Below are 56,249 nucleotides of genomic sequence, written 5' to 3'. Positions count from 1 at the left end.
CCCTTCGCCACGCGCCTGCGCCGCCGTGTTGAAATCGCCTCCTAAGAGAACGGGCGCATCCTGACCGCGCTCGGTGAGGGCCTGCGAAAGCCGCGCAAACTCATGTGCGAAAAGCGGTTCGCCATGAAAATCCCACCACGACATATGGGTGCTTGCACACCACACTGAACCCGCATCAGTGCCAACCCGAACCGCGAGAGAAGACCTGCGCTCAACCCGATCGTAGTTATACTGCGGGCTCATCACAATAGGCTCGATGCGCTCGATAGGCATACGAGAGAGTACAGCTACGCATTCGTCATACCGTTCCCATCCAATATGGGTTTCGGTTAGCGCCCATTCGTACTGAACCCCTAAATCAGCCAGGAACCGCACGAGCAGAAGTGCGTAATTATCCTCGCGGATAGGAATACTGGCCCCGCCTTGGTACCCCAGTGGCGTATCCACAATAGGGGAGTGCAGGTACTGATTCACCTCCTGCAACGCAATAACATCAACCCGATGGTGGGCAATGAAACGGGCAAGCTCGTGAATTTTAACGATCTGGTGAGGCTCGCACCAGCTGTGAGTGTTAAGAGTAAGAAAACGCATCGTCTCTAGAAATATAAAGGTGAGGGGACAACACGCGGTTCTCGCCCTCTGCACTTCGTGAAAATGTCGGTGGAAAGCTACTTTTATATGCTAACCATTTGCATGGTCAATAACGCAGCAAAATACTCACCGGAAACACCAATACTTTTACCCGGTACTGGGACATGTTTCGGGTTCTGAAAAACTATGCCAAAAAACCCGATCAAGGAGGTTTTAGTCCGTAAAAGATGACATGATATTGCTATTAAATAAAACATTGCACCACACGCGCGGGCGCATCGCGCGGTAATTCCTGGCCAACACACGGCAGACACCTAGGCGCCCGCTCACTCTCAACCAGAAAGGGCGTCAGCCTTATGATGGAAAAAATTCAGAGGTTCGGGTCCGCCATGTTGGCGCCCGTGCTTCTTTTCGCCTTCGCTGGCCTAGCGGTCGGTATCGGCACCGTTGCCACCCTCCCAAATATTGTTGGCGATCTCGCGAACGAAGATACCTTCTGGTACCAAGCGTGGACTGTTTGGCTTGACGGCGCATGGACCGTTTTCCGGCAAATAGAGCTCCTTTTCGTGCTGGGTCTGCCGATTGCGCTCGCAAAGACCGCAAACGCTCGTGCCGTCCTCGAAGCCGGAATGGTCTATCTGACCTTCAACTATTTGGTGGCCGGTATGCTGAATTTCTGGGGCCAAGGCGGTTCGGGATTCTTCCAGCTGGATTACAACACCTCTATTTCGCTAGATAACTCGGATTCTTACGGTACCGGTCTGAAAATTATCGCCGGTATTAAGACGATTGATACCGGTATTTTCGGCGCTATCATCATTTCCGCGATCGTGGTGTGGGTCCATAACCGATACTTCGATAAGAAGCTGCCCGACTTCCTCGGTATTTTCCAGGGCACCCAGTTCGTCTACGCGATCTGCTTCTTCCTGATGATGCCCATCGCCTTTATCTTCGCGTGGCTGTGGCCTTACGCTCAGCATGGTATCGCAAGCATGCAGGGCTTCTTCATCGCCTCCGGCGCGTTAGGCGTGTGGATCTACACTTTCTTGGAGCGCATCCTGATTCCAACCGGCCTGCACCACTTCATCTACTCGCCGTTCATGTTCGGTAACGCTGTGACCCCGAACGGTATCGTGAAGGATTGGCCGACCCACATCAGCGAATTTGCCAAGAGCGACAAGCCTCTGCGCGAGCTCTTCCCCGGCGGCGGTTTCGCACTGCACGGTAACTCGAAGATCTTCGCGCCCCTCGGTATCTCGGCCGCCTTCTACACCACGGCACGCCGTGAGAAGCGTAAAGAAGTTCTCGCCCTGCTGATCCCGGTGACCCTCACCGCAATGCTGATCGGTATTACCGAGCCGCTGGAGTTTACCTTCCTGTTCGTGGCACCCCCGCTGTTCGCTGTTCACGCGGTGCTGGCGGCTTCGATGGCGTCGATCATGTACATGCTTGGCCTCTCAGGCAACATGGGTGGTGGCTTGCTTGATAACTTCCTCTTCCTCAACTGGGTTCCGCTGTGGCAGAACCACTGGCCTACCTACCTTATGCAGATCGGCGTGGGTCTGTCCTTCACCGTCATCTACTTCTTGCTCTTCCGATTCCTCATTCTGAAGTTCGATTTCAAGACCCCGGGTCGCGAGGCTGAGGGTGGCGAAACGAAGCTGTACTCGAAAGCCGAATACAAGGCCGCGAAGGCAGCCGAGAAGAAGGGTGCCGCATCCGCAGATGACGCTGGCGATGCAGATCTGTATGCCCCGCGAGCGGCAGGATTCCTCGAACTGCTTGGCGGTGCCGATAACATCACCACGGTGAACAACTGTGCTACTCGCCTGCGTGTCTCGGTGGCGGATGAATCCCTGGTTGATACTTCGGATGCTGCCTTCAAGGATGCCGGAGCCCTCGGTATTGTGCGCAAGGGCAAGGCATTCCAGGTGATTGTGGGTATGGACGTTCCGCAGGTTCGCGAGCGTTTTGAAACCATGGTGAACACCAAAGAGTAAGGTTATATTCACCTTCTAGGGAAACCTACTGAGCTCCTGAATCGAAGACGTTGTAATATTTATGTATTGCGCGTTTTCGATTCAGGAGCTTTTGAGTGGATTTACAAGATGTGGTGAACGCGAACCAACACAGGTTCAGCGATACCGAACGTGATATTTTGGCGTTCATGCTTGAAAACGAAGAATTTGTTGCGGAGGCGACTATCAACTCCCTCGCGCACAAGACCTACACTTCAACCAGCTCCATTATTAGGCTCACCAAGAAGCTCAATTTTTCGGGTTTTGCCGAGCTGAAATACTTCATCAAATCTTCCCTGACGAAGTCGGAACCCTATAACCCGCGTTTTATCGAAAGCGGCCGCGAAGATATTTTGCGCACCTACGATTACCTGGAACATATGGAGCTTTCCGGGCTTTTGAGGAAACTTCATACGGCGCGCACAATCTACTGTTTCGGAACTGGGTACGCGCAACGAAACGCGGTACAAGAATTTGCTAAGTCTATGCAGGTCTGCGGCAAATTCTGCCATGTGATTCCTGCACGCAATGAATTTGAAAGCACCATGAGCGCTATGAATCAGGACGATGTCGTGATTCTTGTCTCCTTCTCAGGACAGACTGAAAATATGCGCGAACACGTCAAAATGCTGGCACTGCGGAAAATCCCCATGATCGCAATTACCGCTATTGGCGTGAACTTTATGTCCTCCTACGCCGAGTACTCACTGCACTACCAAACCACCCCCACCCAGTTGAGTACCCAGCGCAAGCCTTACCACTCGTTCGTGGCGCTCTCAGTGCTTTTGGACTATATTGTGCGCCGGTATATCGACCATGTTGAAACCCAACAGCGCGGCAACTCCACCAAAACAGCGCAGGTTCTTGAAAGTTCTGAATTTAGCGCCGAAACCGGGGCACTCGACGTCGCCGATATACGTGCCCAAGCTGGTGCAGCAGCTATCGATCGGCAGCACACAGACCCATCGGAGACCTAGCCCGTGATCGCAATCCTCGAACTTATCAATAATCCGCAGAAAATGCGTCGATACCTTTTCTGGTATCTCATTATCATGCCCCTGGCGCTCTTTGCGTGGATTCTGTTGGGCGCCGCCAACTCCGGCTTGGATTTCAAAGCTGCGATCAATATTCCGTTTTATGCTGTAGCATTTTTGAACGGGTGCCTGTCGATTCTATTCGCGGGACTACTCAAATTTGCTGCGAGCGAGAATGAACACACCGAACGCATGATTGCCTTCTATACCCTGGTGATGCTGGTGTTTGCAGGGAACCTGCCCGGTGCCCTGCTTGCGTTCTTCCTTTGGTGGGCACTGCGCGAGGCTCCTGAGGAACCCTTCGCCCCCAATTATCGATGGGTTTTTATCGCCTCAATGATTTTCCTCGGGCTGGTAACCCTTCTCGTACTTTTCGCAAATATACGCCTCTGGTCGGCATGATAACGGTACGTGAGGAACGCCCGTTCCCCGGCCTGATCCGTGGAAAAGCACACCGGATACACGGGAATGAGCTGGAGCCTCCGTATGATGTTATGTAAGATTATCCCCACACTCACCACGAATCATCCAAGGACGAGCACACTGTGAACGAAACCCCGGATACACTGGAGAACACCGCTGCTAAGGAACCCCGCAGCGCCGAATTCCAGCCGGAATACCTGGATCCCAGCTCTCCCGCCTTCGACCCCTCGGCGGGTCTTGAACGCTGGGCGCAGCAGATGGACGTGTATACCGGGCCGGATGCGATGCTCGACTTCAACCAGGTCGATTACGTACACATCAATCTCAGTGACGCTAACCCTTCCGGGCTTGCGCAGCTGTTGGCCGGACGCAAAACACGTCTTTCCACCCTGATTCGCGATAAGTCTCTGCTGGGACACGAGATGCGTGCCGCGCGTACCCTGCGCACCAAAATTTATGAGCTCTCGACCGGGCACGGACTCGATGCCGGGTATTTTGTGGCGGGCACCGCATCATGGTTATCGCATGCGATGCGCGATGATGCCAAAGCCTCTGAAAAACGGTTTATCGCGCCAATTCTGATGGCACCGCTGAACCTGACACCGCATCCGAGGAGCGATGATTTTGAGCTGCAGCTAGCTGGCTCTGCACGCCTGAACCCCGCGATGGTGCGCCAAATCAAACAGGAATATGAGATCGACCTGGGCACTATGGATGTTGCGCAGCTCGCCAACTCAATGTCACGCCTGGACCCTGAACCCGTGATCGAGCGGATGCGCGCCTCCGCCGGGCGTATTCCAGGGATGACCATAGAATCAAAGTATTTTATCTCAACCTTTGCGGACCTGAAGGAAAGCATGGGGGAGCTACCGCATACTGCGCATACTCCGCTCGTGCGCGATCTTGCGGCGCTCAAAGTTCCCGGTGCGCAGCCGCGCGAGATGAACGCCCACAACCTGCTGCAGCCCCTCAACCAGCGCGATCCCGCCCAAGAAACGCTGCTGTTCGACGCAGACCCCGTGGCGCAGAATATTATTGATACCGCCGCCAGTGGATTTTCGATGACCGTGACCGCAGCGCCCGGAACAGAACCGTTACGCACCGCCGTGAATATCGCCTCAACCCTGATGGGGCGTGGAAAATCGGTTCTGGTCGTGGGAGAAAAACGTTCGACCCTCGCATCCTTTAGCGAGCTTCTGGGACGCACCGGGCTTAACGATCTGCGCTACGATCTGCTGGCAGAACACACTGCCGAAGATCAGCGAACCGAGTTTATTCGCGCTATCGTGCGTAACGAGAATACCGCAGAGCCTAATTCCACAAATCTTAATCGTGAGCTGATCGAAACCCGCACGGCGCTCACAGATCACACTCATGCACTGACGGCGCGCGACCCACTGTGGCATATTTCTATCAGTGAAGCCTTGCAGCGAGTGGCCGAACTCGCCTCTGAGGAGAGCGCGCCGCAGACCCAGGTGCGTTTTAGCCGTCAGCTACTTGATACCCTGCAAGACCGCGAAGCCATTACCGCCGATATTGTGCGTTTTGCGGAGCTGAACGGGTTCACACGCGCGACTCGCACCTCGCCCTGGCATCGTGCCCGCCTGCTCAACGAAGATGAGGCGGCGGACGCCTACGCCCTCGTCATTACCCTGCGTTCCTCACTTCTTTCCCTGCGCGAGGCGATGAACGCCATGAACGCGGATCTGCATCTGCGCCGGGCACGTACTATAGCCGATTGGGATGCGCAGCTTGCTATTCTGATTCGCATTCGGGAAACTCTCAAGCGCTTCCGGGCAGAGGTGTACGACCGCCCGGTGACCGACCTGATTGCGGCCACCGCATCCGGCTCATGGCGACGGGAAAACCGTATCGACATGAGCAGTATGCAGCGTTCGCGCCTGCGTCGAGCGGCAAAAGAGTATATTTTGCCGGGAGTGCATATTGGCGATCTGCATGAACATCTCAAAGTTGTGCAGACCGAGCGTGCCGAGTGGATTCGGCTTCTTGATTCGCCCAGCACCCCGAAGATTCCCGATAACCTGGATGCTTTGGCGAACGCCCTGCACTCGCTGGGCTCAGAGCTTTCGGGGCTTGAGATCATACTCCCCGATACCGCCGAAGGCGTCGACTTTGTGCATACGGATCTTGACCAGCTCGAAGCCCGCCTGGATGCTCTGCTCAACGACCGCGAAGTGCTCATGAGTCTGCCCGAACGTGACGTACTCTTAGGGCGGCTCACGAATGCGGGTCTGAGCGATTTTCTGGACGAGCTGGGTGAGCGTGAGGCAAACGCATCCGAGGTGACATCGGAACTCGAACTTGCGTGGTGGCAATCCGCACTTGAAGAGCTTCTGGAGCAGCACGCCGAAAAAATTCTTGACGGCGACGAGCTGCGCGATATTGAGGCTCGTTTCCGCCGCGCGGACTACGCCCATATGTCGAGCGCCCAGGCGCGTTTGCTGGCGCATACGGCACGGTTGTGGACGGAACGTATCGAAGAATTCCCCGAGCAGGCTTCGTATCTGAAGAGTCAGCTGCGCGGCCGTGAGTTTGATCTTGAATCGCTTCTGGTGAATGCCCCGGTCATGGCGCGTACTTTGCTGCCGTTGTGGACGGCTAGCCCGTTTTCGCTGGCGCGCCGGGTTCCCATGTCGATGCGTTTTGATGCGGTTATCCTGCTGGATGCTGAGTCCACCCCGCTGGCGGCTAACCTTCCGGCGATTACGCGCGCGGATCAGGTAATCGCCGTGGGCGATCCTCATGCCGGGTTCCCTGCGCCGTTTATTGTTTCGGCGCCAACTTCGGGTGCACCAGCATCGGATTCTCACCGGTTGGAGAGCACTTTTGGGGCGCTTTCACGTCTGCTTCCAAACCGCACGCTCTCGCTCGTGCATCGTCCCTTTGACTGCGTGCTTTTCGACTACCTGAATCGGGAATTCTATGGGTCTCACCTGCGCGAAATTCCGGTGAGCCCGGCATCCCGCAAGCCCGTGAGCACGCTGAGTATTGAGTATATTGATACGCGCGGGAAGGTGAGCGATAACGCGAACCTGGAATCCCCGAGCGTTGAAGTGGACCGTGTAACCCGTTTGGTGCTTGAGCACGCCTACCGCCGCCCTGAACGTTCTTTGGCGGTGGTGACGGCGAGCCCGAAGCATGCCCAGCGGATTGCCGGGGCGGTGCGCCAAGCCTTGAATACGTACCCGCAGCTTGCCGAGTTTTTCAAGCCCGGTACCGAGTCTTTCCGGGTGGTGGATGTGAACCGCGCGGGGTCGCTGGAACGCGATACCGTTATTTTCTCGCTGGGTGTGGGGCGTGCCCGGCTGGGGCAGAGCTCCCATAATCTGGGGCTGCTGTCGGGCCCGCACGGTCGTGAAGGCTTCGTAGTGGGGCTCACTCGCGCACGGCGCGCCACGCATATTGTCAGCTGCGTGAGCCCAGCCGATATGAACGCGCAGAAACTTCACGAGGGTGCGCTGGATCTGTACCGGTTGATGCTCGCATATGAGGAGAACCAGCAGCAGATTGCGGCGCAGACTCCGCGTGAGGACGTTCTCGCCTCTAACGCCTGGTTAGAGACTGAGGACGAGCCAACCGATCCGGTAACTCAGGACTGGCTGCTTAACGATGCGGTAGCACGCCTGCGCGAACGCGGCGTTCGGGTACGTCCCGGCGAAGACGAGATCGCCTTTATCGCGCTGGCACCGCAACAGCTCATTCATACCAAATCTGAACAGGAGAGCGCACAGCGGATGCCGCTCATGGTGGGGTCGGATGTGCTGTTTGATTACACGACCGAGAGCGTGCGTGAGCATACTCGTCTGGTTCCTGAAAGGTTGAGCCGCACGGGCTGGAACTACGTAACCCTTAACACCTTGGAGGTTTTCGCCGATCCCGAGGCAGTGGTGGCGCGTATCCTACGGTATTTGGGCGTATATGCAGATTAGAAGCTTCTGCACCCTCCCAGCAGCGCAGAGTTGAAAGGACGACTCTATGGGTGAGTATTCTCCAACACCGAAACCGCGTAGAGGCCATCGTCGTGCCAGCGGGGGAGGCACATTAGCAGGGGACGAGCCGCGCATCGCGGGCGTGAACGCACCGCTTCATGCGAATACGCCAACGCCTGCACGCAAAGAGACCTCCGGGAAGTCAGCCGCGAATCGAGGAAACCTGCGGCATGCCCGCGGCTCGGCGCAGGAGCATTTAACCCCCGAAGAACGTGCCCGTCTAGAGTGGATGCGCGAACAAAAACCCCCGCACTGGGGCTAGTGCCGCAGTACGGGGAGGGAGCGGTTCTTCGGGTGACTACTCTGCTTGAGACGAGCTTGAGCTAGAACCTTTATCGGTGCTGTAGAACCCGGATCCTTTGAAGACGACGCCCACGGTGTTGAAGCGTTTGCGAAGTGTGTCTTCACCGCATTGCGGGCAGGTGCGCAGAGCGTCCTCGCTGAACGACTGGCGTTTCTCGAAAGCGTGCCCACAGTTTTTGCACTGGTAAACGTAGACCGGCATGGTTCTCCTGAATGACAGATCCTAGGGCAGCCGCGAGCGCGGCGGCTGCCGTGTGTTGCGTATAGAGTGTACCGCGAACCTCACCCGGTTTCGACTTGGGTGGCGTGCCGCGCGGGGCTTAGCGCAGGCAGAATGTTCTTAAGTTCTCGGTCTAGAGCGCGGAATTACCGAGGGGCTCTATACCGCTCTCGGTCAGCACGCGGGGGAGCACGGCATCCCATTCATCGTAGGGAATGCTCTCACGCACCTCCTGGGAGAACACTACGCCTACGGTGCTCTCACGCAGTTTATCTGCCGAAAGGGCAGGGATGATGCGGTCATAGTAGCCTCCGCCCTGCCCTAGACGGCGACCGTTGCGTGCATAGGCGAGCGCCGGAACTAGCCGCAGGTCGGCGGCAACAAAAGCCTGGGTGTCATACTCTTCACCTTCGGGTTCGGCAATGCCCAAGCCATTGAGCGGATGCTCCACGTGTGGGTTCCAGACAACCCAGGCGAGGGTGCGTGCCGGGCGTACTACGGGCACCAGGATGCGGTGCCCGCGCGCGTGCAGGTCGTGAAGCGCTGCGGTGATAGGCGGTTCGGAGGCGGTGGGCAGGTACGCCGCGATAGTTTGCGCCTGCGCGTCCTTGGGGATCAGCGAAAGAATATGGTCGCGGTATTGCTGTTTCATCTGCTCGTGTTCCGCCGCTGTGCGGGCGTTTTTGGCGATCAGGCGTTGCGGGCGAATTTGGGAGCGCAGTATCTGCTTGTCGAGGGCGATATCTTCGGGAGTTTTGCTGTGGGGCGCATCGTTGCTCTCGTGCGGGGCGGATACGGTGCTGGGCTCGGGTTTCATGGTTCTCCTGGGTGAGTGCTTTCACCATTGCGATAATGTTGTGCGGCGAGTGCGATGCTCGGCGATATCTTATAGTGCCTAACCTGCAAAGGTACAGCGGGGTATTTTTAAATTCTTGCACGAAGGTACGTGTCAAATTGTAGTATTACAGGCTGTGAAAGAGGGTGCATGAGTTATGCTTATTGGTATGACTAAAGTATCTAAGTCTGTCACTAAGGCTGTTATTCCGGCGGCTGGTCTGGGGACCAGGTTCTTGCCCGCAACGAAGGCGACTCCTAAGGAAATGCTTCCGGTCGTTGATCGCCCTGCAATTCAGTACGTGGTAGAAGAGGCAATCCGCGCCGGCCTGAACGATGTTCTTATGATTACCGGCCGTAACAAGCGTGCGCTTGAAGACCATTTTGACCGTGTTCCGGTCCTAGAAAGTCAGCTGGCCGAGCAGGGTAAAGACGCCCTTCTGAAAGCTGTTGAAGCAACGAATGAGCTGGGTGAACTGCACTATGTGCGCCAGGGCGACCCTAAAGGTCTAGGCCATGCAGTTTTGCGCGGCAAGGTACATGTAGGGGATGAGCCCTTCGCGGTTCTGCTGGGCGATGATCTGATCGACGAAAAAGAGGATTTGCTCTCGCAGATGGTCGAGGTTCAGCAGGCTACCGGCGGTTCCGTGATCGCGCTTATGGAGGTTCCCCGCGAGTCTATCTCAGCCTACGGTGCCGCTGCTATCGAGGCGGTTGAAGGCCAGGACGGCTACGTGAAGGTCACCGGTCTTGTTGAGAAGCCCGCCCCCGAGGAAGCACCCTCCAACTATGCGGTGATTGGTCGCTACGTGCTCAGCTCGAAGGTATTCGAGGTGCTGGAAAACACGGCTCCGGGCCGCGGCAACGAAATTCAGCTGACCGATGCACTGCAGACTTTGGCAGTCGGCACCGGCGAAGGTGAGGGCGTATACGGTGTGGTCTTCAAGGGGCGCCGCTTCGATACGGGGGATAAGCTCTCGTATCTGAAGGCAAACGTTATTCTTGCTTCCGAACGCGAAGATCTCGGCCCTGAACTTCGTGAATGGCTGAAAGAATTTGCCGATAAGAACTGCTAATCACTCTTTGCATAATCTCTAGTCCTATCAGGGGCGATAGTTCGGTTTTATGACCTGCTGTCGCCCCTGATTCATTTACGTAATGTTCGACTGTGTTCGATAGTATTTATACATGCACGGGAAATGTGCTGAGCGCATATTTTCTAGAAGAGCCCTGAATAATCCAGGTTTCTTTGGTATATTTTCGCACGGTATACGTAGATGAATGCGAACACTGTCCTGTACTAGGTAAGATGAAAAGTCCTAGGTTTTATAAATGTTAGCTTGAAGGGATAGATACACATGACGATTTTGAGCACGTCGGGTGTTCTCGTAGTTTTAGCGGTCGTCATGCTGTTGTGGTTTATACCGCGGAATATGCGTCGTGCATCCGCCGCAGACACCCCCGAACAGACGGTTGTAAACCCGCATTCCATGACTGATGATGTTCTGACCTCGCATTCCATTCTTTTTTCTGAGGAGTCCGCAGTGCCCGGTTCTGACCCCAAGAAATCCAACGCCGCGAGCGGAAACGTACCCCCGCTCAGTGAAGAAGAGACGAGCGCCGCGCTCTCCGATCTGCGCGAAGCCTCGCCGGTCGAGCCTTTTACCAGCCCTGTGCCCGTTTTAGAACAGAAACCTTGGTTGCCGGAACGCCTGCATCGCTTAGGAACCCTGCGCCTGACCCTGCTCGGTATCGGCGCGTTGGTGGCACTTATTCTGATTTTCTCGCTGATTCTCTCCCTCATGGGGTGGCTGCCGTGGAGCGCCCCCACGGTTTCCTTCGTTGCGCTCGCGGGGATCGGTGGTGCCCTCTACTACCTGGGGCAGCCCAAGGATGGGCACGAAGAACCTGATGCGGCGTACCCCGAAACCTCCGGGCATAATGCGCTGCCCATCGAGGATGAGGCTGCCGAAGAGGAATTCGCGCAGGATGAGGCACACGAGCTAGACGCCGAGGAACCTGAAGAAACCTCACCGAGTCGTTCTTCCAAGGCCAGCAGGTGGGGCTCGCTGCGCTGGAACTCGGGGCGTGCATCCCGCAAATCTACGCTGGAGGAAGAGTCTTCAGAACAGGGTGTTCCCTCAGACCACGCGCCACAGATCGGTGCCGATGAATTCGCAGCAGAGCCTCACGAGCTGAGCGAAGAGCCGGTGCACGAGGAATACGTCGAATACGCTGAATCGTACTCAGCTGAGGACGCGCAGCAGCACTTTTCCGGTACTTCGCACGCCCGCAGGCTTCCGGCGCAGCTACACCCTAAGTACCCTTCTCAGCAGGCTGCCGAACCCGTTCTGTACGACGAGGAGCAGGGTGCAGGCCACGAAGCTTCATACGAGCAAGCTCCTTCCGCACACGCGTTTATAGCATCGGAGGAGGCTCCCGCACAGGATGTTTTTGTGCAGCCCAAGAACCTGCACCGCGCGCCCGCACCCCAGCCCGAAGCGCAGCGGCACGAAACCCGTTTTGTCGGCTCTTCATCTGCTCAGGGGCAGACCCCGCGCCGTCCGGCACGCATTCCAGGAACGCATCTGCGCCCGCTGGAACGCACGAGTGAACTTTTCGATCAGGAAGTTCAGACCACTCCAACCGGGCAAATCCCGGTGACTCCCGCACCCGGAAATACTGCGGATGCTCCGCAACGCGAAGGTGCTGTGCCTAGGAACGGATTCTTAGGATCAGCTCCCGCGAATACAAACCAGACTCAGGGTCATTCCGCGCCCTCCGGTATGAGCAATACTTCTGCTCAGGATGCGGCGTTTGGCTCCGGCATGCAGGATCGTGCGGACAACTCTGCACATTCCGCGCCGTATCGTGGTGCCGTGCATAATCCATACTTCACACAGACGCAGAATACCGCGCAAAATCCGTATGCTGCGCCAGCTCAGGGCTACGGTACGCACCAGGGCCAGGGTGTGGGGCAGCATCAGGGTATGCAGCAAAACCAAAACGCAGGCCAGAACCGGCAGGCGGCTCAGACAGGCTTAGGACAGCAGAGTCTCGGCGAGCAGCAGGGATACGGTCAGCGCAACTTTGCACCACAAAACCAGAAGCACCAGACCTCCACGGCTCAGCATACGAGCGCTCAGAATTCCGGGCCTGGATTTGCGCCTTCGCGCTCTGTAGCGGAGGAGAAGAATCTTCCTCCTGCAGGGTTCACCCCGCAGGGAGCCATCCGCCCCATGAACCAGGAACCTCCGCAGTCGCAGCGTCCGATGGGAACCACCACAGGCTCAGGTGCGCAGAATACACGCTTCCAGCAGGGACCGGCGACCGGTTCTGTTCCGGTAGGAGGCGGGTCTGGGTTTACGAATACGAGCCAATTCGATGTTCCGGTTCCGCTTGATCTCGACGATTCTGAGTTCGAGCCTCTCGATATTATTCCGGTCGTGGACGAACCCAGCGAGCGCTCGGGCTCCTCCTCGAACGCATCCGCGTCCTATAAGCGGGGGAACATGCCGGGGACGGGAGCATCTTTCACCGGGGTATCACAGAAAACATGGACCCCTACGCAGCTTCCGAAGCCGCTGAGCTCTTTGCATCAGAAGAAGCCCAATGGAAGTGATGGCAGCCCGAATAACGGAGAGCAGAAGTAACGGTTCGCTGGATCTCTAGATTAATTTCTTCACCAGAGTAAAAAGGCTCCCCATACATCTGGGGAGCCTTTTTACGTGCCTTGGGAAAAGAATGAAGCGAGTAATTCAGTAAGGATGCGCGCATAGGAAAAGGAGGAGGTTCCAGATGGAACCTCCTCCTTCGCATCACACACAGGAAGAAAAGTCTTCAAAACCGTATCTAGGAGGCCTTCCCACAAGGCGTATCCTATTTGGTAATAAAAATATAACCTAATTTTGAGGTGTCTGCCAACTGCAAATCCCGGAAAAATAGCGACACTCCGTCAGTATATTTAGGATTGCCTAACCGAAAACCCCGTGTTTACGGGGATAGACCCCAAATAATAGGGTGCAGAAAAAAATTTAAATTTTTTTGATTGCAGGATAATGTGCACTACGCAGAACCTCAGAGCAACATATGTACACCCTTAGCTGATGAGTATCATACCCAAAACATGAGAGAATGAGGGGGTGAAAGAATGGTTTGCGGCTCTGCCTCTCGAACTTGCCGTCGTCATCATGTGGGGCATCGGTATTTTGCGCACCAGCATCGTCTACGCCCTGGGCTACCTTGCCGCCACGGGAAGCGCGCGCCTAGAGCGCATCCGTAACGCCATGCAGACCCCGCTCTACACACGAGCTACCGCCATGATCAACCGGTGGGGAGCCTACGCCGTGCCGCTGTGTTTTCTGACGGTCGGACTGCAGACCGCCGTCATCATTACCACGGGGTTCACGAAAATGCCGATGCGCCGCTGGCTGCCCGGCATGCTTCTGGGCACCCTGATATGGGCGATTATCTACGTCACTATCGGGTTTGCCCTCCTTGCAGCCTTCGGATTTGAGCCGTGGATGGTGCCACTCATCTTTGTCGCGCTTATTCTGATCAGCGTGACAGCCTCAAAGATTCGCACCTATATTGCTGATAAGCGGCAGTCTTAGCCCGTTTTAACCTATATTCCACGGATACACCCCGCGTACCCGTCCACTGTGCTAGCGTGGTGGCATGAGTGAAAACAGCACCAACGCACGGGCAGAGGAAGAAGCAAGAACCGACGAGCTTCCGCACCATATCGCAAATCTTCTCTACACTCCGCAGGCACTACCCGCCCAGGTGCTTGAACGCTCTGAGCTGCGCATTGCCTATGTGCCGGGAATTATGCCCGGAAAATGGTTCACCCGCTGGCATGAGCGCTACGGCGACCGCGCGCCCCTAGCTGAAATTCCGGTGGGGGAGGGTCTGGGAATTCAGGCTCTCACCACAGATCTTTCCACCTCCCAAAGTGCAGAACCGCTTGCACACATGGCGATTGTGCGCCCCAACCACGAACCGCGCAGCAGAGACACAGACGAGTACCACAGCATCAGGCTGTATGAGGAAATACCCGTGCTGATCATGCCCAGCGACCACGTGCTCACAGTGCTTGACGAGGTGAGCTTTGAAGACCTCGCCGAAGAATTTCTGCTTCACGACCCCGACGATTACCCCGCCTGGGCTGAAGCCTCCAGCACATGGCGCGCCAAAAACCCAAGGTTCCTGCCCGAATTTACCGGCGATCGTGAGGCTCTTGAACTCGTTGCCGCAGGAATTGGCCTGTACATTGCCCCCATGTCCGTGGCGCGATTCTACCATCGCAAAGACCTTACCTATCGCCCGATGCGCGGCCTTGAACCCTACCCGGTGACCCTCACCTGGAGGCGCGCACCGGCGGAGCACTCGCGCCCCGAAAGAGAAGAAACTCTGATCCAGGACTTTATCGGTATTGTGCGCGGGCGCACCGCATCCAGCGAGCGAGGAAGTGAGACGAAACAGAGCCGCGCTAAGCGCATTGCCGATGAGAAAGCAAAGACGAAAGCGAAAAACCGTGCCGCCAATGCCCGCCGTGAGGCTCGTGATCGGAAGAAATCGAACGCCAAAAAGAGCGGAAACCTCCGAGAACATGCCCGTCACAACGCTCAAGCTGCCCGTGCGCGGCGTGCAGGAAAGAAACGCTAAAGCGGTAAACTTAACATCATGGCATTGGTAATGGAAACCCGTCCCGCAGCCTACGCGGTCATCATCGAGCAGGGCAAACTGCTCATGACCCGCTGGGTGCCCGAGGACCGCGCCCAAAGTCCGCTCTGGTCGCTGCCCGGCGGAGGCATGGAACCGGGCGAGCAGGCCGACGAAACCGCCCTGCGAGAAACCCTCGAAGAAACCGGGTACAGCGTTGCCATCGAAGATATTTTGGGCGTGCACGCCGGGCATTTTCCCGCACGTAACGGGCTCTCCGACAGCACGCTGCCGTTCTGCGCCCTGCGCATCGTCTACCGCGCCCACGTGGTCACCGGCGAGCTGCGCGCCGAAGAGAACGGTTCTTCCGACAGCGCCTGCTGGGTACCTATCGCTGAACTCGATACCCTGCGCTACGGCACCCTCATCGACGAGGTCGCATCCATGATGGGCTTTCAAAATGCCGCCGCTTGGTCGCGCGAATACCAAGAATTTCTTGCCGACGAGAACGCGAGGAAAATCTAGTGCAGTACCCAAACCGCCCCGCACCTACCCGCCGCACCATGATAAGCGTCTTAGCCCTAGCTCCGCTTCTTGCCGCTTGCTCGTCAGAGGACGATAAACCGAAAGTTGATCCTTCAGCATCAAGCTACGGAACCCTGCGCGTGGGCATCGGTGCCCTGCGCGAGATGCGGGCGGTCGCATACCTGTACGCTCAGGCGCTTCGCAACGTGGGATATAACGTTGAAGTTGTCACCAACGAAGACAGCCGCAGCAAATTTCTGGATGCGCTCAAACAGACCGAAGCGAACACCCCCGAACCAGACACGCTTGACCTTGTCATCGACTACAGCGGCGATTTGCTTCTGCACCTTACGAATGACGGCAAACTTAGCCCCGCACAAATTCAGGCGGAACGCCAGGCCGCTAGTGCCAGCGCATCCGCGGCGAGCGCCGGGGTCACACTACCGCCCACCCCCACCAACACGCCTTCGCATGATGCGTCCGCCTCCGAAGGCGCAACCGCAAGCCCCAGCGGAGCCATTAACGCGCGCGCACTGAATATTACCGATACCGTTGCCGCTATTAACCGTGTGCTTCCCGAACACCTGGAACTTCTAGACGTTGCTAATGCCCAAAACCGCGATGTTCTCGTAACCACTCGCCAAAATGAAGTGCAGCATAAACTTCGCAGTCTCGCCAACCTTGCGGATGTAAAAGCTACCCTGAGTTTTGCTCTTACCAGCGGATACACCAGCAGCAACTACGGCGTTGCAAGCCTCAAAACTGTCTACAAATACACGGTCGAAAACCCTATTCTCAACGAAAATTCGGCAGAACGCGTGAGTATGCTCAGCAAAGACACCGCGCAGGTGGTCCTTTTGCACAGCGCAGACCCGGCGATTGAGGATAACCGCTTCACAACTCTCGAAGACCCACAGACTACGCAGCTGAACCAACAACTTCTTCCGATTGCACGTCGTAACCTGCCAGATAGTGCACGCGAAGCTATAAACCGCGTATCATCTACATTAGATACGGGAAACCTATCGTTCTTGCTTCGTCTTACGAGCGGTACCAACCCCATCGCTGACGACGAGGCCGCGAAATTCTTATTAGAGCATCCAAGGAAGTAATGTAACTATGACGAAGTACCGTCAGTCCTCAAAGCTGAACAACGTCCTCTACGATATTCGCGGACCTATTCTCGAAGAAGCCAACCGCATGGAAGCGCTTGGCCACCGCATCCTCAAACTCAATATTGGTAACCCCGCCCCCTTCGGATTTGAAGCGCCGGATGCGATCATGATGGATATCATCCGCCACCTGCCCGTCACGCAGGGGTACTCTGATTCCCACGGCCTGTACTCTGCGCGCACCGCCATTGTGCAGTACTACCAGAATCGCGGGATTCTTGACCTTGACACCAACGACATATATCTGGGCAACGGCGTTTCGGAACTGATTCCTATGACCTTGCAGGCGCTATGCGAACCGGGCGACGAGATTCTGGTTCCGATGCCCGACTACCCGCTGTGGACCGCCTCCACCACGCTCGCAGGCGGCAACCCTGTGCATTACCTGTGCGACGAAGAGAACAACTGGTACCCGGATATTGAAGACATCAAGTCGAAGATTACCGAGCGCACCAGGGGCATTGTGATTATTAACCCCAACAATCCCACCGGTGCCGTGTACTCCCGCGAGATTCTGCAGCAGATTGCTGATGTGGCGCGCGAGCATGAGCTCGTGGTCTTTGCCGACGAAATCTATGAGAAGATCACCTACGAAGGCGCCGAGGCTATCAACATGGCCACCATCACCGGTGATGATGTGCTTTGCATGACCTTCTCGGGGCTTTCCAAAGCATACCGCGTATGCGGCTACCGCGCCGGGTGGCTCGCCATTACCGGGCCAAAAGAGGACGCTAAAAACTATATCGAGGGTATTACCCTACTCGCGTCGATGCGCTTGTGCTCTAATGTGCCCGCCCAGCATGCAATTCAGACCGCACTCGGCGGCTACCAGTCCATTGACGAACTTGTTGCCCCCGGCGGGCGTCTCTATGAGCAGCGCACCCTGGCGTATCGTATGCTCAACGAAATCGACGGTATTACCTGTGAACAGGCCGATGGCGCGCTCTACCTGTTCCCCAAAATTGATACCGAAAAGTTCAACATTAAGAGCGACGAACAGTTCATGCTTGACCTGCTCAAAGATCAGAAGATTCTCTTCAGCCACGGCAGCGCCTTTAACTGGCACAAGCCCGACCACTTCCGCCTGGTTTTCCTGCCAGATGTGCAGACCCTCAAGAGTGCGCTTGAGCGGCTGGGTAACTTCATGGCGGATTACAAACAAAAGAATTAGCGGGGTTTGCTAGGCGGTTTCCCGCGCTAGTTCACACCCACTCCTATTGCTCTTGATGCGTTATCAAGCGGATTTTCTCACGCCTGGTAACGCATCAAGAGCTTTTTACGCCTTAGTCTTCGGACTCGGAACCCTCAGACTCAGCTTCTTCATCCGTTGTATCTTGAGTGTTACGCACCGCGTGCAGGCGTTCTCGGGCACCCTCAAGCCAGGCTTCGCACCGAGAAGCTAACGCCTCACCGCGTTCCCACAGGGCTATCGAAGACTCCAAATTTGAGGTGCCAGATTCCAGCTGCCGCACCACATTCTCAAGCTCGGAGCGCGCCTGTTCATAGCTTAGGGTCTCGACGGGAGCGCCCAGCTCTTCCGTATGAAAACTAATATTCTCAGACAATGATGTACCTTCCACCAGAGAGCTATAGATCAAGATTTGAGTCGTATGTTTTGACCACGCTGACCTCGGCGCCGCCCACCGCCGCGCGCATTGTCAGCTTGTCATGGGCCGATAGAGTCGTGGCATCGCGTACCAGTTCACCATCGGCACGCTGCACAATCGTGTACCCGCGCTTGAGCGTTTCCATCGGCGAGAGTGCCCGCACCCGAGCAATCGTATGTGAAATTGCGTCCCGCTCGCGCGCCACACGGTACTCCACCGAACGGGCGGCTCGCTCCCGCAGCCGAAAAATATCCTCACTGCGCCACCCTAAATCCGTTTCCGGCTGGGTCAGCACCGGGCGCTCATGCAGCTGCCGAATATACTGCTCCTGATAGTTCAGGTAACCCAAAACCGCGCGGTCGGCACGCGCTCGCGCCTCACGAATAACCGCCAGTTCCTCGGCGACATCAGGCACAATACGCTTACCCGCATCGGTGGGGGTAGAGGCGCGAACGTCCGCGACGGCATCCAGAATCGGGCTGTCTGCCTCATGCCCAATTGCCGAAACAACCGGAGTCTGCGCCGCCGCCACGGCACGTACCAGAGCCTCATCAGAGAACGACAGCAGATCTTCAAACGAACCGCCGCCGCGGGCGATCACAACCACATCAACCTCAGGATGTGCATCCAGCTCGCTCAGCGCCGCCATGACCTCGCTCGCCGAGCCTTCGCCCTGGACCTTCACGTTCCGTACCTCAAACTGTACTCCGGGCCAGCGCAGCGAAGCATTGCGGATCACGTCTTTTTCAGCATCGGAATCACGCCCGGTAATCAGCCCCACACGATGCGGCAGCAACGGGAGCGGCTTCTTACGGGCATCCGCGAACAGCCCCTCAGCAGCCAGCTTTTCGCGCAGTATTTGCAGCTGTTCGTGCAGGTTACCCGTGCCCACCGCATAGATACGCCGCCCAATCAGCGAAAGCCGACCGTTCTTCCACAGGCTGGGTTTCGCTAAGGTCACCACCCGTGCGCCAACCTTCACATCCGAACCCAGGCCGCGCCCCGCCTGACCGAACAGGGCGAGCGTAAACGAAAAATCTTCCTGCAGATCCTTCAGCTCGATAAAGACGTTCCCGCCGCGCCCGTTAAGGGAAGCAACCTGCGCCTCAACCCACAGCTGCGGAACCTTATCGATATAGTTCTTCATATTCTGAGCCAAAAGCGCCAGAGGCCAAGGATTCTGCGGTGTAGTCTCCTGCGACTTTGCAGGAAGCTGCCGCTCAGCCGCAGGCGGCACAATCGGGGGAGCCGACTGCTGATATTCATGGTGCGCTGCCGAAAAATCAGTCATAACCCCATTCTCTCCTACAGTCTGCGATTTTGCCCATCTTTTGGTCATGCGCGTACTCTTCACGTCACAGTTTCCGCTGAGGGCACACTCATTCAACCTTTTCTGTCGAACCCGGTAATCTGTAACCTATGGGTGCACATGACGACCCCCAACCCCACGAACCCAAGCGCACGATCAAACTTGAGGTTCCAGAGGACTCACCAGACACCACCCGCGTATTGCCTGAACCTCCGCGCGATGACTACCGGGTTATCTCCAGCGAACCGCATGATCTTGAGGGTGCGGATGAAACCACCACGCTCTTATCTGCCCCCGAGATAAACCAGCAGACGCGAGTGCTCAATGAGTCCTCGGATGCGCCGCGCCCGCACAGCGAAACCCCGGAACCGACGGGTGCCCCCGTGGCGAACCTGGCGAATCAGAAACCGCAGCGACACGTGCTGGAGCCCACCAGCGTCTCAAAGCTGCGGTACGCTCTGGCGATTCTTGCTGCATCCTTGAGTATTCTGTGTGCTCTAACAGGTTCCGTTGCTAGTTGGGTCAATCAAAACCTCATCAGCCAATCCGGGTTCAACCAGCTCAGCACCCAGCTGGTGGAAGACCAAGACTTTCAAAAACGAATTGCCGATGCCGCCGTCACCGATGTTATGAACTCTGATGCGGTCAAACGAGTCTTCCCCGAATCCGGCAACAACTTTCTCACACAAATTCTGAGCACAAGCCGCGACGAGGTGAAAAAGCGCCTGAGCGAGAATGCACAGAGGCTCACCGGAACCTCCGAATACCGCACCATGTGGCGGCAGGTTGCGGCGGATACGCACACCTACAACCTGGCGCATCCTGATGATCCAGCAGCGCTCGACATCAGCGCCTTCTACCGCGAGCTTGATGCGCGTGTGGGCAGCATCGGCATCTACGACCCTGATATTTCATCTTGGGGAAAACACCTGATATCTATTGACCGTGATGGAAACCCCGTGCAGCATGCGGTGCAGCGGGCGCAGTGGGTTGGAAGTATGTCCGGGGCACTGATCGCAGCAAGTATTATCGGTCTAGCGATCGCCCTGATTCTGCTTCCGCGCGGACGCTTTGTGCTTCTGACCTGTGCGTTCTTGATTCTTGCGGCGGGTTTGTGGATTCTGAGCGCGGTCATGGCGCAGCAAACCCCGCAGACACTTGGGCTCAGTACCGACAGCACGGTGGGAACTGTTTTCTTGGACGGCCTAGTGAATACGGCGCGCCCCATGCTGACAGGTCATCTGAATTCGCTCGCAAGTTACAGTGCATGGGCAGCCGTGGTCTCGCTTCTGGGCGGTATTCTTGCCAAACTCATTGCGCTCACTGCGAGCGGCACCACAGTACGCACACACTAGAGGAACAAACAACGTAGGATAGTAGTCATGTCCACTGAAACCATTTCCCTCGGTCTGCCGCCGCTGCCGCGCACCCGCCGAAGCCGCGCCGATATTGAGGCTGCAACTCCCGTCACGAGTGCCAAAAAGGTGCTGCTGGCCACTCCACGCGGGTACTGCGCCGGCGTTGATCGTGCCGTGATCGCCGTTGAGAAAGCTCTCGAACACTACGGTGCCCCGGTGTACGTGCGTAAACAGATTGTGCACAACCGTCACGTGGTGGAAACCCTCGAACAGCAGGGTGCCATTTTTGTGGATGAAGTGGACGAAGTACCCGAAGGTTCCGTAACCGTTTTTTCGGCGCACGGAGTTTCTCCGGCGGTTGTATCTGCCGCGGGGGAGAGGCAGCTGAACACGATTGATGCGACCTGCCCGCTGGTGAATAAAGTGCACCGTGAGGCTGTTCGCTTCGCAAAACAGGACTACGATATTCTGCTCATCGGGCATACCGGGCACGAAGAAGTCGAAGGTACCGCCGGTGAAGCACCCGAACATATTCAGATCGTGAATTCGCCTGATGAAGTGGACTCGGTTACCGTGCGCGACCCCGAGAAGGTCGTGTGGATTTCACAGACCACCCTCTCCGTGGACGAAACCCTAGAAACCGTGGCGCGGCTGCGCGAACGGTTCCCCTCCCTTCAAGACCCGCCCTCAGACGATATTTGCTACGCAACCTCAAACCGTCAGGGCGCTATCAAAGAGATCGCCCCGCAGTCAGATTTAGTGATCGTGGTCGGGTCTGCGAACTCTTCAAACTCTGTGCGGCTTAAGGAAGTCGCGCTAGAGTACGGTGCCAAACGCGCCGAACGTGTGGACTTCGCGCATCAGGTGGATGAATCTTGGTTTGAGGGTGTGGCGACCGTGGGGCTGACTTCTGGCGCATCGGTGCCCGAGGTGCTGGTGCAGGAGGTACTGGCGCTGCTGGCTGAATATGGGTACGAGAACATCGAAGAGGTAGAAACCGCTAAGGAAGACATTCTCTTCTCCCTGCCCAAAGAGCTGCGCGCCGCCTTGAAAAACGACGAAAACACGGGCCGCCAGTTGGGAGGCCGCGGGGCAAAACCCACACGATAGTTCGCGCCTTACACGAACTTACGCTCCCGAATTAGCGGTACAACCGCAGGAAGCCCTAAAGCCAACCGTTATCGGCGGCTATACGTATTGCCTCCTGCCGGTTCGAGGCGTTAAGCTTCGCCATCGCAGAAGACAGATGATTACGCACCGTACCGGGGGAGAGGAACAGCTGCTCACCAATAGCGCGCGCCGTAGCACCATGACCGGCAACCCGCAGAATTTCGGTCTCACGATCGGTCAGCGGAGACTCCCCATACGCCAAAGACTCTGCCGCCAGCGCCGGATCCACCACATGCATACCCGCATGAACACGCCGAATGCCCTCCGCCAGCTGGGATGCGCTCGTATCCTTCACCATAAACCCGCTCGCCCCGGCGGCGAGAGCACGCCGCAGGTACCCCGGTCTGCCGAAGGTCGTCACAATGAGTGAACGTACCGGCTCGCCGGTGAGCGTCACCAGTTTCGCATCCCGAATCGCGGCCGCCACATCAATACCGCTGGAGAGCTCAGAACCGGGCATTTCGATATCGAGAAGCACCACATCCGGGTGATACCGGTTGATTGCCGGAAGAACCTCATCGCCGCCACCAACCTGCGCGACCACCTCAATATCGTGCTCAAGCCCCAACAGCGCGGCCAGCGCCTCACGCACAAGCTGCTGGTCATCGGCGAGCATAATCTTAATCATCTGTATCTCCCGAAGGCTCGATCTCGGCGGTATTACCGTCCATACTAACCCGAACCCGCGTACCCCGAACGTCCACTGCCCCAGAACCGGCAGGATGCGCCCGCAGCCAGTGCACCGGAGCATCCTCAACAATAAGGGTTCCACCCGCAGACTCCACACGACTCTTCATGCCCTTAATACCGCTTCCGGCAGCGTACTCGGCGGGAATACCCGCCCCATTATCAAGAATTTCAAGCCCGGTATTACTCAACCGCACCTCACAAAAACAGGCCTGCGAATGCCGCACAATATTCGTCACAGCCTCACGTAGTACCCACGAAAAAAGCGAAGAATTCACCCCAACCACTGAGAGAGCACGTTCTGCATCGGGCAATTTAGCGGCGATCGACGCTGTCTGCAAGGCGCGCGCCGACGCCTGAATTTCGCCCGAAAAATCCGGGATGCGCAGCCGCGTGACCGTCGAACGAACCTCCGCCAGCGAAGACCGAGAAAGCTGGGCAATCGCTTCAAGCTCCGCATCGGCACGGTCAGGGTCAGCATGCAGAAGTTTACGCGCCAAATCGGCCTTAAGTGTGATCACGGTCAGAGAATGCCCGAGCACGTCATGTACATCGCGGGCGATGCGCTCGCGCTCGCTGACCATGTCAAGCTTGGCCTGGGTTTTGTCGGCGTTTTTACTCAGCTGGATCAGGTAGGAGAACCCCATAATCCCAATCATAGGGAGTCCCAGTGAGAAGGTTAGGCGGGATTTCTCCGCAAAATCGATAGGGATTCCGTCAGAGAACATGTAAATTATCCAGCAAACTGCCGCAATAACGAAGGCGCCGCGAATTCGCGTGCTGTAGGGAATGTCCTCGGCGAAAGTCCACAGCGCCACAAAGTAGATGGTGAACCCGATGAGTACAGCTGCTGGCGGAATGGCAGCTATCAGCATTACGCCACATACGGGCACGAGGAGAAGAGCCGTCCAGAGAAGCAACCGCCTGAAATATGATGACGCCGGAAGAATCCAGGGAACCGTATACGCGGCAACATCTATGATCGAAAAAACGGCCATGCATATAATGACGTACACATGCTTCCACACCGGAGCATTAGGCTCTAAAAGGCCGTCGTAGATGTACCCCAGATATACGAGCCAGGGTGCGGAGAACCCCAGACTAATCCAGCTGATAGTACGGTTCTCGTGGGTTTTATCGCGCGGTTTTAGCGGTGTCATATGCTCCTCCTGGACTCTAGTATAAAGACGACTTCGTGTAGCGCAGAGGGCGCATCCGGCGGTGTGAATGCCGGATGCGCCCAAAACCTAGCAGCTGTTGTCGCGAAAGACCTAGCGCCGCGTGGTTCGCCGCATAAGGAGCATGGTCGCCAGAATGAACAGCGCGCCCCAGGCTGCGAAGCTGACAACGCCGTACCAGAGTGGTTCGATCATGTTCCAGTCGGGGCCGCTGCCGTTGATAATCGTGAGCCCTTGAGTGAAGGGATAGCGGGATATTTCGGCGGCACCGTACAGCGGAGTGAACCGGGCGTAGGGCATAAGGTCTTTGGTGAGCGGGGCAAAGAGCGTGCCGAAGAACGAGAACACCACCAGAACGCCGTTGGCGATACCCACTGCGCTTTCGCTGGGTACCAGAAGCCCGATGGCTAGCCCGAAGAACCCGAAGACCATAGCGCATAGTATGCTGAGCGCGGCGCAGGCGATCTGCTGATTCAGCGGCATATCGATTCCGGTAAGGCGTGCAGCAATGTTCACTGCTATGACGGGTACCGCCGCCATTACGAACGCCACACAGCATTTGGAGAACAGATATTTACCGGTATTCATGGGGGTGAGGGCTAGCTGCCTGCCCCATCCGGCCACGTTTTCGACCACGGTCAGGCCGCTGACCGATACGGTGCTGCTGATAGCGCCGTAGAGTGCCATGCCGATCATGACATAGGCGGAGGCGTTACCGTCTGCGACTTTGACCTTTGCGTAGTCCTGCAGAGCGCCGAAGAGCATATAGAGCCCCACCGGCAGGATGATCGTGTAAAACACGGAAGACGGCGACAATACCGACCGGCGAATTTCGTAGAGCGTGTAACGTAGCATGTCTAGGACTCCTTTGTGGCGCTAGATGCGGCTGATTCGGTGTCTGAGGTGAGGAGCATGAAGGATTCGTCCATGGATGGTTTGACGATTTCAAGGTCACTCACAATCTGTGTGTTGAGCAGAAGCCGCACGAAATCTTCGGCATCCGAGATGTTCAGTCGGTGGCGGTATTTGCCGTTTTCCTGGGTAATTTCGACCTGCTGATGCGGTAGATCGTCAAAGGTGAGGGGCGCATCCGCTAGGAAGCTCACGTGCCGGTACCCGGTAAGGTCACGGATTTCTTCGGACGTGCCATCGGCAATAATGGTGCCGTCGCGCATGAGCACAATGCGCTGCGCGAAGTTCTGAGCCTCTTCCAGGTAGTGGGTTGCGAAGATAATGGTTTTGCCGGTTTCGGCGAGTTTATCCATGCGTTCCCAGAAGGTGCGGCGGGCGGTAACGTCCATGCCGGTGGTGGGCTCATCCAGAATGAGGATATTGGGATCATGCATGGTGGCGATAGCGAACCGGATGCGCTGCTGCTGCCCGCCGGAGCATTTGCCGACTTTGCGATGCGCCAGCTCGGTCAGGTCTGCGCTGGCAAGCACCTCATCAATGTCGATGCGGGCGGGATAGAGCGTAGCAAGCATTTCGAGGGTTTGCCGCACGGTCAGGTCTTTGAGGAGCCCGCCGGTTTGCAGAACAGCCCCAATATCGCCGCGCTGCACCGCCTTTTTAGGGGAGATACCTTGTACGGTGAGGGTTCCTCGCGCCGGTTCGGTCAGCCCCAGAATCATATCAATGAGAGTGGTTTTGCCCGCCCCGTTGGGGCCGAGCAGGGCTATGATTTCGCCCTTGCTGATGGTGAGGTCGAGATTATCAACGGCAGTGAGGGTGCCGCCTGGAACCCGGAAAACCTGGGTCAGATTCTCTGCCTGAATAACTGTTGTCGTGTTCATACCTCTAGTACACCAGCTTGTACCGGGTGCTATAAGTGCGTGCTGTCATGACATACCTATGACAGGTGTCATGGTTTTTGGGGATGCGCCGCCTTGGCGGTGTTCTATTTTGCGAGTTATTGTGCATCAGGCGGTTATTTAAGTCGCCCAATACACAATAAACCCCAAAATAGCGGGGGGGGGGTATTCAGCGGGGAAGGAGCACGAACCTCACCCTTCGGCGCAGAGTAACCGCCCGCGCGGTAGAATGTTAATTGTCTGTGCCTGCGCCTGGTATCACTCGGGGTTGTGGGCGAATTATCGTCGTCATTATGAAGGATTTTCTGTGGCTCTGACTATCGGCATTGTCGGTCTTCCTAACGTGGGCAAGTCCACCCTGTTCAACGCGCTCACCCGCAACACGGTGTTGGCGGCTAACTACCCGTTCGCTACGATTGAGCCAAATATTGGTGTGGTGAACCTGCCGGATGCCCGTCTGAACCGTCTCGCCGAGATTTTCGGGTCTGAGCGTATTCTGCCCGCAACCGTCTCGTTCGTTGATATTGCGGGTATCGTGAAGGGTGCCTCTGAGGGTGAGGGGCTGGGGAATAAGTTCCTGGCGAATATTCGTGAGGCGCACGCGATCGCGCAGGTGGTGCGCGCGTTTGACGACCCGGACGTGATTCACGTGGACGGCAAGGTTGATCCTGCCTCTGACATGGAGACCATTAATACCGAGCTGATTCTGGCGGATTTGCAGACTTTGGAGAACGCGATTCCGCGCCTTGAGAAGGCCGTGAAGATTAAAAAGGGCGATGCCGCCCAGCTGGAGACTTACAAGCAGGCGCAGCAGATTCTTGAGGATGGGAACACGATTTTCTCGCGTGCGGCTGCCGAGAAGCTTGAGATGGCGCATTTGAAGGAGCTGAACCTGCTGACCGCTAAGCCTTTCATCTACGTGTTTAATGCGGATGAGGGCGTGCTGGCTTCTGAGGAGAAGCAGGCCCAGCTGCGTGAGCTGGTGGCCCCGGCGGAGGCTGTTTTCTTGGATGCGAAACTTGAGGCTGACATGGTGGAGCTTTCCGAGGAGGAGGCTCGCGAGATGCTGGAAATGAGCGGTCAGGACGAATCAGGGCTGGATAAGCTGGCTCGCGTGGGCTTCTCAACCCTGGGGCTACAGACCTATCTGACGGCTGGCCCGAAGGAATCGCGCGCCTGGACGATTTATAAGGGCGACACCGCACCGCAGGCAGCGGGCGTGATCCACTCCGATTTCGAGCGTGGCTTCATTAAGGCCGAGGTTGTTTCCTTCGATGACCTGGATGCGGCAGGCTCCATGAACGAAGCCAAGGCTCGCGGCAAAGTCCGCATGGAAGGCAAAGACTACATCATGGCAGACGGTGATGTGGTTGAGTTTAGGTTTAATGTGTAGGATAAAGAAAATGACAGTTAGGCAGATTGTGAGTATAAGACTATAGGGGGGATCAATACCATGGAAATGAAGAAAGTTACTCTCATAGATATGCAAAGACCAGCAGAACATGTAATAATGCCATCCCTTGAGGGACCTCCTGTCACCCCAAAACAACGAGTATATTGGTATGATCCAGCTGAATGGGAAGAATTTATACGGGAGTGGGTTACATCCTTAAAATACCAACAGATTAAGCGTATGGGTGGATCAAATGATCATGGTGTCGATGTAGCTGGCTTTAAAACTGATAGGGGTTTTGAAGGACCATGGGATTGTTATCAAGGAAAACATTACAACCGACCCTTGGAACCATCAGATGCTTTCTCGGAAATTCTAAAAGTATTTAGGGCCGTGCATGATGGATACTATACAATGCCACAGCGATATGCTTTCTTAGCTCCTAAAGGTTGCGGGCCATCTCTAAATAGGTTATTAAGTCAGCCCTCTAAGCTACGCACAAAATTTATAGATTGGGTAAACCAGAAAAAGGGATCTGCATCTGATTTGGAAGATATTAGAGATGATATTCTGAAGTTGGTAAGGGACACCGAATTTAATTGCTTTCAATCTGTTGAGCTCGAAGATATGATAAAAGATCATAGTAAAACCTCCTACCACGTTGCCCGTTTTGGAGGGCCATTACCTACACGTAAACCCTACGATGGTAATGTGCCTGAGGATGTCGAGACTCGTGAGGCCAGATATATTGATCAATTGATTGAAGTTTATCGAGAAAATAACCCTGATGAAAATCTATCACCAGATACCATTTCATCTCATAATGAGCATGGATCTCATTTTCGGAGACAGCGTGAGTCATTCTATTCTGCTGAAGCTTTGCGCTTATATGCTCGTGATTCAGTACCAGAAGGAACATTTGAGGACTTGCAAAATGATATATATTCTGGGGTTATTGAGATTGCAGAAGAAGTGCATCAAACTGGTAGGGAGCGTCTAACTGCTGTACTTACGGCTGCAGGAAAACTAGATCTCCAAGCTCATAAATTAATTTCTGTTTCAAGGATTGATGACCGTAAAGGTATATGCCACCAACTAGCTAATGAGGATAGACTTATTTGGGTGAAGAGGTAAATATGAGAAGTATATTAAATAGTCCGTTAGAACATGCAATTCGAGTTTTGATGATTCTTGTCGAGGTTTTTCCTGAAAAGCTTGACCTTAATCGTCTTGTTCTTTTTGATCATAGTCTATTGCACAGCTCTGATTTTGGAGGCCCAGATAGTCTACACCCACCAGTTCCTATCCGTGTAGGCGAGCTGGGGGTTAAGCGTCAATTAATTCAGGATGGTCTAGAGGTCCTAATACGTGCTGGATTGGCTCATATCGAATCACGAACCAGCGGACTATATTTCGGTGCAAGTGAAAGTGCGGAAGGGTTCGCTGGACTGTTAGAAACTCAATATGCACATGATCTGTCGGAGAGAGCTTCATGGGTTGTAGAATATTTTAAAGATATGGATGAGGAATCCATGCGAGAATCTGTCCAGAAGGCTCTTGGTCATTGGTCGGAAGAGCTAGAGAATGTGCAATTACAAGAAGATAGGAACATATAAATGTCACACATAATAATAAATCATTTAACGTTTATAGGAGAAAATGTAGAACCTGCCAGGGTGGAGTTTGGGAAAAACCTTACCCTCATACATGGTCCGTCAGATACTGGAAAATCTTTTATTGTTAATGCGCTTGATTTTATGATGGGAGCGAAAGAACTAAAAGATATCCCTGAGCGTAAAGGATATTCGACAGTTCTGCTTGGCATTGAAAGTCCTGAAGGATCCTGTATTACTCTATCTAGACTCACATCTGGCGGGAACTTTAATGTATATTATAAAGATATTCGACAGGGTCCTCTGCCTGTGCCAGATTCCTCATTTAGACCTAAGCACAACTCAAAAGATATCTCTAACATATCATATTTTCTTCTTAATAAAATTAATCTTATTGATAAAATGATTAGGATAAATAAATATGGTGAAACTAATGAGTTGAGTTTTCGTGATATTGCTCATCTTTGTATTATAGATGAGACTAGTATGCAGTCCGAAAAATCTCCTGTGACTACGGGACGAAATACTACAAGAACTAAAGAGATCTCGGTGTTGAAATTACTTCTTCAGGGAGAAGACGACTCGGGCATAGTCGCTGTGGTGCCTCCACGAGAAAGGTCTATAGTAAAGCGCGCACAACTTGAATTAATTGATAGTTTATCTAAAGATATTAAAGATAAATTATCTATTGTGCGAGGTGATGAAAATTTGAAAACTGAATTAGAGCAACTAAATACGTTGATTAATGAGCAGAGTTCTTCAATTTCTGATATTTTGGTAGAACGTAATAAAATTGTTGATAATGTATTACATATAAAAGAACAAATCATTTCGTCTAAAACTGAACTGAATGATATATTTACTCTTAAGTCTAGGTTTGGTATTCTTAAAAAACAATATATTTCAGACTTGTGCAGGTTGGAGACGATAAAAGAAGCTGGAACTCTTCTCGGATATTTTAAAGTAGATATATGTCCATTCTGTGGCGCAGAGCCAAAATATCAACATCACGATCTTGAGTGCAATAGTGGAGCCACCGCTCTTGCTGAAGCTGCTGATGCAGAGTTACAGAAAACTAAAAAACTCTTAAATGACCTCCTTGTGACGATTGGTGAATTGGAAAGGCGAGAGCAGATAATATTTGATAATAAAGAAGAACTTGAGAGAAATGTAGATAATTTAGAGGATCAAGTTAAAGTGCTTGAAGAAGATCTGATTCCTGCGAATAGTGGCCTTAAAAGCTTAATTGAAGCTCGTTCTGAGATTGAAAATATTATAGCTTTATCTAATCAGCTTGAAGAACTAGATTCAATGAAAACTGATATTGAAAATATCCATAAGAAAGAAAAAATATATAAATTTGAGGAAATAAGCCATAAGGTTATTCGTGAGTTTTCTGAAGAGTTGTCGAAACGGCTTCAAGATTGGGGGTATCAAGAAGCCCCGAATACTAGATACGATTTGTTAAAAAATGATATTTATGCTGGTGATCAATTTAGATCAGAACACGGAAAAGGTGTTCGGGCAATTCTGCATGCAGCTTTTACAGTAAGCTTAGCTCAATATTGCTTCAAACGGGGGCTACCGCATCCTGGTTTTGTTGTATTAGATTCACCAATTGTTACTTACCGACCACCAGAAAATCCTAGTGTCGCAAAAGTTGATAGGGATCTTCCTTCTAATATTGTGGAGAATTTTTATGAGAATCTTCAGAGTAATTTTGATGGACAGGTTATTATTGTAGAAAATATAGATCCTGTTCAACCCCTGCATGAAGGATCAAAAGATCTTACTTTTACCAAAGGAGCTTATGGCCGTTATGGTTTCTTTCCACACCCCACTGATGGATTTGAGGATTTGTTAGACTAATACGGGTTTGAGTACTGATGTGAATAGCATCTAGGTTTACCTCATACATACCCACACCCCAGCTAATATAGGCTTATGGGTAAAAGAATCTTACACATCGTGACGAATGTGGGTCAGTACGATAATGGTGACCCGACGGGGCTGGGGCTTTCTGGGCTGACGACCGCTTGGGATAGGTTTGAACGGGAGGGCTGCGAGCAGGACGTCGCCAGTCCACGCGGGGGAGACGTCCCCTTAGACCCTCGATCGCTGAAATTCCCATTTCGCAATGAGAGCGCAAAATCCTGGCTGAATAACCCGGAACGCATGATGCTCCTGAAAAACACCCCTCCTATCCGATCTATAGACCCGAACACTTACGATGCTATATGCCTAGCCGGTGGGCATGGTGCTATGTTCGACTTCACGCATAACTCCGAGCTGCACAACCTCATCGCCAGCGTATACGAGCGGGGCGCGATCGTCGCATCCGTGGGGCACGGGTACTGTGGAATCCTCAATGTACGCCTGAGCGACGGAAGCTATCTGGTGAACGGAAAAATACTGACCGGACCCTCCTGGAGGGAAGAAAAACTCGCTTTAGTGTCGCAAAAGGTACCCTACAACGCTGAAGAGCTAGCCAAAGAACGCGGGGCAGACTACATTCGCTGGAAGAGGCCTTACAGGAGCTCAGCGGCAGCGACTAATGGACTAGTTACGGGGCATAACAACTCCTCATCAGGTAATCTTGTCGCGTTCTCTGTGTGTGATGAACTCGCTCGGCTTGACCTTCTCAAGGGTAAAGGCTCGGAGCCTCTGTAACTAGTTTTAACGTGCTCGATCCCGGTACAGTTATCGCGAACCGTACCGGGATCGAGCTTTGCTTCTTTCGTATTGCCCGGTGCCGGGAGCACCGGGCGCACAGGGGAGAGGACTAGTCCTCAACACCAACCATGACGTTGGATGCTTTGATAATAGCGGTAGCGGGCTTGCCAACCTGCAGACCCAGCTCCTCAATAGCGGCGTTGGTAATCGAGGAAGAAACAATCAGACCGGGGGCGACCTCAATCTTTACGATGCCGTTGGTAGCGCCTTCGGTAATCTCAACAATGGTGCCAGCGAGCTGGTTACGGGCAGAAAGCTTCATGCTCGGTTCCTTTCAGAGTAAACGAATATCCCCTATATGTTACATGTCTTAGTTTGTGCAAGCATCTTCCTGTGCGGGTAGTAACTCTCAAACCCCAGGGCTTACGCTAATTCCTGCGATGCGAAGCCGGGGTAATACCTAGATAGGCCTAACTCAAGCACATATATTTCATAAATAAAATATTCAATATTTCTTATTATAAGAAGTTTAGAGAAAGAGTTATTTTAGTTTTATAATACCTATCTATTCTTGACTGTGTAATATATTCACTTATTTACACCCTGTTATAAAAAATATTTGCAAAATCTGGAAAATTCCTGACAATACACATGGGCTTATGCGACGGTTAAAACACCAGCTGATATTTATCAGGAGAAAGGATGCGAATTATGACTACCACGAAGGTACCTGTATATGTATCCCTGGCTGTTGCTGGCATTATGGCTTTGAGCGCCTGTGGTTCAAATAGCTCTAATGATGCTTCGAATTCTTCCCCATCGTCTTCATCATCAACAACAGCCTCCAAGACAGCTAGCGCCGGTGGATCCGGCACTGTGAATAGTGGCGGTGGAACTTCCGCAAACTCAGGTTCAGGCGCTAATGGCGGCGCAGCAAATTCTGGTGCTGAAGGCGGCACTGGGGCGGATCAAAACTCCGGCACTGGCGCACAGAGCGGCAGTGTAACCGGCGCCGATACCAACGGCGGAGCACAAGCGAACCAGGGCGCTGAAGCCCAAGGCGGTGCTCAGCAGCAACAGGCCGATCCTGGAGGGGCGAATGCTGCGAATGATGAACACAATGTCACGAAAAACCCCAACGCATTGACCCCTGGCGAATACGTAATCCACCGCGAAGCTTCCTGGGACTACGTTGATACCACGGGTTCTCGGTATCATGTCGACGGCGACGGTGGCTGGACGAGCGTTGGGGAAGACGGTACCAGTACCGTTGCGGCGGATGGTTCTTGGACTAAGAACTATGCCGACGGGCACACGGTAGCCCGGGTAGAGGCTGACGGAACCTACCGGGTTACCTATGACGGTCAGCTTTCCCCCGAGATACCCAGCAATGCTGTCCCGGTGTCTCCTGGAAAACTCCCCGACCCGAAGGCGGTCCCGGCAGTAAACCCGGTACAGCCCACTAAGCCGGGCATGTAATAACCAGCAGAGACACTTTCGCAAAGTGCTTTGCGCGAAACGGGTGCGCATCCTCAATACCTGAGGATGCGCACCCTATTGTGTGCACGGCGTACACCCGCTGAAATTTGGGGGCTAACGTCGTCGGAGGTTACGGTCTGGGGTGAACGTCAAAAAATTCTATACCGGTGGAAGCCGCCGTCTTGCGAAATATGTGAGACAGTATAAATTTATGATTTTTCAAAATATTAATAATCGTTAGTTGATTCGTTCATAAATAAAATTTAGTTTAGTTATATAAGGTAATTCAATTTCTTTAATGTGTAATACACAGGTGTAACTATATTTCGTGGTAAAAATATTTGCAAAATCTGGAAAATTCCTGACAATACATGTGAGCTATGCGACGGTTAAAGCACCAGCTGATATTTATCAGGAGAAAGGATGCAAATCATGACAACCACGAAGATTGCCGCATGTGTATCTCTGGCTGCTGCTGGCATCTTGGCTTTGAGCGCCTGTGGTTCAAATAGTGCGAATGATTCTTCAAGTTCGTCCTCGGCTTCTTCTGCATCAAGTTCATCTCGTGCTTCTAGCTCCACGGGAAGCTCCAGCGCTGTGAATAACGGTGGTGGAACATCTGGAAATTCCGGTTCAGGCGCTAATGGCGGCGCGGGTACGGGACAGAATTCTGGCAATGGCGCAGTTCAGGGTGACGGCGGTACTGGTGCTGGTACCGGCGCTAATGGAGGCGGCGCTCAGGCAGATCAGGGTGCGGGAACTAACGGCGGTGTCGCTGGCGGCGGAGCCCAACAACAGGGTGCCCCTGGAAATACAGCGAACCAAAATTCCGGTGCTGAAGGGTATGTGCAGGTTGCTGAAGACGGATCCTGGACTGCAACCGAACCCGACGGTGAGATTGTAAGGGTGTATCCCGATGGATCGTGGGATCGGAGCAATCCAGCCACCGGAAACACCGATTGGGTGGGAGCCGATGGGTCTTGGATTACAAATGAAAATGGTCTGCCCAACGGCTCCAATAAGAACTCACAGGTGCAACCTAACGGTACCTACGAGGTCAGGATGAACGGTGAAGCGTCTCGTGAGACCCCAAGTGGAACGCCTGAAACCCCCGTGATGCCCAATGGTTCGAATGCGGTAACCCCTAAGGGAGCAGTTCAGCCGGCAAAGCGCTGATATCTTTTTGAAAGAAACGGTTAGGCGCGCATCCTCAACCATCGCAGGATGCGCGCCTCTCTGCCTTTGTGAGGTGAAGGCTAGCAAGAACTGCCCTCAGGAGTACTGTGACCCGTGGAAAATACTGCCCGGTATAGTTCGCGCTTACCTGAAATCTTGAACCTGCCACCGTGCTACGGGTAGCGTGGAGTACAGGTACACGATAAACACCCACCTCAGGAGGCTTTATGCGCGAGCAACACACTATGCCGAAAGATATTGCGGCGGCCCTAAAAAACGCGGGGTTACGCACCGACTATAAGGCTCGACCAGCGTATCAGCGCAACGACTATATTGGTTGGATCAACCGCGCCAAGACACCGGCGATGCGTATCGAGCGCCTCGAACAAATGCTCACCGAGCTGGCACAGGGTGGTATCTATATGGGCAAGGAGCATAAGGCCTCACGTAAATAGGTTCAATATGCACCGCTACGAGCAGTCATGCTAAAAACGCACCCTAGGCTGTGTCTTGCACCCTGTCGGGGTGTGGAATGCGGTTTAATCTGTATTATTCAGACTGGCTTATGATGAAGACATCCCCGACGGGGCAGACCATGATTATTACCGTTCTCTAGCTCACCGGTGTAATGCACAATAGGCAGCATTATTATCTACATCAAGGGTGTGCTGTTTACTGATGCGGAGGGTATTATGCGTACAACTGTGACTTTGGATGAAGAGATTGTTGCTAAAGCGGCTAAGCTCACCGGTATTGAAGAACATTCTTCTCTAGTGCGTGCTGCCTTGGAAACTCTGGTACGTGTTGAAAACGGACGCCTGCTTGCTACATTAGGAGGTTCCGAACCTCAAGCCCAAGCAGCTCCACGGCACCAAGATATATGAGTGCATATAAGGGCGGTTTCTAACAAAACGCACCCATAACGCACAATAAAAGCGGATCCTCGAAACAGAATGTTCGAGGATCCGCTTTTGCAGAATGTGGAAGAAGCTACTTCTTGTGTGTGACGCTCAGATAGATGGAGATAGCGACCATCGCGGCGATAATCGAAAGAATCCAGCGGATCCAGTCGATACCGGCGGTTTCAGCAACGCCAAGCAGACCAGCTACCCAGCCTCCGACAAACGCGCCAACAGCGCCCAAGATGATGGTCCAGAGAATAGAAATATTCTGCTGACCCTTCATGAACAGGCGGGCAAGGGCGCCAATAATAGCACCCGCAATAATCATCCCAATAAGCTGACCCATAGATACCTCCTTGCGGTTTGGATGAGTCATACTACTGCGCAGAGTCCTATAGACTTTGCACACGAGCGATAATGTGTGGTTATCGCATATGAACCCTCAATTGTACAGTACAAATTACTTGATGGGTAAACTATGCGTGTATGCGGTTCCAACCCGGACTGCACACTATGCGGAACCTGCGAAGCTATAACCCCAGGAGCAGAAAAGAGCAGCCGGGGTAAGACGCGCTAAAAGGCAACGGGATCTGGTTTGTTACCTCACCCAGTTTCGGAATGCGGTTTATTTCCTGCTGCGCTTGAAATAGTGCCCCGACGGGTAAATCGCCGGATCCTGCTTGTGGAGGAAGAATAATCTGCTGACGCTCAAAGTAAGCAATGTCAGTCTATCCGGTAGTGGAGCATACGGAAGGATTCCTTCAGGAATGGTAAACGCCGCGTTATCATGGCAGACAGTGCCCCGCTCTTCTTCCACGCCGGAAAGTCTGTCATCAGCCGTTTAGCGCTCACCAATTGCAGGTTATGAGCCCAACGCTCGGGTTCATGATCGTCGTCGCATCCAAAAACGAATCGCGCGCGGGAGTGCTTAAGTGCTTCGTGCTGATCAGAATGCGAAACCATCCACGAGTTTATGATGTCGAACGCGATCTCACTGCCGTGAAAACGCTGCGCAAGATCGCGGAACAGGGCGCGCACCGTGTAACGGTCAAAGTACATCATCATGCCTTCAATTACGAACAGAAATTGGGCATTCGGCTGCAGATCGTTCAGCTCGTCCATCCAACCCGCGTCGAAGGCTGAGGTTCCCAGGAAAACTTCACTGCCTTGCGGGGGCAACAACTTTATACGCAAAGTCATCACATCGGGTAAATCTAGGCTGTAAAACGGCACGTTCTGCGCGATTTCCCCGATGCGCTCTCGGCGGCTGTCTAGACCGCATCCAACATTAACGATCACCGGGTTAGGTTGGCGCTTAATGAAATCGGCTGCCAGTCGGTCAAAGTAATCTGAGCGAATCGCGGTGCCGACAACGGTGTGAATGGCGTTATCAAATTTAGAGAAATTGTAGTCTAACTGCGAAACGACTCGTCCAGCTGCCTCATCTTTGATGATTGGGTCGGGCTGTTGCGAGGCGAGGTGCTTCATGTACAGGGGGATAAGTAAGGTCTCGCTGATGGCATCTTCGATTTTCAGCATAGGAAAAAGGTCCCTTTCAGCTTTGACGAGGAGGTTAGCTTATCCTTAGTATACCGCGCGAGAACCTTTATTTTTAGGGTCTTTTCCAAAGGTTTTTATGCGGCGGCGCAAAATTGAGGAGTGCTACCGCAGGCGAGAGGCGGCTCTAAACATGTAAAGAAGAACCGTGTGAGGCAAATGTTGGTGTATATTCAGGCTCTTATTCTGGCGTTACAACCACAACATGACAAAGCGGGAGCATTTTCTTCATTCGGGAGCACTTTAACTGCTCCCGAATGAAGAAAATGCTCCCGAATTGAGCGTTACCGCAAGAGAGGAACTCTTCCATTACCTAAACAAATCCCACACGCTGAAGGTCGTGCGGCGGTAGATAGCCCCTTTTACGGCTCGCTTCGGGTTTTTCACAAACCCCATACCGCGCTTACCATAACCAGGAATCACAGCTCTTTTCACGGCGCGTTTTGCCCGACCGGTGGTGCGAGCCTTAATCATTCGTTTCACACTGGGTTTTCGCATACCAATTCTCATACCTTTAGCCTACTCCCAGCGTCGCAAACATGCGTGCCGCATCGTCACGGGCACGCATAAGGCGAGGCTTTGAGTGCATAGCCACAACATCGTGGCCATATGTCAAAACCTCGCCCGTATGAATAACTCAAGAGTTACATAACCACTACGAGTTTGCCGCGTGTATGTTTCTCAGCTACACGATCTTGCGCGGCGCCAAGCTCCTCAAGTGAGTATTTCTTCTCAATAACTGGGCGCAGCTGACCACGCTCGACGGCATTGGTAATCCACTTCATGGCCTCGGACGATGCCTTGGTCGCCAGCAGGAAACCCACGCGACGGTTCGTGAACAGCGAGGTCAGCACCGCCGGAAGACCGTCAGGCGAGACCGTCATCATGCGCCCGCCCGGCTTCAAGTAGTTGCGGTAAAACGCGGTCACAACGCCTCCGCAGTCCAGGATCGCATCGAATTTCTCAACCTTTTCGGGGTCTGGCAGAGCCTCATGGTCGTATGCCTCAATCGAACCTAGCTCGCGGCACAGAGCTATATTTTCTTCGGCAGAAACGGTTGCCACCTGAGCCCCTAAAATCTGCCCGATCTGCAGTGCGGCATGCCCTACACCACCGCTGGCACCCACTACCAGCAAACGCTGACCGGCCTGGAGTTTCAGGTTCTTGCGGAGTACCTGCAGGGCGGCAAGGCTTACGAGCGGCAGTGCCGCCGCATCAATCTGGTTCTGGATGCGCGGCGCATGGTGAATTCGGTTCTCACGGAATAGCACGTATTCGGCTGCTGTGCCGGTGGGTGCCATAGAAATGGAGCCGTTGAACCCCCACACGATATCGCCAACTTTGTAGTCCATCACGCCGGTGCCCACGCTGACAACCTCGCCGAGCGCATCCACACCGGTACCTTTGGGGAAGCGTTTACCCGTAAAAAGCCGCATTTCGCCTTCGCGCACGATCACGTCAATGCGATTCACGCTGAAGGCCTGCACGCGTACCAACACCTGGCCGGGGCGGGGAGATGGCACGGGAACCTCGTTGATCATGAGCAGATCAGACCCGCCAAATTTGTCGTATTGTACGGCGCGCATTGTGGTTGGTAGCGACATATTTATCTCTTTCTTATCGGTCATTGCGGAAGCATCGGTGTAGGATGCACGGCATTCGACATGAGAACCGCAGCTGTGTAATGGGCGACGGCACCCAAAATAATGCCTCTGTGTTTAACTCTAACCTGTATGCGTGCCAAACCGTGATAAATGACGGTTTTACGACGGGCACCCGGGTATATTTCCAGGCGTACAAACCTGCAGCACATGCCTGAGCGCATAATAAAAACCCTTGATGTGAATAAAACGTTGAAGAATCGTGCTTGATTCACATAAAGACCCTTTTTAGCATGGGTGCTATGACGACTACATCTGTGTACTGTCTTTTCTTCGACGGCTATGAGACTCTCGACGCTATGGGACCTATCGAATTTTTGCACCGTGTGACTGATGTGCGTATGCGGTATATCTCGGTGGCGGGCGCATCCGAGAGCGGTAGTTCACTGGTACGTTCCGCCCAGGGCTTTACCCTCAAGACGGAAATTGTTGAGAGTCTTCCTCCGGGGAGCATTCTTCTGATTCCAGGAGGTATAGGTACGCGCTCTCTCGTCATGAACGACCTATTCCTGCAAAACCTTGCGAAATTGGTACAGCAAAGCCAAACCTGCCTGACAGTCTGCACCGGAGCAGCACTTCTTGCTGCCACAGGTGTTCTTGACGGGAAGCCTGCTACTACTAACAAACGTGCCTTCGAGTGGGTGCGTGGGACGCGGCCACAGGTGAGGTGGCGGCAGAAGGCGCGTTGGGTGAGCACAGAGAAGTTTTATACATCTTCGGGAGTTTCGGCGGGTATGGACATGACTCTAGGTTTTATCGCCGACCGGTGGGGCTTGGAAGCGGCTCAAGAGATCGCGTCCCGCTGCGAATATCTGTGGCAGAATGACCCGGACACCGACCCATTTGCACATTCTGCCGAGTCCGAGTCAGTGTAGCTGCCTCCCAGCGTATAAAAAGGCTCTTTATACGAATAAAGCGGATTTTCTAAAGCTCGATTCGTATGAAGAGCCTTTTTACAGCGCTAGAGAGAGGGGAAGGGAGAACAGGGCAGCGAGCCTAGTGCGTCGTAATACCACCATCCACGCTCAACACCGCGCCGGTCACCCATGCGGCCGCATCCGATGCCAAAAACGCGGCGGCACGCCCAATATCAGCAACATTCCCGATGCGCCCCAATGGAATCAACGCCGAGGCATTTTGCTTCATTTGCTCCTGCGCTTCAGGCGGCATCGCAGAAACATTGCGCAGCAATTGTGGAGTTTCGACCATTCCTGGCGCAATCGCATTCACGCGCACTCCGGCGGAACCCGCCTCAAACGCTAGTGACTGTGTGAAAAGATTCAATGCGCCCTTTGTCATGGAATAGACCGTCGAACGCCGCCCCGGAAGCATCCGCTTCGAAAAATATGACGAAATGTTAACAATATTGCCAGAATTTTTAGCGAGTTCAGGCAATAACTTTTGTGCCAAGAAATACGGGGCTTTAACGTTGAGATTAAAATGCTTGTCAAAAGTGTTCTCATCGGTTTGTTCAAAGGGAATAAACCGTGCAATACCGGCATTATTGACCAGCACATCAATACTTCCCAAAATATCGAGGGCGTGTTCGGCGGCGCGGTTTACCTCAGAAATATCCGTTAAATCTGCTGCGAAGGTGTGCACGGTCACGGGGTATTCGCTCAAGCGTGCGCTGGCTTCTGCAAGTTTTGTGGGGGTGCGAGCAATGAGGAATAGGTTAGCACCTTGGCGGGCGAATTCTTCGGCAATACCGTAGCCGATACCGTCGCTGCCGCCGGTAATAACGGCATTCTTGCCGGAAAGCGCAGAATTGGTATTCATGATGATCTCCTTGGGGGAGGGAATGAGTGATAAAGAGTAATTCCCGCATAAAACCTGCTATCTCAGGCGAGAGCAGCGAATGTGCTGCGGGCATTTAGGAATTTGCTGAAGTTGAATGAAGGCGACTAGAAAGCTTTACTCGCCTTTTGTAAAGGCCATAAAGGCGGCGCCGTCAAGATAAATGCTGGAGGCAACAATTTTGCCGTCTCGCACTGTGAGAAATTCCGGAACCTCGAAAATCTGGGTGGCTCCTGCGGGGGACTTTGCAGTGTAGCGCGCAATAACCGCCGCTTTATCGCCTTCAACCACAAGATGTGCAAGCTCAACATTAGTGGTGGAATTAAAAAAATTTCCGGCCCCCTGCAGATAATCTTGTTTGCCAAGATTTTGTTCTGCACTGTTGAATCCATAGGCTAATTTATCGGAAATGTAGTCTTGCCAATTTTCGGCGTGAATTGCCGAATAGTAATTCAGGACGGTCTGCTTAGTAGTCATTTGACCCTCTCGCGAATAGAATATATGACATGCGGGTATAACCCACGCATTTAACTGTAACAGACATGTTCTATTTATTAGGGTAATAACTACGTGATTGATTCATCTAAGCCATTGCGAGCTGATGCGCGGCGCACGGTCAATATCGTGCTTCATGCCGCCGAACAAGTATTGCGCCGAGACCCAACCGCCTCGCTGGAGCAGGTGGCTACGGTTGCAGGAGTCACTCGAACAACTATTCATCGCAGATTCGCCAGCCGTGAGGTTCTTCTCGCGGAGCTGAGTAATATTGCCGTTAGAGAATTTTATGAAGCATTTGAGTCAGCAAGTCCTGAGACCGCTCCCGTAATGGTGGCGCTGCATCGCCTGACCGTTAACGTGATGCGAGTGAAAGCGATCTGGCTGTATGCGATGGCGCATCTGAGCGATGATGATCCCGCCGTGATTACAAAACAGCGCACTCTTTTAGGGCGTTTGGGTAAGGTTTTTGAGCGTGCACAGCGTGAGGGCTATATCTCTGCAGATGTAGACCTTATCTGGGCGCAGCGTATGTTCCGTGCCATGACTGACGAGGCGGTAGCTGGTATCACCGGCACTGGTATGGGGGCTAAAGCCCCGCCAATGCCGACCGGGCCGGATGATTTAGCCAGACTGGAGGCGGTTGTAGACGATGCCGAGCTAGACCGCCTGACCACTTTGATTATGCACACTTTGTTCACTGGAATTGGAACTCACGAACCCTCTATATGACATGCAATCAGCGAGATGGATACAAGACCTTATTCGGTAGAAAGTATCTAACCTAGCTCGTGAAATATTGCAGTATTGCCCGCCTTGGATCATAAGAGCGAAGGATAAAAATACGCAGAGTTTAGCCGCGTTTCGGTAGTCCACCAGGTAGATACCTACTGGGAAAAAGTTGGTGAGAAACGACATATACTCCTCAACAAAAGGTATGAATCACCCTGCAATACCGTGGGGAGCCGGTAGACGCTATTGTGCACCAGAACGGTTTTACCCATCCAACGTGAGAATAGAGGCTGTATCTCGCGGTACTCAATACCCCACGACACGGGCGGCGTGCGGTATGTTTTTGTGGGCCTCCACCTTGTCGCGCTTATGGTGCACTTCGAGTAGAAACGCTCGATGCAATCGAACATCAGGGGAGAGTTGGGGAACCTGTTTGCCAGTGTGCGTACAAAATTCGGTGAGCTACGTCAAAATATCTAATGGATAAGGTGCACTCATAATAATTCTGATACGTCCTTACAATTCAAGATACGCTTCGCCTGTATCAAAAACGAGAGGCAGAGCTATATTTTTCTGTAAAAACTTAATGGAGAAATTTTTTATAAAACCTTGGCTAAATAAATTCGAATATTTCTATATCAACGTAAAAAAGTTCGTTCTCAGAATAATTATTGTGATGATTCCTCGGTATCCCTTGTGTCTCGGCCCTGAATTATGTTTAGGGTTGAATTGTTCATGTCACCGATGAATGGAGTTTATGATGGCTTTTCGCTATTCTCGTTCGGCTATGACCGGAGCTGCTATTTTCACTCTTGCGGGTGTGACGGTTCTTCCGCTCGCGCAGGCAAACGCAGCGCCTGCAAGTCCTCAAGATGAGGCACGTTCTGGAGCCACACAGGGCCAGCCAAATTCTGCAGCACAGAACGGTCAGGATCAGGGTCAGCAGCAGGGTGCTAACGCCAGTGGTCAGAACCAGGATGGTGCAACCCAGGATCAGCAGCAGAGTGCTAACGCTAACGGTCAGGGTCGGCAGCAGGGTGCCAATGCTGATGCTCAGGGTCAGCAGGGTGCTAACGCCAGTGGTCAGAACCAGGATGGTGCCACACAGGGCGGTGCGACACAGGATCCTTCGAAGGCTGCATCCGGCGGTGAACAGCAGCAGGCTCAGCCTAGTGCATCTCAGGATCAGCAGGGTACTAATGCCAGCGGTCAGAGCCAGCAGCAGAGTGCTAACGGTCAGGGTCAGCAGGCTCAGGGTCAACAACAGGGTGCATCCGCATCCCAGAGCAGCTCAAACTCGAATTCTGCATCACAGAATAATCAGAGCCGTCATAGCCAGCCCTCCGCACCCGCAAATCAGAACTCCGGTTTTATTGCGATCACCTCTGTCGATGGATTCATTGACCCACAGAATACTGATAACGTTCTGTCTGTAGAGACTACGGGGATCGATAATACCCACCGTGTACAGTACGAGCCGCGTGTTCAGGAACTTGATGAGTTCGGGAACATCGTTAATGATGACGTTAGCAACGGCGGAGGGTCTAGTCTTGGTTCGGACGGGAGCTTCGGGATGTACGTGAGTGTTGATGGCACTAAGATTAACCCGAACCACCATTATCGAGTCTACATTGATGCGTTCGATCGGGATACCTTAACGGCGAGTTACGCGTACTACCCCGTCGTGGTTTGGAACCGTACCTATATTCCGGTTGTTCCTCTGTCGGCAGCACGGTAATTAATATACCGTATTATCTTTTGCATTTTGTTTAGTGTATTAGATTTCTGAAAAATAAAATATATTTTCGGCTCAAGGGTCTTCGGGGGCATGTTTTAGTGATATGCATGCTGTTGAAGACCCTTTGAGTCGTGTTGACACATTAGTTTATGTATATATTTTCCATCGAAACATTCATGTTGTAATAAAAATAAATATCAAGAAATAATGCTAAAAATGCTAGACCTAAACTCAACCATGTATTACATTTAACAGTATTCCACTAACCGATGAATGGAGTACAAAATGTCCAATACCCGTTTTATCCTGACCGGAGTGGGTGCGCTTGCCCTCCTAAGTGCATCCGTGGTGCCTTCCGTTCCTTCCTTTGCCGCTGAAGGGAAAGCTGGTGCGCAGACTCAGCAGGCTATCTCTACGCTTCCGGGTGGCCAAAATACTGGCACTAATAACACCAATGGGAACAACACAAATATTAATACAGGGGCTAAAGTAACTTCCGTTGAGGGCGGTCCGCTGAACCCTCTGACAGGGCAGAACAACCTTACGATTACTGGTGAGGGGATTGACCTCAACAAGTCTTTTGACGGTTTAGGTGCAGAGGTCTACGAGGTTGATGCAGACGGCGACTTCACTGGCGAGAACTTAGTTCAAGACGGCGGAGGCCTTGTTGTGACGGAAGACGGTCATTTCCGTGGCACTGCCAAGGTTAAAGGCGATTTCGATCCCCAGAAACACTATGTTCTCTACATTATGAGCTACCCTGGGCACGGTAACCGCACAATAGAGGCTAAACAAGATCTGCCTGTACAGCAGGTTGACAGCAAGGACCTGCAGTCTTCCGTAACCCTGACCACCAACTCCTCGAAGACAAATAAGCTCAGCAGCCACCTGAACACCAATGTCTTGACCCTGACCGGAACCCATTTTGATGACGTGAAGCAGGTCAAGATAAAAGTTGAGGGGCTGGACGAGAACGGTCAGGTTAACGAAACTCTTGCCATCAAAGACGTCTCGGCAGAGGTGAAGAACGGTAACTTTACTACCCAGATTCAGATTCCTGGATCCAAGATTCAAGAAGGTAAGCACTATCGGGTGCTTATTGAATCCAGCAGCGACGACTGGGTAAGGGCTGTGACCAAGGATTTTTATGGCGATACGGATGATGAGGTTGTAGGCATCATTAACGGTGCACCCCTTAGTCGCAGTGCCGCCGAGAATCACCTGAAGGTTGCTGGCGGCGGGTTTAACCCTGCAGCAGCGGCTCAGAACGGCTCCAAGGTTCGGTTGATTTTCACCGAATACAATGTTGAGCTTGACGATCCCAGCAGCGATGAGATCGTGAATACGACTGTTACCCCGAAACCGAACGGCGACTTCGAGGGTGACCTGACTATTCCCGGTAATAAGCTGCAGGCAGGAAAGAAGTATGTGGTACGCGCATACCTTGAAGACGCGAACGGCGGATTCTCAAGCGACATGACCCTCAAGACCCTGGTTCCGACCACGAACTAGGCTTTATTAAGAGAAAATCTCTGTGCTGACACCCCTAGAAGAAGATAAGGTGCTACATAAACCTAAAATTTCCTTCTAGGGGTGTTGCATGGGTAAATCGACCGGTACGATTTGATAAAACCACACTATAGATGCCTTCGCCAGGAGATAGATGATGCGCGCCTTCCTCTGTTCTTACTTCGCCGGTGTAGAACCCGCCTTCAAAAATTTCTTGCGCGGCAACCCATCACAACAGCAGGTGGTGTTTATTCCTACCGCCAGCACGGTTGAAAACACAACTTTCTACGTTCAGGATGCCCTGAATGTTTTCAAAAATTTAGGGCTAACCCCCGATATTCTCGACATTGCAGAAGTTGATTCAGAAACCGCGAAGTTGCGCATCGAACAAGCTGAAGTTCTCTATATTTCGGGCGGTAATACCTTCTACTTGCTGCAGCAGCTCAAAGCCAAAGATCTCATCAATTTCATTGCCGAGAAGGTGCGCCACGGCATGATGTACGTGGGGGAGTCAGCTGGAGCTATGGTCGCTTCACCTGATATTGAGTATGCACGAATTATGGACGACTCTGACGCGGCTCTGGGAATGTTCAATTTTAAGGCGCTGGGAATTGTCGATTTCTACCCGGCGGTGCACGAGGAAGAAGAACCTTTTATACAGGCGGTACGCCGTATGAAAAGCGAATATTCGGATAAGCTAGACCTTGTGCCTATCAACAATAGCCGTGCGATTCGGGTTGAGGGCGGCGTTCGCTTTATCGTCTAGGTTTTCTCCATCGGGCAGAAACCCACCGCATAGCGTGTTCACCTTGAACACGGCAGACTTCGGGAGCATTTTAACCGCTCCCGAATGAAGAAACTGCTCCCGCTTCACCCGCTTACCAGGTTATGATCGTAATTCTGGTCTTTCTTAGTCTTGCGGAACCCTGAACGTGATGCAATAGAACTGATCATTCCAGAGCAAGCTGGTGTTTGTATCCTCCATGTCTTCGGGTATCAGCGCCTCAATCTCTGAGAGATCGAAGGTGGCGTTCTTGTAGGCTTTACGGGTGAGGACGTTCTTCTTGTACTGCGAATCGATGTAGTCGGAAGTTTCGTCTGCGATCATAATTTTCGTGCCGGGCTTGGCCACCCGAATCATTTCTTCGATCGCGCGTTTTTTATCGCTAAAGAAGTTAATGCCGCCCACGTGCAGCACCACGTCAAAGCTCTGATCGATGAAGGGCAGATCCTCGGCGGCACAGTTCACTAGGTTCAGGTTCGCGCGCCCACCCCAGATTTTCTGGCATTTCTTGAGCATCCCGAGCGAAATATCGGCACCCGTCCAGTCGATTGCGCTCACCTCAATATCGTCCGGCAGGTAGCGTAGGTCGGTACCGGTGCCGATTGAGACGTACAGTGCTGAGCAGCCGGGAAACCACTCTAGTTCTTTCATGAACTGCTGGCGCATCTGTGCGACTTCATTGCCGTAAGCGAGACGCCCAAACCACCGTTCGCCTAGGTCGTAGACGGTGGCCATGCGGTTGTAGAATTTCATGTATTTGGCGTTATCGCCCTGAACCTGCGCATCATCCAGGCACATCAGGATGCCGTTCTCTTCAACGGGCGGGTTAGTGCGGAATTCGGGCTTGAGCTTGTTCGTGAGGTTAGTGTTTGCCATGGCTTCTCCGCCTTAGATTAATATGGTGAGCACATTTCTGAGCGTCGTGCGAGAGAAATATTACTCCTTATAAAACACTTATACCTGTTTTGGAATATACGCGTCAATATTTTTTATGTTTGAATACGAGAAACGGCCTTTTAAACGCACTCTATTCAGAAGAGTTTTTGCATTCATGAAGAATAAAAAGCTTCTGAAAGCAAAAACTCTTCTCGATAGAAACCGCCAGTGATGGTGTCAAAAATATGTAGGTACTGTCCGGGTGTTTTTAGTGTTCTTTTTCAAGCACGAGGTTTACGTAGTCGCGTCGTACCAGCCGGGCAGAGCCGCCCGCCACCGCCATATCGTGCAGATGCTGTACAGCTACCGCATGTAGCGGCAGTTCTTGTGTGAGCGCAACTATATCGGCGGCATCGTACAGGGCGAAGCCGTACTTGGTGAATGGCAGGGTCTTCATAAAATCTTTTTCACAGAAGCTTAAACACACCCGCCCGCCGGCGGTAAGCACCCGGCACATTTCTGCGAGCAGCCAAGCCGGTTCCTCCCAGAAATACACCGTATTCACGCTCAACACCTTCGTGAAAATACCGTCTTCATACGGCAGATTCACGCCGTCATACAGCGCGTACTCAGCCAGCCCTTCTGCGATAAACACGTTATTGGCGGCGCGGGCCTGCTCATACATGAGCGGCGAAATTTCCACCCCATCATAGTGCAGGTTCTCTGCGAGGGAGAGAACATAATTGAGGAGCCCACCATTGCCCGGGCCCGCCTCCAGGATGCGGTCATCTTCCTCAATGCCTAATGCATTCAGGGCGCTCACAATCATGGGAAGATTCCCCAGGTTTAAAGAGTGTGCTAGCTCTTGACCGGTGTCACCCATGGGGCACTTAAGCTGGGAAGCAAGGGCCTTCGCCTGCTCGGCCGGGTTCTGGCGGGTACTAGACATAGTGCTCCTTTATAATAATCCAGGCGTGAAGATTTTTTATCATAGCACGGCCGCAGCTTGTGCCACCGCCAGGAGAGCTTTAGCGCCGAGAGGAGGTTTTATAGATGCGCCAGGCACGGCGAATCATTGGCAGCTGCTACGGTAGACGGCCGAAAGCCACAACACGTTTAAACGTTGACTCATGCCGCCAGTCCCACGCCATTTGCACATTCGCCGGAAATACCGCCGTATACAGTGCAATAGCCGCGAGGGCACCCGCCCGGCGGGTTGTTGGGACGCTCAGCATCCCCGCGATACCAAGCTCAGCAGCCCCCGAAGCATAGGTGTAGAACCGTGCGGAGCCCGGTAGGGCGCGAGGTACGATTGCGTCGTAATGTTCGGGTTTCGCGAAATGCAGAACACCCGTGGTCCCTAGAAAACCGGCTGTTACCACGGGCGCTATATGTTTCTTACCGCCGGAGCGGGAATCATCAGATACGTTTTTCTTCAAGCTCATAATTCTAGTTTTGCACATCCGCACTACTACCGCCGGATGATTTTTATGGATTCTCTAGGGCATCGCACATGCGTGGTTCCGCACCTCTAAAACTGAGTAAATTCACATTTCTACCGCACAGCATGAGCCTTACACGTCGTGTAACGATAGCGAATCTATATCAGAACAGGGTAGAATGAGTGAACCGGTGCTAAGACATCACGGAAAGGCCCGTGAGGGCACCCAATCACTGATCCCATGAAAGGAATCCTCTCTTATGAAGAAGCTCATTGTACTTGCTCTCGTCGGCGCAGCAGCATTTTTCGTGTACAAGAAGAAGTTCGCAGCCTAAGCTAGAGTCAGCAGTTTTGATGGGGTACATAAAGCCCACATGAACTGAATACACAGCAGATTTGCGTGAGCCCCGCATCCAGAAGGTTGGATGCGGGGCTCACCGCTTGCTTACACACGTTTATCAGGAACTATCCGGTCGGCAAATCCCCGTTCATAACAATCTTTTCCTGAGCGGAATCCCAGGTGAACGTCGCTTGGGAAGACCCCACAGAGGCCGAAATCTGGTTCGCAGAATTTCGTGAGACCGAAGGGGAACCCTGAATCGGGTTGAGCGTGCCGGTTCCCAAGTAGTCTCCGTGATGGAACAGCATAATATGTGACGCACCATCGGATGACCCAACCGTAATCCACGAGAGCTCCGCACTCGAATCGAAAGTCGAAGTATCCGCCGAACTCAGCGACCACGAATGATGACCGCGAAGTTTACTCGCATTAGAATCCAACGCCGAACGCCCGCTTGAGGACGAAGACCCCGAATTAGAATTTGATGATGCGGTTACCGTAACGGTACTTGCCTCCGGCTGCGGGTTGGCGGTCACCGTTACCACAGACACGCTCGGACTTGGAGAGGCTGAAGAACTGGTGGCACTTGCTGTGGGAGAGTGAGTTGGGCTGGCAGATGCGCTGGTTGAAGCGGATGAAGAACTAGATGAGCTGGAACTGCGTGCCGCCTGCGAACTGCTGCCCGAATCGGTGGATGCGCCAAACGGGTTACCGCAGGAAGAAAGCAGAAGCGCTGCGCCAGCGCAGAAAACTAGCGGTTTTACAGGAAATCTAGACATGAAAAACTCTTTTCGTATCGGTGCGTGTTGTTACTCCTAGTTTACTGGTGGCAACTCGCCAGTGCGGGAGACCTGCCGGGTTTGCGGGTCGAAAGTATACACGCTAATAGCCCGCCCCGTTGCACAAGCGTTGCATTCATCAGCTTTGGGGTATACATAACGAACCTCGACGCTCGTGGGCGATAGCCGGTGAGGCACAAACTTTCCAAAAGGCTTTTGTTCTGCAACCCCGATGAACTCACCGTGGCTGAAAAACAGTAAATGTGCTGGAGAACTACCCGTTCCATTTTTGAGATCCATGGTAATCCACGAGAATTCCGCACACGGATCGTAGGTATTTAGCTCGGGGTTTTTGGTAGGAATATTTTCGGGCACTTTAGATGTGTCCCAAGGAGCACCTTCGCTTGTGTCTCCATCCCATGTGTAGGGTGGTATCTGTTGCCCATATTTTTCGAGAGCCTGCTGATCTGTCAATGTTCCGCACTGCTGCGAGGGGGTGGACGAACTCTGCTCGGCTCCAAAAGGAGCACCGCACGAGGTAAATAACAGCGTCAGAAGAGCACCAAAAACTATAATTCTGAGACGGGATTTCAGAGAGGAAAGCTTCGTGTTTGCCAGATACATTGCGTTATAGTCCTTACCTTATACATGTGAGGTTGTAATAGATACTGTCTGCAAATTCTCAACCGTGAGAGTAGGCCGTAAGTATCTGATACCTAGAAACATCAGCCGCCGTAAAAGGCAATGTTAAGGTTCCACCTTTAAACTTACGACGTTATCTGCCAGAATGCCACGATATCCGTCATGTATAGTAGCCCGGTGTCTGTCAATTTCCTGTCTCCCTTCGCAACAGCATGAATGTACGACGAGGCCGCGCCGCCCGGCTCTTACGCGACAGTTCCCCTTGCGCAGAGGCAGAGAACGCGCGACAATGAGGAAATGGCTGAAATTACTTTTCAAAATAACCTTGCAGTTCACACCAGCGGCAACCTTCCCGCCATCGGTTCTAAGCTCCCCGCATTCTCCGTACTCGACGCCGACCTCGCTGAGGTCACCGGCGCCCAGTTCTCGGGTAAGAACCTCGTGCTGAATATCTTCCCCTCGGTCGATACCGGCGTATGCGCCGCCTCGGTTCGCAACTTCAACAAAGAAGCCGCCGGTCTTGATAACACCGTTGTCGTGAACGTTTCACACGATCTTCCGTTCGCGCTTGGTCGTTTCTGTGCCGCTGAGGGCATCGAGAACGTTATTACCACCTCCGCATTCCGCTCATCCTTCGGGCAGGACTTCGGCGTGACAATGACCGACGGACCTCTCGAAGGGCTCCTTGCTCGCGCCGTCGTAGTCGTGAACCCCGCCGGTGAGGTAGTGTACACCGAGCTCGTTCCCGAAATCACCAACGAACCTAATTACGAGGCTGCGCTCGCAGCTCTTAAGTAAACGCAGCTGAGCCTATCAAGCAGGCACCATGCTCGGTTTTTCCGTGCCATGGTGCCTGCTTTGTTCTGCTGTTTGAAACTATTGCGCTGGTTCGTGCGGAGTCTCTTCTACGCGATCATGTTCCGCGCAATGGCGTGTAAGCTCGTCGGCGACCAGCATATGTTGAGGCAGAGAACCGCGTTTCTTCGCCGCTGCATAACGCCCCACCAGAAGCGCCATATACACTGCCATCGCCACTAAGAGCATAGACCCCGGGGCAATAATCAACGCTACTGCCGCCGCGATCACCGAGAAAAGCACCGTGAGCCTATCGGGGTTAGCGCGATAGGCATCAAGGGCAAGTACCGTAAAGAGCGCAGTCATTACGAAATCGAACCCCTCAAGATGCGCCAGAAAACTCGACCCCAAGAAGAACCCGAGTGTGGAACTGAGGATAACGCTCACATGCATTCCAGCATGAATCCACAGAATGCGTGACCCTCTTAGAGTATGCCGTTCCGGTCCACTGTTGAGGGCAAAAGCCTCGTCGATGAGCGTATAGACGGTGTAAAACTTGGCGAGAGAGCCGTGCACACGCTCGATAGGGTAGGACAGCCCATACATGAGGTGGCGTGAATTGATGAGCAACGTCATCACCGCAACGGATACCAGCGAGGCACCCGCTGCCATCATCGTCAGCAATACGAACTCTACAGACCCGGCGAATAAAACTCCTGGAAGCAGGGGCGCAAGCCACCAAGGAAAACCCAAGCTGTGTATCACAACACCGAGTCCAATTCCCACGAAAAACAGGCCCAGCATCACAAGGGATGCAACGCGCATTGCCTCACGAAATCCGCTCTCGCCAGCGCGGCGGAGCTCAAGACTAAGGGCATCATCGCCTGCGCGTAAAGCCTGCTCGCGTTCCTGCACCACCGGAATGCTGCTGGTCGCCAGACCTGCGGAGGCGATAATATCGAGAACCTGTTCGTCGCTGGTTTGTTGCGGCGCCTCCCCAAGGTGGCGGTTGGGGCGTGAAGATCTTTCAAACATGGTATGCCCCTAGAAAACCCAGTTGATGAGAATAACGCAGGTGGCGGTACCGGCGATCATGCTGTATACCATATTCTTCTTCCACAGGTGCACGAGCGCCGTCACCACAAACCCGGCAAGGTAGGGAACCGCGGTGTGTGTGGATGAAAAGTCAATACGGCTTACCGCATAGATCGCCAGAAGCGCTACGGCCCCGAGTGGAATCCAGTGGCTGAGCGCATCCAGCACCTCAGAACCCGCAAGGGCTTTCTTGAGGCCAAAGGGGAGCACCCGCAGAACAAAGGTTACAGCCGCCGCCACCAGAACGGCGCTGATAATATAGCCGCTATCGATGTGGCCGTTAATCATGGGGGTTCTCCTGCGGGTCGTTGTAGTGAGTGAATGTGGGGCTTGGGGTTTTCACCTGATCTGTCGTGCTGTCTTCGGCAACCGTCACTGCTGTGTTATTCTCTGGGGCGGGTATCTGGTGTTCCGGCAGTGTTCCCCGTGATTTTGCGATAAAGAACCGTACTATCAGCAGGGCAGTGTAGGTTCCCATCGACACCAGAAGCATGGAACCGGGTGCCAGGATAATACCCACCGCGCCAGAGATCAGCGTGAGAAGAGCCGTGACATTATCCCGTTGAGCGCGGTAAGCATCAATCGCGAGGATCGTAAACAGCGCCGTCATGGCGAAATCCATACCCTCAAGGTGGCTCAGAAACGATGCGCCAATAAAGAACCCGGCGGTTGTTCCTGCCACCCAGCTGATGTGCAGGAATGTACTCACCCATAGAATACGTGCGTGAGAGAGCGTATTCCGGTCGGAGCCGGTGCTAAGCGCATAGGATTCGTCGCAGAGCGTGTATATGGCGTAGAGCTTCGCCCAGAAACCCTTGACGTTCTGCAGCGGGAAGGAAATACCGTACACCAGATGGCGGGAGTTCACGAGCAGAGTTGTGAAACCAATAGCGCCTACACTGGCTCCGGTTGCGATCATTTCTACCACCAGGAACTCGACGGAACCGGCGTAAACGATGAGGGATATTGCGGGCGCAAGCCACCACGGTAAATGGTGAGCACTAATAATAACGCCCAAACCTAACCCCAACACCACGAAACTTGCAAGCACCACGCTGGATGCCCGTAAAGCCTGTTTGAAGCCGCTCTCGGTGGGGTTATGACCGATCGCGGCGTAATGTTCTGCGTCGCTTGTTTCCTTCGCGGTATCTTTCATGGTGCCTCTCAGCAAGAGTGAAAATGAGTCTTCAATTATCCTATCCAATTTTAGGGAAGTTTTATGTACTTCGTTTTGCTGTACGGAATATCAGGGGAGGAATAAAGATGTGGTGCCTGCGTTATGCTCAATGTACAAGCGACAGTTTCACCGTGTTAAGGAGTATTGCTGATGAATAAAGCGCCTGCTGAGAAAACAATAGTACGCCGCGAGTCTGAGGACTACCGCGAAGTTCGTGTAGAACGGGTTGATCGCCTGCGGTACCGGGCACATGGTGCGAATGGGGCAACCCTGGACTTCGGGGTGGGTGATGGGCTTCTAACTCCGGTGGAGCTCTTATTAGCGGCGATCGCCGGATGCTCCTCGGTCGATGTGGATGCGGTCACCACCCGCCGTGAAATCCCACAGGTATTCGAGGTACTTGCTTCTGCTCTGAAGAAGCATGAGGACGGTGCGGTACGTCTTGATGATGTTGAGGTCGATTTTGATGTGCAGTTCCCTGAAACCGAGGCGGGCACGCAGGCCGCTAAGATGGTGGATCGGTTAATTCGTTTGAGCGCTGAGAAGGACTGCACGGTCTCTCGTACGGTGGAGCATCCGACGAAGGTTGAGTTTCATAATGTAAATGCTGAGTAGGGCTTTGCTGGATTATCGTATTGGCCTTGACTTTAAGCATATATTTTTGCCGAGCAGATTATTAAAAGTTATCTGCTCGGCATTTATCGCAGGGGGCTTTGATGCGGAAACATATTACATATAGTGCGCAGAATCATCAGCAAGGTCGGTGCCTTGAGGGTTTTCGGTCAGATATTGGATAATGGCTTTTTTGTCGTGAAGTATTTCTTCAATCTGAGCCTGGTCTTCTGAACTGTGGATGTGTGCCCACCGACCCTTCTCCTGTCGGAAGATAACATGCGCGGCTATGGAGTATTCTTTGGTAGCTTTTATTGAAAACTTGGCTGCTGTTTTATTGTCTCTGGTTCTGAGGTGGAAAATATCAGGAAACGAAATATCTTCACCTCCACGGAAATTTTTACCCCAAGGAGAATAACTATATTTATTAATACAATTAAAATGTGTTGTAATAATTTTTCCTGTTCGAGTATGGTATTTAATAGTACCGTCTGAGTGAATACTAAAGTACTCCATTTCGTATGCGTAGAGGAAATTCGCGCTAAGTAGTGCTGTACCGCCGAAAAGAATGGTATTCCACGTTCCGGTCCATGCCATATCCCACGGAATGATTAAGGCATCTATTGTTAAACCTAGCGCTGTCACATTCAGCCATCCTTCAAGCTGGTGATACTTCCTCTTAAATACGTAGGGGAGCTTCTTCTCTCGTGATCTGCGCACCGCATCGTAGGTGAGGTAGAAGATGGCAATGGCAACAGTGATAATAATAATCATGGTAGTTCTGCTCAATGTTTTCTCCCTATTCCTTATTATGTGATGTAGCAACTGATCGAATTGGCTAAACTCAGGCGAACTACGCCGATAATATCAGTAGTTCCCTGAAAATTTTGTGGCGTTATCTGTACTCTTGCGTATCTTAAGCTTTTTTCGCCGCACAGAGCCGAACCTTGAAGAATTTATACGCCGTCAAGACATCATCTATGTCGGAGGCGGTAACACCGCAAACCTCTTAGCTGCGTGGAGGTTGCACGGTCTCTCGTACGGTGGAGTATCCAACGAAGGTTGAGTTTCATAGTGCGAATGCTGAGTAGGGTGTTACCGCGTTGAATCCATATATAGACCTATATACTCTGGATATGCTCGGTGTTTAGGATGGGCTATGATTGCATGGCTTATTTGTGGAGGGTTGGTTACCTATGGAGACTCAACGCACTATTGTGCTTCTGAGTGGTGGGTTCTCTGACGGTGAGAATACTGATCAAGATGTGTTTCTGTTAGAGTCCAGCATGCGGAGAAAACCAAGGGTGTGTTTTATTCCTACGGCTAGTGGAGATTCACGTGCGTATATCGAGCGTTTCTATACTGCCTTTAAAAGATATTCGTGTATTCCTGCTCATCTTGAGCTTTTTCGCCGCACAGAGCTGAACCTTGAAGAATTTATACGCCGTCAAGACATCATCTATGTCGGAGGCGGTAACACCGCAAACCTCTTAGCTGCGTGGAGATTGCATGGACTTGACCGTGTGCTTCGCAAAGCATATGTCGAGGGAACGGTTCTATCGGGGATAAGTGCAGGTGCAGCTTGCTGGTTCGAGTCATGTCTGACCGATTCGTTTGGTGGTTTAGAGGCGCTCAATGACGGTTTGGGCATACTGCCTGGCAGCTTCTGCCCTCATTTCAATACTGAACCTGGTCGTCCCAGAAGTTTTTTGCAGACACTACAAAGCGGTACTTTACCGCCAGGAGTAGCTTTAGACGATGGGGCGGCAGTTCGATACTGCAACGAGGTAGTAGATGTAGTCTATCGAAGTGTGAGCAATGCTGGTTTATATAATCAGACGACAAAAGGTATATGTGCTGTGGAGCTGTAGTACGTTTACCAGCAGGTTTCGACTGCGCAACGAAGCTTTTGATATGTAAATTTTGAGAATGCATTTCGATAGTGAAAATACTTGATATATCAAGCGAAAAGCGGGGGTTGTGTAGGGTGTGCCACTATGTGACCGGATTCGACACGTGTTATTAAAACTTTATTTTTAACCTCAGGTGCAGATTTTGCCCAGGACGCTTAAGTGTGCTTCTAGTGGGTGCTACATGAAGGATCTTATTCTCTTCAATCCCTGGAATTGCAGGGGATGTATGAGGGGGTAAAAGTCCTTGAGAGACCCCTAGATATGCAGGATTTTTGAAATGTTTATTGTAGACAAAAAAGGGTGCAAGCTGAGTGATGTTCACTTAAATGTTATAAACATGCTTGTATGCCTAGTGGAGCCCCTGTAGCCTGGGAATTGGATACTTAGTCTAGGCTGCCCTTGAGGATTTACTCCTGCGGTAGTTGAAAGTTTCCGTGCACACGAAGCCGACATAAAAGAGGTTTACATATGACTTCTCATCAGCGGAAATCTCCCGGAATTAAGAAGGCGCTGGTTACGACCGGCACCGCCGCATCCTTGTTGGGTGCATCCTTCGTGGCAATGCCTGCTACGTTTGCTAACGTGCCGGATCAGGTTCCCACCTCTCCTGCATGTGACTGCCAGCCCGGTCAGCCGGGACAGCCTGGTCAGGGCGGTCAGGGTCAGACCGGTCAGCCTGGCACCCCTGGTGATAACGGTCAGACCAGCACTCCCGGCGGTGGCAACGGTCAGACTGGTGACAATGGTCAGCCTGGTCAGGGCGGTCAGGGTCAGACCGGTCAGCCTGGTGATCACGACAGCGATCACCCTGACACTCCCGATACACCTGACACTCCCGATACGCCTGGTGATCACGACAGCGATCACCCTGACACTCCCGATACACCTGACACTCCCGATACACCTGGTGATCACGACAGCGATCAGCCCGGTACCCCCGGTCAGGGTCAGCCTGGTACTCCCGGTCAGGGCGGTCAGGGTCAGACTGGTCAGCCTGGTCAGGGCGGTCAGGGCCAGACCGGTGACAATGGTCAGCCCGGTACTCCTGCTCAGCCTGGTACCCCCGGTCAGGGCGGTCAGGGTCAGACTGGTGACAATGGTCAGCCCGGTCAGCCCGGTACTCCCGGTCAGCCTGGTACCCCCGGTGGTAACAACG

General features: G+C 53.1%; 56 protein-coding genes and 1 pseudogene (1 of these 57 running past the window's edge). 33 read left to right on the top strand and 24 right to left on the bottom strand.

The features are described from left to right. A protein-coding gene (locus HMPREF3016_RS04340) for an endonuclease/exonuclease/phosphatase family protein (protein ID WP_070740484.1) crosses the window boundary here: on the bottom strand, positions 1-591 show its 5' portion. The gene continues 300 nt to the left of window position 1, outside the view; only the first 591 of its 891 coding nucleotides appear in the window; it begins with the start codon at positions 589-591; its stop codon lies off the left edge, out of view. 356 nt (positions 592-947) lie between these two features. On the opposite strand from HMPREF3016_RS04340, the gene HMPREF3016_RS04335 reads away from it, so the two are divergent. From HMPREF3016_RS04335 to HMPREF3016_RS04315, 5 genes are all read left to right on the top strand, one after another. Continuing rightward, positions 948-2,591: an alpha-glucoside-specific PTS transporter subunit IIBC gene (locus tag HMPREF3016_RS04335; protein WP_004005202.1), complete on the top strand. Its 1,644-nt coding sequence runs from the start codon at positions 948-950 to the stop codon at positions 2,589-2,591. Positions 2,592-2,686: 95 nt separating this feature from the next. Next, on the top strand, positions 2,687-3,586 hold the full coding sequence (locus tag HMPREF3016_RS04330) for a MurR/RpiR family transcriptional regulator (RefSeq protein WP_048754912.1): 900 nt from the start codon (positions 2,687-2,689) through the stop codon (positions 3,584-3,586). 3 nt (positions 3,587-3,589) lie between these two features. Then, positions 3,590-4,045: a hypothetical protein gene (locus HMPREF3016_RS04325; RefSeq protein ID WP_004005199.1), complete on the top strand. Its 456-nt coding sequence runs from the start codon at positions 3,590-3,592 to the stop codon at positions 4,043-4,045. A 143-nt stretch (positions 4,046-4,188) separates the two neighbouring features. Then, on the top strand, positions 4,189-8,016 hold the full coding sequence (locus tag HMPREF3016_RS04320; RefSeq protein WP_070740481.1) for a DEAD/DEAH box helicase: 3,828 nt from the start codon (positions 4,189-4,191) through the stop codon (positions 8,014-8,016). A 46-nt stretch (positions 8,017-8,062) separates the two neighbouring features. Continuing rightward, entirely contained in the window at positions 8,063-8,338 is a 276-nt protein-coding gene (locus tag HMPREF3016_RS04315) for an ATP-binding protein (RefSeq protein ID WP_070618536.1), read from the top strand. A gap of 36 nt (positions 8,339-8,374) precedes the next feature. On the opposite strand, the gene HMPREF3016_RS04310 is transcribed toward HMPREF3016_RS04315, so the two are convergent. Beyond that, on the bottom strand, positions 8,375-8,581 hold the full coding sequence (locus HMPREF3016_RS04310) for an FmdB family zinc ribbon protein (protein WP_004005195.1): 207 nt from the start codon (positions 8,579-8,581) through the stop codon (positions 8,375-8,377). 151 nt (positions 8,582-8,732) lie between these two features. Beyond that, entirely contained in the window at positions 8,733-9,416 is a 684-nt protein-coding gene (locus HMPREF3016_RS04305) for a 5-formyltetrahydrofolate cyclo-ligase (RefSeq protein WP_070740478.1), read from the bottom strand. 187 nt (positions 9,417-9,603) lie between these two features. On the opposite strand from HMPREF3016_RS04305, the gene galU reads away from it, so the two are divergent. The 7 genes from galU to HMPREF3016_RS04270 all read left to right on the top strand — a co-directional run bounded on the left by galU (position 9,604) and on the right by HMPREF3016_RS04270 (position 17,965). After that, positions 9,604-10,509, top strand: coding sequence for a UTP--glucose-1-phosphate uridylyltransferase GalU (galU, locus tag HMPREF3016_RS04300; RefSeq protein ID WP_004005193.1), 906 nt, complete (start codon positions 9,604-9,606; stop codon positions 10,507-10,509). 282 nt (positions 10,510-10,791) lie between these two features. Then, entirely contained in the window at positions 10,792-13,086 is a 2,295-nt protein-coding gene (locus HMPREF3016_RS04295) for a hypothetical protein (RefSeq protein WP_070740475.1), read from the top strand. Positions 13,087-13,575: 489 nt separating this feature from the next. Beyond that, positions 13,576-14,046: a DedA family protein gene (locus HMPREF3016_RS04290; RefSeq protein WP_070521066.1), complete on the top strand. Its 471-nt coding sequence runs from the start codon at positions 13,576-13,578 to the stop codon at positions 14,044-14,046. Between the two features lie 64 nt (positions 14,047-14,110). Next, on the top strand, positions 14,111-15,100 hold the full coding sequence (locus HMPREF3016_RS04285; protein ID WP_070740472.1) for a LysR substrate-binding domain-containing protein: 990 nt from the start codon (positions 14,111-14,113) through the stop codon (positions 15,098-15,100). A gap of 18 nt (positions 15,101-15,118) precedes the next feature. Then, positions 15,119-15,622, top strand: a complete 504-nt coding sequence (locus HMPREF3016_RS04280; protein ID WP_172461376.1) for an NUDIX hydrolase — start codon at positions 15,119-15,121, stop codon at positions 15,620-15,622. Next, positions 15,622-16,734 (top strand): glycine betaine ABC transporter substrate-binding protein, encoded by a 1,113-nt coding sequence (locus HMPREF3016_RS04275; RefSeq protein WP_246828457.1) that lies wholly within the window; start codon positions 15,622-15,624, stop codon positions 16,732-16,734. The genes HMPREF3016_RS04280 and HMPREF3016_RS04275 overlap by 1 nt, the downstream gene beginning before the upstream one ends. Before the next feature lie 7 nt (positions 16,735-16,741). After that, positions 16,742-17,965 carry a pyridoxal phosphate-dependent aminotransferase gene (locus HMPREF3016_RS04270; RefSeq protein WP_070536787.1) on the top strand — a complete coding sequence of 408 codons (1,224 nt, stop codon included), beginning with the start codon at positions 16,742-16,744 and terminating at the stop codon, positions 17,963-17,965. Positions 17,966-18,077: 112 nt separating this feature from the next. On the opposite strand, the gene HMPREF3016_RS04265 is transcribed toward HMPREF3016_RS04270, so the two are convergent. Continuing rightward, positions 18,078-18,359, bottom strand: coding sequence for an exodeoxyribonuclease VII small subunit (locus tag HMPREF3016_RS04265; protein ID WP_048751915.1), 282 nt, complete (start codon positions 18,357-18,359; stop codon positions 18,078-18,080). Positions 18,360-18,381: 22 nt separating this feature from the next. Beyond that, complete coding sequence (xseA, locus tag HMPREF3016_RS04260; RefSeq protein WP_070740469.1) at positions 18,382-19,692, bottom strand: exodeoxyribonuclease VII large subunit; 1,311 nt, start codon at positions 19,690-19,692, stop codon at positions 18,382-18,384. Positions 19,693-19,820: 128 nt separating this feature from the next. Between xseA and HMPREF3016_RS04255 the strand changes: the two genes are divergently transcribed. After that, positions 19,821-21,065: an MFS transporter gene (locus tag HMPREF3016_RS04255; protein WP_070740466.1), complete on the top strand. Its 1,245-nt coding sequence runs from the start codon at positions 19,821-19,823 to the stop codon at positions 21,063-21,065. A 27-nt stretch (positions 21,066-21,092) separates the two neighbouring features. Continuing rightward, positions 21,093-22,178 (top strand): 4-hydroxy-3-methylbut-2-enyl diphosphate reductase, encoded by a 1,086-nt coding sequence (locus tag HMPREF3016_RS04250; RefSeq protein WP_004005183.1) that lies wholly within the window; start codon positions 21,093-21,095, stop codon positions 22,176-22,178. A gap of 55 nt (positions 22,179-22,233) precedes the next feature. On the opposite strand, the gene HMPREF3016_RS04245 is transcribed toward HMPREF3016_RS04250, so the two are convergent. The 4 genes from HMPREF3016_RS04245 to HMPREF3016_RS04230 all read right to left on the bottom strand — a co-directional run bounded on the left by HMPREF3016_RS04245 (position 22,234) and on the right by HMPREF3016_RS04230 (position 25,896). Then, positions 22,234-22,866: a response regulator transcription factor gene (locus HMPREF3016_RS04245; RefSeq protein ID WP_070740463.1), complete on the bottom strand. Its 633-nt coding sequence runs from the start codon at positions 22,864-22,866 to the stop codon at positions 22,234-22,236. Continuing rightward, on the bottom strand, positions 22,859-24,085 hold the full coding sequence (locus HMPREF3016_RS04240) for a sensor histidine kinase (protein WP_070740459.1): 1,227 nt from the start codon (positions 24,083-24,085) through the stop codon (positions 22,859-22,861). Before HMPREF3016_RS04240 ends, HMPREF3016_RS04245 begins: the two co-directional genes overlap by 8 nt. A 111-nt stretch (positions 24,086-24,196) precedes the next feature. Further along, positions 24,197-24,958 carry an ABC transporter permease gene (locus HMPREF3016_RS04235; RefSeq protein WP_013397541.1) on the bottom strand — a complete coding sequence of 254 codons (762 nt, stop codon included), beginning with the start codon at positions 24,956-24,958 and terminating at the stop codon, positions 24,197-24,199. 2 nt (positions 24,959-24,960) lie between these two features. Next, positions 24,961-25,896: an ABC transporter ATP-binding protein gene (locus tag HMPREF3016_RS04230; RefSeq protein WP_070740456.1), complete on the bottom strand. Its 936-nt coding sequence runs from the start codon at positions 25,894-25,896 to the stop codon at positions 24,961-24,963. Between the two features lie 325 nt (positions 25,897-26,221). Between HMPREF3016_RS04230 and ychF the strand changes: the two genes are divergently transcribed. The 5 genes from ychF to HMPREF3016_RS04205 all read left to right on the top strand — a co-directional run bounded on the left by ychF (position 26,222) and on the right by HMPREF3016_RS04205 (position 31,590). Beyond that, a complete protein-coding gene (gene ychF / locus HMPREF3016_RS04225) occupies positions 26,222-27,307 on the top strand; it encodes a redox-regulated ATPase YchF (RefSeq protein ID WP_070618568.1) in 1,086 nt (361 codons plus the stop codon). A 60-nt stretch (positions 27,308-27,367) separates the two neighbouring features. Next, the gene (locus HMPREF3016_RS10945; RefSeq protein WP_141757702.1) at positions 27,368-28,441 is read left to right on the top strand and encodes an ABC-three component system protein; all 1,074 of its coding nucleotides are present in this window, start codon (positions 27,368-27,370) and stop codon (positions 28,439-28,441) included. Then, a complete protein-coding gene (locus HMPREF3016_RS04215; RefSeq protein ID WP_141757701.1) occupies positions 28,426-28,923 on the top strand; it encodes an ABC-three component system middle component 2 in 498 nt (165 codons plus the stop codon). Before HMPREF3016_RS10945 ends, HMPREF3016_RS04215 begins: the two co-directional genes overlap by 16 nt. Continuing rightward, entirely contained in the window at positions 28,924-30,789 is a 1,866-nt protein-coding gene (locus tag HMPREF3016_RS04210; protein ID WP_070740445.1) for an SMC family protein, read from the top strand. A gap of 75 nt (positions 30,790-30,864) precedes the next feature. After that, the gene (locus tag HMPREF3016_RS04205; RefSeq protein ID WP_070740443.1) at positions 30,865-31,590 is read left to right on the top strand and encodes a type 1 glutamine amidotransferase domain-containing protein; all 726 of its coding nucleotides are present in this window, start codon (positions 30,865-30,867) and stop codon (positions 31,588-31,590) included. Between the two features lie 112 nt (positions 31,591-31,702). Here the strand turns inward: HMPREF3016_RS04205 and HMPREF3016_RS04200 are convergent, their stop codons facing one another. Further along, positions 31,703-31,915: a TOBE domain-containing protein gene (locus HMPREF3016_RS04200; protein WP_070740440.1), complete on the bottom strand. Its 213-nt coding sequence runs from the start codon at positions 31,913-31,915 to the stop codon at positions 31,703-31,705. Positions 31,916-32,304: 389 nt separating this feature from the next. On the opposite strand from HMPREF3016_RS04200, the gene HMPREF3016_RS04195 reads away from it, so the two are divergent. The 4 genes from HMPREF3016_RS04195 (at position 32,305) to HMPREF3016_RS04180 (ending at position 35,132) form a co-directional block, all read left to right on the top strand. After that, positions 32,305-33,072, top strand: a complete 768-nt coding sequence (locus HMPREF3016_RS04195; RefSeq protein ID WP_246828456.1) for a protein RtoA (Ratio-A) — start codon at positions 32,305-32,307, stop codon at positions 33,070-33,072. A 432-nt stretch (positions 33,073-33,504) separates the two neighbouring features. Beyond that, positions 33,505-34,248 carry a 1,4-beta-cellobiosidase gene (locus HMPREF3016_RS04190; protein WP_246828455.1) on the top strand — a complete coding sequence of 248 codons (744 nt, stop codon included), beginning with the start codon at positions 33,505-33,507 and terminating at the stop codon, positions 34,246-34,248. A 227-nt stretch (positions 34,249-34,475) separates the two neighbouring features. Then, positions 34,476-34,703 carry a YdeI/OmpD-associated family protein gene (locus HMPREF3016_RS04185; RefSeq protein WP_013397528.1) on the top strand — a complete coding sequence of 76 codons (228 nt, stop codon included), beginning with the start codon at positions 34,476-34,478 and terminating at the stop codon, positions 34,701-34,703. Positions 34,704-34,940: 237 nt separating this feature from the next. After that, positions 34,941-35,132 (top strand): type II toxin-antitoxin system VapB family antitoxin, encoded by a 192-nt coding sequence (locus tag HMPREF3016_RS04180; protein WP_070618591.1) that lies wholly within the window; start codon positions 34,941-34,943, stop codon positions 35,130-35,132. 106 nt (positions 35,133-35,238) lie between these two features. Here HMPREF3016_RS04180 and HMPREF3016_RS04175 read toward each other — a convergent pair whose 3' ends face one another. From HMPREF3016_RS04175 to HMPREF3016_RS04160, 3 genes are all read right to left on the bottom strand, one after another. Continuing rightward, positions 35,239-35,496 (bottom strand): GlsB/YeaQ/YmgE family stress response membrane protein, encoded by a 258-nt coding sequence (locus HMPREF3016_RS04175; RefSeq protein WP_037231102.1) that lies wholly within the window; start codon positions 35,494-35,496, stop codon positions 35,239-35,241. 377 nt (positions 35,497-35,873) lie between these two features. Next, positions 35,874-36,689 carry a class I SAM-dependent methyltransferase gene (locus tag HMPREF3016_RS04170; RefSeq protein ID WP_070740430.1) on the bottom strand — a complete coding sequence of 272 codons (816 nt, stop codon included), beginning with the start codon at positions 36,687-36,689 and terminating at the stop codon, positions 35,874-35,876. A 662-nt stretch (positions 36,690-37,351) separates the two neighbouring features. After that, positions 37,352-38,311 carry an NADP-dependent oxidoreductase gene (locus HMPREF3016_RS04160; protein WP_070740427.1) on the bottom strand — a complete coding sequence of 320 codons (960 nt, stop codon included), beginning with the start codon at positions 38,309-38,311 and terminating at the stop codon, positions 37,352-37,354. A gap of 299 nt (positions 38,312-38,610) precedes the next feature. Here HMPREF3016_RS04160 and HMPREF3016_RS04155 point away from each other — a divergent pair, with 299 nt between their 5' ends. After that, positions 38,611-39,243, top strand: coding sequence for a DJ-1/PfpI family protein (locus HMPREF3016_RS04155; protein ID WP_070741080.1), 633 nt, complete (start codon positions 38,611-38,613; stop codon positions 39,241-39,243). A gap of 121 nt (positions 39,244-39,364) precedes the next feature. On the opposite strand, the gene HMPREF3016_RS04150 is transcribed toward HMPREF3016_RS04155, so the two are convergent. Together HMPREF3016_RS04150 and HMPREF3016_RS04145 are read right to left on the bottom strand one after the other, a co-directional pair. Then, complete coding sequence (locus HMPREF3016_RS04150) at positions 39,365-40,147, bottom strand: SDR family NAD(P)-dependent oxidoreductase (RefSeq protein ID WP_070740424.1); 783 nt, start codon at positions 40,145-40,147, stop codon at positions 39,365-39,367. Between the two features lie 135 nt (positions 40,148-40,282). Then, positions 40,283-40,642, bottom strand: coding sequence for a nuclear transport factor 2 family protein (locus tag HMPREF3016_RS04145; protein WP_070740421.1), 360 nt, complete (start codon positions 40,640-40,642; stop codon positions 40,283-40,285). 93 nt (positions 40,643-40,735) lie between these two features. On the opposite strand from HMPREF3016_RS04145, the gene HMPREF3016_RS04140 reads away from it, so the two are divergent. From HMPREF3016_RS04140 to HMPREF3016_RS04125, 4 genes are all read left to right on the top strand, one after another. Continuing rightward, the gene (locus HMPREF3016_RS04140) at positions 40,736-41,392 is read left to right on the top strand and encodes a TetR/AcrR family transcriptional regulator (protein WP_070740418.1); all 657 of its coding nucleotides are present in this window, start codon (positions 40,736-40,738) and stop codon (positions 41,390-41,392) included. Positions 41,393-42,140: 748 nt separating this feature from the next. Beyond that, positions 42,141-43,130 (top strand): protein argonaute-2, encoded by a 990-nt coding sequence (locus HMPREF3016_RS04135; RefSeq protein WP_070740415.1) that lies wholly within the window; start codon positions 42,141-42,143, stop codon positions 43,128-43,130. Between the two features lie 285 nt (positions 43,131-43,415). Next, positions 43,416-44,642 (top strand): histidine kinase, encoded by a 1,227-nt coding sequence (locus HMPREF3016_RS04130; protein WP_246828453.1) that lies wholly within the window; start codon positions 43,416-43,418, stop codon positions 44,640-44,642. A gap of 151 nt (positions 44,643-44,793) precedes the next feature. Then, the gene (locus tag HMPREF3016_RS04125; protein ID WP_048754880.1) at positions 44,794-45,405 is read left to right on the top strand and encodes a Type 1 glutamine amidotransferase-like domain-containing protein; all 612 of its coding nucleotides are present in this window, start codon (positions 44,794-44,796) and stop codon (positions 45,403-45,405) included. A gap of 144 nt (positions 45,406-45,549) precedes the next feature. Here the strand turns inward: HMPREF3016_RS04125 and HMPREF3016_RS04120 are convergent, their stop codons facing one another. The 5 genes from HMPREF3016_RS04120 to HMPREF3016_RS04100 all read right to left on the bottom strand — a co-directional run bounded on the left by HMPREF3016_RS04120 (position 45,550) and on the right by HMPREF3016_RS04100 (position 49,483). Beyond that, positions 45,550-46,299 (bottom strand): class I SAM-dependent methyltransferase, encoded by a 750-nt coding sequence (locus tag HMPREF3016_RS04120; protein WP_048754879.1) that lies wholly within the window; start codon positions 46,297-46,299, stop codon positions 45,550-45,552. A gap of 268 nt (positions 46,300-46,567) precedes the next feature. Next, the gene (locus HMPREF3016_RS04115; RefSeq protein WP_048754878.1) at positions 46,568-47,248 is read right to left on the bottom strand and encodes a class I SAM-dependent methyltransferase; all 681 of its coding nucleotides are present in this window, start codon (positions 47,246-47,248) and stop codon (positions 46,568-46,570) included. A gap of 136 nt (positions 47,249-47,384) precedes the next feature. Beyond that, a complete protein-coding gene (locus HMPREF3016_RS04110; protein ID WP_048754877.1) occupies positions 47,385-47,744 on the bottom strand; it encodes a DoxX family protein in 360 nt (119 codons plus the stop codon). Between the two features lie 461 nt (positions 47,745-48,205). Next, the gene (locus HMPREF3016_RS04105) at positions 48,206-48,859 is read right to left on the bottom strand and encodes an LppP/LprE family lipoprotein (RefSeq protein WP_070740411.1); all 654 of its coding nucleotides are present in this window, start codon (positions 48,857-48,859) and stop codon (positions 48,206-48,208) included. 36 nt (positions 48,860-48,895) lie between these two features. Next, on the bottom strand, positions 48,896-49,483 hold the full coding sequence (locus tag HMPREF3016_RS04100) for an LppP/LprE family lipoprotein (RefSeq protein ID WP_070740408.1): 588 nt from the start codon (positions 49,481-49,483) through the stop codon (positions 48,896-48,898). Positions 49,484-49,798: 315 nt separating this feature from the next. Here HMPREF3016_RS04100 and tpx point away from each other — a divergent pair, with 315 nt between their 5' ends. Next, positions 49,799-50,299 (top strand): thiol peroxidase, encoded by a 501-nt coding sequence (gene tpx / locus HMPREF3016_RS04095; protein WP_070740405.1) that lies wholly within the window; start codon positions 49,799-49,801, stop codon positions 50,297-50,299. Positions 50,300-50,377: 78 nt separating this feature from the next. Here tpx and HMPREF3016_RS04090 read toward each other — a convergent pair whose 3' ends face one another. Genes HMPREF3016_RS04090 through HMPREF3016_RS04080 form a run of 3 tightly spaced genes read right to left on the bottom strand, consistent with a single transcriptional unit; the run spans position 50,378 to position 52,547 of the window. Further along, the gene (locus HMPREF3016_RS04090) at positions 50,378-51,331 is read right to left on the bottom strand and encodes an AzlC family ABC transporter permease (protein ID WP_070740402.1); all 954 of its coding nucleotides are present in this window, start codon (positions 51,329-51,331) and stop codon (positions 50,378-50,380) included. Between the two features lie 9 nt (positions 51,332-51,340). After that, positions 51,341-51,679 (bottom strand): branched-chain amino acid transporter permease, encoded by a 339-nt coding sequence (locus HMPREF3016_RS04085; RefSeq protein ID WP_004005150.1) that lies wholly within the window; start codon positions 51,677-51,679, stop codon positions 51,341-51,343. Continuing rightward, positions 51,672-52,547 carry an AzlC family ABC transporter permease gene (locus HMPREF3016_RS04080; protein WP_070740399.1) on the bottom strand — a complete coding sequence of 292 codons (876 nt, stop codon included), beginning with the start codon at positions 52,545-52,547 and terminating at the stop codon, positions 51,672-51,674. Before HMPREF3016_RS04080 ends, HMPREF3016_RS04085 begins: the two co-directional genes overlap by 8 nt. A 171-nt stretch (positions 52,548-52,718) precedes the next feature. Here HMPREF3016_RS04080 and HMPREF3016_RS04075 point away from each other — a divergent pair, with 171 nt between their 5' ends. Continuing rightward, positions 52,719-53,183: an OsmC family protein gene (locus HMPREF3016_RS04075; RefSeq protein WP_004005148.1), complete on the top strand. Its 465-nt coding sequence runs from the start codon at positions 52,719-52,721 to the stop codon at positions 53,181-53,183. A gap of 114 nt (positions 53,184-53,297) precedes the next feature. Here HMPREF3016_RS04075 and HMPREF3016_RS04070 read toward each other — a convergent pair whose 3' ends face one another. After that, positions 53,298-53,954: a hypothetical protein gene (locus tag HMPREF3016_RS04070; RefSeq protein ID WP_070660737.1), complete on the bottom strand. Its 657-nt coding sequence runs from the start codon at positions 53,952-53,954 to the stop codon at positions 53,298-53,300. A 115-nt stretch (positions 53,955-54,069) separates the two neighbouring features. On the opposite strand from HMPREF3016_RS04070, the gene HMPREF3016_RS11275 reads away from it, so the two are divergent. The 3 genes and pseudogenes from HMPREF3016_RS11275 to HMPREF3016_RS11110 all read left to right on the top strand — a co-directional run. Beyond that, entirely contained in the window at positions 54,070-54,246 is a 177-nt protein-coding gene (locus HMPREF3016_RS11275) for a Type 1 glutamine amidotransferase-like domain-containing protein (RefSeq protein ID WP_013397503.1), read from the top strand. Positions 54,247-54,376: 130 nt separating this feature from the next. Continuing rightward, the gene (locus HMPREF3016_RS10735) at positions 54,377-55,051 is read left to right on the top strand and encodes a Type 1 glutamine amidotransferase-like domain-containing protein (protein ID WP_083315878.1); all 675 of its coding nucleotides are present in this window, start codon (positions 54,377-54,379) and stop codon (positions 55,049-55,051) included. Between the two features lie 510 nt (positions 55,052-55,561). Continuing rightward, a pseudogene (locus HMPREF3016_RS11110) lies at positions 55,562-56,249 on the top strand (hypothetical protein); the annotation flags it as partial.

It is taken from the genome of Rothia sp. HMSC065D02, assembly GCF_001815285.1.
GTDB classification, from domain to species: domain Bacteria; phylum Actinomycetota; class Actinomycetes; order Actinomycetales; family Micrococcaceae; genus Rothia; species Rothia dentocariosa.
Note: the sequence above shows the minus strand (reverse complement) of the source record. Positions and strands in the feature narration are given on the sequence as shown.

What these genes read in the sequence shown, in the direction of transcription:
- HMPREF3016_RS04335 (WP_004005202.1), top strand. Translation starts at nt 948, where the DNA reads ATGATGGAAAAAATTCAGAGGTTCGGGTCCGCCATGTTGGCGCCCGTG.
- HMPREF3016_RS04315 (WP_070618536.1), top strand. Translation starts at nt 8,063, where the DNA reads ATGGGTGAGTATTCTCCAACACCGAAACCGCGTAGAGGCCATCGTCGT.
- HMPREF3016_RS04310 (WP_004005195.1), bottom strand. Translation starts at nt 8,581, where the DNA reads ATGCCGGTCTACGTTTACCAGTGCAAAAACTGTGGGCACGCTTTCGAG.
- HMPREF3016_RS04305 (WP_070740478.1), bottom strand. Translation starts at nt 9,416, where the DNA reads ATGAAACCCGAGCCCAGCACCGTATCCGCCCCGCACGAGAGCAACGAT.
- galU (WP_004005193.1), top strand. Translation starts at nt 9,604, where the DNA reads ATGACTAAAGTATCTAAGTCTGTCACTAAGGCTGTTATTCCGGCGGCT.
- HMPREF3016_RS04295 (WP_070740475.1), top strand. Translation starts at nt 10,792, where the DNA reads ATGACGATTTTGAGCACGTCGGGTGTTCTCGTAGTTTTAGCGGTCGTC.
- HMPREF3016_RS04285 (WP_070740472.1), top strand. Translation starts at nt 14,111, where the DNA reads ATGAGTGAAAACAGCACCAACGCACGGGCAGAGGAAGAAGCAAGAACC.
- HMPREF3016_RS04280 (WP_172461376.1), top strand. Translation starts at nt 15,119, where the DNA reads ATGGCATTGGTAATGGAAACCCGTCCCGCAGCCTACGCGGTCATCATC.
- HMPREF3016_RS04270 (WP_070536787.1), top strand. Translation starts at nt 16,742, where the DNA reads ATGACGAAGTACCGTCAGTCCTCAAAGCTGAACAACGTCCTCTACGAT.
- xseA (WP_070740469.1), bottom strand. Translation starts at nt 19,692, where the DNA reads ATGACTGATTTTTCGGCAGCGCACCATGAATATCAGCAGTCGGCTCCC.
- HMPREF3016_RS04255 (WP_070740466.1), top strand. Translation starts at nt 19,821, where the DNA reads ATGGGTGCACATGACGACCCCCAACCCCACGAACCCAAGCGCACGATC.
- HMPREF3016_RS04250 (WP_004005183.1), top strand. Translation starts at nt 21,093, where the DNA reads ATGTCCACTGAAACCATTTCCCTCGGTCTGCCGCCGCTGCCGCGCACC.
- HMPREF3016_RS04245 (WP_070740463.1), bottom strand. Translation starts at nt 22,866, where the DNA reads ATGATTAAGATTATGCTCGCCGATGACCAGCAGCTTGTGCGTGAGGCG.
- HMPREF3016_RS04240 (WP_070740459.1), bottom strand. Translation starts at nt 24,085, where the DNA reads ATGACACCGCTAAAACCGCGCGATAAAACCCACGAGAACCGTACTATC.
- HMPREF3016_RS04235 (WP_013397541.1), bottom strand. Translation starts at nt 24,958, where the DNA reads ATGCTACGTTACACGCTCTACGAAATTCGCCGGTCGGTATTGTCGCCG.
- HMPREF3016_RS04230 (WP_070740456.1), bottom strand. Translation starts at nt 25,896, where the DNA reads ATGAACACGACAACAGTTATTCAGGCAGAGAATCTGACCCAGGTTTTC.
- HMPREF3016_RS10945 (WP_141757702.1), top strand. Translation starts at nt 27,368, where the DNA reads ATGGAAATGAAGAAAGTTACTCTCATAGATATGCAAAGACCAGCAGAA.
- HMPREF3016_RS04210 (WP_070740445.1), top strand. Translation starts at nt 28,924, where the DNA reads ATGTCACACATAATAATAAATCATTTAACGTTTATAGGAGAAAATGTA.
- HMPREF3016_RS04205 (WP_070740443.1), top strand. Translation starts at nt 30,865, where the DNA reads ATGGGTAAAAGAATCTTACACATCGTGACGAATGTGGGTCAGTACGAT.
- HMPREF3016_RS04200 (WP_070740440.1), bottom strand. Translation starts at nt 31,915, where the DNA reads ATGAAGCTTTCTGCCCGTAACCAGCTCGCTGGCACCATTGTTGAGATT.
- HMPREF3016_RS04195 (WP_246828456.1), top strand. Translation starts at nt 32,305, where the DNA reads ATGACTACCACGAAGGTACCTGTATATGTATCCCTGGCTGTTGCTGGC.
- HMPREF3016_RS04190 (WP_246828455.1), top strand. Translation starts at nt 33,505, where the DNA reads ATGACAACCACGAAGATTGCCGCATGTGTATCTCTGGCTGCTGCTGGC.
- HMPREF3016_RS04185 (WP_013397528.1), top strand. Translation starts at nt 34,476, where the DNA reads ATGCGCGAGCAACACACTATGCCGAAAGATATTGCGGCGGCCCTAAAA.
- HMPREF3016_RS04180 (WP_070618591.1), top strand. Translation starts at nt 34,941, where the DNA reads ATGCGTACAACTGTGACTTTGGATGAAGAGATTGTTGCTAAAGCGGCT.
- HMPREF3016_RS04175 (WP_037231102.1), bottom strand. Translation starts at nt 35,496, where the DNA reads ATGGGTCAGCTTATTGGGATGATTATTGCGGGTGCTATTATTGGCGCC.
- HMPREF3016_RS04170 (WP_070740430.1), bottom strand. Translation starts at nt 36,689, where the DNA reads ATGCTGAAAATCGAAGATGCCATCAGCGAGACCTTACTTATCCCCCTG.
- HMPREF3016_RS04160 (WP_070740427.1), bottom strand. Translation starts at nt 38,311, where the DNA reads ATGTCGCTACCAACCACAATGCGCGCCGTACAATACGACAAATTTGGC.
- HMPREF3016_RS04155 (WP_070741080.1), top strand. Translation starts at nt 38,611, where the DNA reads ATGACGACTACATCTGTGTACTGTCTTTTCTTCGACGGCTATGAGACT.
- HMPREF3016_RS04150 (WP_070740424.1), bottom strand. Translation starts at nt 40,147, where the DNA reads ATGAATACCAATTCTGCGCTTTCCGGCAAGAATGCCGTTATTACCGGC.
- HMPREF3016_RS04145 (WP_070740421.1), bottom strand. Translation starts at nt 40,642, where the DNA reads ATGACTACTAAGCAGACCGTCCTGAATTACTATTCGGCAATTCACGCC.
- HMPREF3016_RS04135 (WP_070740415.1), top strand. Translation starts at nt 42,141, where the DNA reads ATGGAGTTTATGATGGCTTTTCGCTATTCTCGTTCGGCTATGACCGGA.
- HMPREF3016_RS04130 (WP_246828453.1), top strand. Translation starts at nt 43,416, where the DNA reads ATGTCCAATACCCGTTTTATCCTGACCGGAGTGGGTGCGCTTGCCCTC.
- HMPREF3016_RS04125 (WP_048754880.1), top strand. Translation starts at nt 44,794, where the DNA reads ATGATGCGCGCCTTCCTCTGTTCTTACTTCGCCGGTGTAGAACCCGCC.
- HMPREF3016_RS04120 (WP_048754879.1), bottom strand. Translation starts at nt 46,299, where the DNA reads ATGGCAAACACTAACCTCACGAACAAGCTCAAGCCCGAATTCCGCACT.
- HMPREF3016_RS04115 (WP_048754878.1), bottom strand. Translation starts at nt 47,248, where the DNA reads ATGTCTAGTACCCGCCAGAACCCGGCCGAGCAGGCGAAGGCCCTTGCT.
- HMPREF3016_RS04110 (WP_048754877.1), bottom strand. Translation starts at nt 47,744, where the DNA reads ATGAGCTTGAAGAAAAACGTATCTGATGATTCCCGCTCCGGCGGTAAG.
- HMPREF3016_RS04105 (WP_070740411.1), bottom strand. Translation starts at nt 48,859, where the DNA reads ATGTCTAGATTTCCTGTAAAACCGCTAGTTTTCTGCGCTGGCGCAGCG.
- HMPREF3016_RS04100 (WP_070740408.1), bottom strand. Translation starts at nt 49,483, where the DNA reads ATGTATCTGGCAAACACGAAGCTTTCCTCTCTGAAATCCCGTCTCAGA.
- tpx (WP_070740405.1), top strand. Translation starts at nt 49,799, where the DNA reads ATGGCTGAAATTACTTTTCAAAATAACCTTGCAGTTCACACCAGCGGC.
- HMPREF3016_RS04090 (WP_070740402.1), bottom strand. Translation starts at nt 51,331, where the DNA reads ATGTTTGAAAGATCTTCACGCCCCAACCGCCACCTTGGGGAGGCGCCG.
- HMPREF3016_RS04085 (WP_004005150.1), bottom strand. Translation starts at nt 51,679, where the DNA reads ATGATTAACGGCCACATCGATAGCGGCTATATTATCAGCGCCGTTCTG.
- HMPREF3016_RS04080 (WP_070740399.1), bottom strand. Translation starts at nt 52,547, where the DNA reads ATGAAAGATACCGCGAAGGAAACAAGCGACGCAGAACATTACGCCGCG.
- HMPREF3016_RS04075 (WP_004005148.1), top strand. Translation starts at nt 52,719, where the DNA reads ATGAATAAAGCGCCTGCTGAGAAAACAATAGTACGCCGCGAGTCTGAG.
- HMPREF3016_RS04070 (WP_070660737.1), bottom strand. Translation starts at nt 53,954, where the DNA reads ATGATTATTATTATCACTGTTGCCATTGCCATCTTCTACCTCACCTAC.
- HMPREF3016_RS10735 (WP_083315878.1), top strand. Translation starts at nt 54,377, where the DNA reads ATGGAGACTCAACGCACTATTGTGCTTCTGAGTGGTGGGTTCTCTGAC.